This window comes from Shimazuella soli (assembly GCF_022511585.1).
GTDB classification, from domain to species: domain Bacteria; phylum Bacillota; class Bacilli; order Thermoactinomycetales; family Thermoactinomycetaceae; genus Shimazuella; species Shimazuella soli.
The window spans coordinates 115,344-171,555 of the sequence record NZ_JAKWBN010000001.1; the positions used below are offsets into that span (position 1 = coordinate 115,344).

Sequence of the window (56,212 nt, forward strand, 5' to 3'; positions counted from 1 at the left end):
ACCACATAGCTCCATCTGATCCAAGTGTCAAAAAGGAAGGATAGGAGTTAGGCGTTGGGATTTCAAACTCACTGATTTGCCCATCTGAAGTAATTTTTCCGATTTTATTTGCCAGCAACTCTGTAAACCAGATATCTCCATCTAATCCCTCGGCGATTCCATATGGTCCTGCATTTGCTGTGGGGAGAGAGTATTCCTGGATTTCTCCGTTGGTCTTGATTCTTCCTAGCTGATTCGCTTGATTTTCGCTAAACCAAATCTCTCCACTCGACGTAGCTGTGATGATCATTAAACCCGCATTTTGATTGGGGATAGCTATCTCCTCTATTTTCCCATTTTCATCCATTTTTCCAATTTGGTTTCCTTTGTTTGCCGTAAACCAAACATCACTATTTTTACCGATTGTCAGTCCATATGGTGCAGCGAAAGAAGAAGGTAAAGGTATTTCTTGAAAACGTATTTGCATATGCTGTCCACTCCTCTATTGTTGTTTTAATTCGTTTCTTTGCTTGATAAGGGCAGTAAATTGTTGTTCTAATTCTGTTGTAGGTGCAACACTTAGAAGACTTAACACTTCGGTTATTTTGGTTTCGATCAGCAGGCGTTCTTCTTCCCTTTTTACTGGTATTTGCTGTTTTCTTTGAAGCTCTTGATAGGAGCCAGCATATGCATGGATAGTTTGCTCCTTGATTTCTAATATATCTGTGGCTACGTTTTGGATAAATTGTCGATCGTGTGAGACAAAAATAACCGTTCCTTCATAATGGGTTAGGAGGTGTTCCAAAGATTGGATGCTCTCCATATCGAGAAAGTTAGTAGGTTCATCCATTACTAACACATTGATATCGCTCAAAAATATTTTCGCAAATGCTACTTTTACTTTTTCTCCACCGCTGAGTACTCCAACGTCTTTGAACACATCATGACCCCGAAAGAGAAGACGTGCGAGTACGGTTCGGATCATTTCAGGGGAGTGAACTGCTGTAGCTTGTACATTTTCTAAGATTGCCTTTGATTCATCTAAAATATCGATATGTTGACTGAAGTATCCAAACTTTACTCCAGTGCTGACATAGATATCATCGGATTTGGATTGCAGTCGCTTGATTAAAGTTGTCTTTCCACTGCCATTTGCACCGATGATGGCTGTTTTCGACCCAGTTTGAATGGAAAAGGAAGCTTTTTCCCAAAGAACCTTTCCATCGACTGAGGCGGTAATATCTTTGGCTTGGATTACGGTTTTGTTCGGTAAAGTAGATTCGCTTGCTACGTTCATTTTGACAACAGGTAAGTTTTTTGGCTTTTCTATCTTTTCCAATTTACTAATCCGGGTTTCGAGGGCTTCGATCGACTGATGAACGCCTTTTTGTTTGGTTCCTTTTTGCATCTTCCATAACCTAGATTCAGAGGTACCCATTCTCTTAGAAGGTGGTTTGATCATTTTTTCTGCTTTTTGCTTTTTTAGTAGAATGGCATGTTCCAGTTGTTTTTTCTTTTTTTGATATTGCTCGTATTCGAGGGCTTCTCTTTTTCGTTGTTGTTCTTTCCAAGTAGTGTACATATGGTAGTTGCCAGCAAAAACGGTGACGGTTTGGTTTTCGACTTCCCATATTTTGTTGCAAATGGTATCTAGAAAAGCTCGATCGTGAGAAATAATGATCATTGCACCTTTAAAGCGCAGCAATTTCTGTTCAAGTTGCCGGACGCTTTCTATATCTAAATTGCTAGTTGGCTCATCGGCAAACAAAATGTCAGGTGACTTCGCAAAGGCAGCTTGAATGGCGGCATTTGTCCTTTCTCCACCACTTTGATTGGACATGTTTCTCTGTATTTGGGGAATGAGACTGATCTTTGCACGGTTATGGATTTCCCCCTCATCGAACGACTCTGTTCCCATCAATATATTTAGTAAAGTCGTTTTCCCTGATCCATTTCGTCCGATCAATCCGATCCGATCCCCTTTGGCAATTCGGAGTTGATCGATCGAAAAGAGGAGTCGTTCTCCGATTGTTTTCTTTAAATGATTTGCTTCTATCATTATCATAAAAAAACCCCCATCCATATTTTCTGGATAGAGGTTTAGGCGTAACAAAAGAACATATACTCCCAACGTACGAGAGCATACTGATTTTGTTATATAGAAAAAGCCTATACCAATCCTATCCAGACAAAAATTTCATATTGAAATGTCTTTTAGAGATAGGATTAGTAGATCATTGGCTTTTGGTTCACCCTTTCAAATTACAATCGAACATAGGCTATCATAATATTTTTACTTATGCAAGTGTTTTTGAAAAATAGGTTCTTTTCATCTGTTTTGAGATAAATTAAGATGAGATTAAGTGGTCAAATCGAAAATGGCGACTTCCCCAAACATCACAGCTGAGAGGAAAATCACATGATTCGTCTGGTTGTTACCGATTTGGACGATACACTTCTGAACAAATACAAACTGATCGACCTGGATAATTTGAATGCCCTCCTAAAGCTTCGGCAGGCAGGTATTCAAGTTGCCTATGCCTCTGGCCGCAATGAGTACGAAGTGGATTTGGTGGTGAACACCGTCCCAGGTGTTTTCCATCGTATTTGTCAAAATGGTGCCTATGTCTCTGTAAATGGCAAAGACCGCATTTTCGAAGAACACTTTGCTCCAGATTTGGCAAAGCAGATTTTCCGGATCGGTCAGGCATCTAAAATGCACTGTTTTATTGGTACAGCACAGGAAATGTTCACGACAGAAGCAGAGGACAGCTTCCGTTATCCAGAGCATATGATTCCCAAGGGTCTAGTGCGCGATATCGCTGTTGAGCAGCGAATGGGGGTGGATGTACATCCGAGCAAGTTTTGCTTCTTGGGTGAGAAGAAACACTTGCTTGAATTGCAGAAAGAGATGCTCCGCGAGTTCCGTGGCAAGGTTGATACCTTTATCTCGGGGTCAACCTATTTGGATGTGATGCCCACGGGTATTCATAAGGGAAATGGCATCCGTCACCTGGCAAAGCATCTTGGGATCGATCCCCGTTCTGAGGTAGCTTGTATGGGGGATTCTGAAAATGATGTCCCCATGTTCGAAGAGGTTTTTCTTAGCTTTGTGATGGGGGGTGCCAAACCACACGTTCGAGAAGCGGCAAAGCATGAAGTCTCTTCCTTCAGCGAAGCGGTTGACAGGGTACTGGCGCATAATGCGAGTCTGGCTTCGTAAAAGAGAAGAAAAAATGAGCTGGACAGTTGGCATAATTCGCTGAAGGGAAGGGTCTGGTCTTTTACAAGATCAGACCCTAAACATATTTTCTAGCATGATATGATATTTAAAAATAAAACGGAAGACAAAATAAAAAGCAGGGATAATCCAATATCCTTGCTTTCTCTTGCATCTATAGAAAAGTTAGAATTTGCTGGGGCACTGCTCTCCCGCTACAGATGTAGGGGAGAGCAGTGCCACCGCCCGTGTTACCGCTGGGAGTACGGGTGTGTGCCGCCGTACGAGTTGTTGTTGCCGCCGGCGGTGCTGCCGTCGTACGTGCCACCGGTGTGGCCCATCGACTCGTTGGCCTCACGCTCCGCCTTCTCGTCGGCGATGCGCCGTGCTTCTGCTGCCTCCGCTTCCTTGTGCTTCTTCTCGTCCTGAAGCTGACGGTAGCAGACCCAGAGCGAGTAGGCGATGGCGGACAGAAGAGCTGCGGACACGACGCCCTCGACCACCATCACGACACCGGCCAGGGCGAACTTGAATGCTGCCCAAGCGGCGACAGAGAGGCAGATCGTGGCGATGGGGAAGGCGATGGGGTTGGGGAAGTGCTTCTGGACCAGTCCCTTGTAGGACTCGGACCATGTCCAGCTCTTCTTCGCGAGCTTCAGCAGCTTCCGGACCCAGCCCTGCGGGTTTTCCTGCATGAATCCTCCATTTGAACGGACGGTACTTACACTTGCAGCTTTTATCATATCAGAATCTTTTTCTTTTGACATTATTTCTATATTAAAAAAAATATTTAAGGGGAAATTCTTTCTTCTGTATCTTAGTTTTTCTACATCTACATAGAAGGATTCACTGATACACACAGTATCCTAGAGTTGAAGGTCATTCTGAGGATGCTTCTGAATCTGCGATCGCAAAAGGAGGAAGTATCTTTAAAATCTTTATAGAAAAACGAAAAACAAGACTCCAATAGGAAAAGTCTTGTTTGTTGCATCTATAGAAAGATTAGAATTTAGCGGTGGCCGGTCTCTCTCTGTGAAAACAGACGGAGACCGGCCACGTCCAACTGTTGGTGCTCTGTCGATCAGACCTTTTCGACCTTGGGGATCCTGCGGCAGCGAGCCCACCTCACGATGACGACGGCGATGATCACATCGAGGCCGAAGAACAGCGCCAGGACGATCAGAGCCGCGAAGAACATCGTGCCGGTCTTCCATGCGAGGAGGAGGAGCACGGGGAGCAGGGCGATGAGTGCTCCGGTGTACTTCAGTACACTGTTGAGCTTGCCCAGCTTCTCACCGATCCACTCACCATTGAACAGGTACAGGAGTCCGGACACCAAAGATGTCGCAACCTGTACCCATCCAGGATAGAAGGGGACCGATCCCAGCATCCAAGCGATGCTGAGCTGCCTCAGATAGGAGAGCCGGTTCACCCCCTTGTGCCATGCCATGATGAACATGGCAAGCAGGATGGCGACGAGATAGACGACAGCGCTCTGGAGGGAGCGGACATCCAGCATCCCGGTCGAGGCGATGAGTGCCGGGTAGAGCCCGTAGACGATCCACCGCTTGTTGCCGGAGAGGACCAGGGACTCATCGTCGACCCTCTTCTCCAGTCGAAAGTCGAACTGTTCCCTCGAAATCAGTCCAGACATCGTGCTGGTTTCCTTTCGACTTGCCCTGCCTTTCAGCAGGTGTTGGACGGTTGTTACCTCCATTATACAAGGAATTACGACAAAAGGAAAAGTATGTTTTTTCTTTCATTTTCGCAGACTATGGTACGCTAGAAGTAAAAGTTGATTTTTTTATAATTTATATAGGAAAAGGAAAAACAAGACTCCAATGGGGAATCTTGTTTGTTGTATTTATAGAAAGGTTAGAATTTAGCGGCGGCCGGTCTCCGTCTGTTTTCACAGATAGAGATCGACCCCGTCCAACTAGAGAGAGTTGCTGATCAGCCCTCGTCGCCCTTGGACTTCCGCTGACGGAACCTAGTGACGATGGCGATGAGCTTGTCGAGGCTGTTGAGCAGTTCCGCGATGATCACATCGAGGCTGATGAACAGTATCGACAAGTACACGTCGATACAGTAGATCAGCGCTGCGATGAGAATTGCGAAGTACCCGATGGTACTGGTCTCCCATGCGACGGCGAGAAGCATGGGGAGCAGCAGGACGAGTGCACCCATGTACTTCAGTACATAGTTGATTTCGCCCAGCAGCTCACTGAGCACCTCGCCACCGAGCAGGTACACGGTTACGACCGACAGGTAGACGGCAACCTGCGCCCACCCATGAAGGCACAAGATGACCAGCCACCCAGCACCCAAGGCGATGCTGAGCTGCCTCAAGTACGAGAGCCGGTTCACGCCCTTGAACAGGGCTATGACGGGCATGATGATCCATCCGATCGCGATCCAAAGGGAGGAGTTGGGGATCAGCACTCCCACCGCAGTCATGACTATCGGGATGATCCTGTAGAAGATCCTCCTTCTGAAATCAGAGAGGAGCTCCACTTCGACCCTATTCTCTATTTGAGAGTCGAACGTACGCCTGAATGCTTCAAGCATCGTGCTGGTTTCCCTTTCGACTTGACCTGCCTTTCAGCAGGTGTTGGACGGTTGTTACCTTCATTATAGCATTACGAGCGTAGGGGTAGTGGGATGAAAGCGAGCATCAGATGAAGATACTTTTTTCCTCTCATAAGTCTGACTATTTTTTAAATACACTTGATAAGAAGCGAACATATGATCTATAATATTCGCAAAATTATCCCATGCATAAAGCATTTTCTTACCGTCTTCGACCGACCAAAACACAAGCGACACTGATTCACAAATCCATCGAATGGACATGCCCAGAATGTGGCGTTCACCATGATCGAGATATCAATGCAGCCAAAAACATATTGAAAGAAGGTAGAAGATTACTTGCCGTGGGGCTCACGGTCTAAGCTTGGTAAACTTCCTTGGATAACCGAGGATTACCCAAGAATCCCACGGCTTTAGCCGTGCGGAGTTGTCAAACAAATATTGCAAAGAATGAAACAGTATGTTTTCCTTTTCATTTTCACAGACTATTATAAGGAGGTGTATCGAAATGTCTCGCCGAAGAAAGCGAAGGCCCTTAGTTGCCAGTTCTAGAAATCAGTTGGATCAGTTACAGACAAAATTACTCAGTGAAGACTTAGGTCGATCTTTTACAAGTAAAGACGAAGCAAAACTAGAACTCGCCAAAGAATTAGGAGTGCCGTTAAAGCCTGGAAGTAACCGAGATTTGCGGTCCGAAGATGCAGGGAAAGTAGGAGGAGCAATGGGTGGACGGCTGGTAAAAGAGTTGGTTGCAATGTCGCTCAAATCCCTCCAAAAAAAATAATCCGTATGAAAGCAATTTTAATTTTTTCTTAAAATCGGTTCTTCTTTGCAAAAATCAGTATAATGGGGGTAGTATGGTTTTAAGGGAGGAATCAAAAATATGGAGCGTGTCTTGCTACTTTCCCTTGGCTTTGGTACAGGACATAATGCCGCAGCTAAGGCATTGGAAAAACAATTTCATCACCAGCCGGGGATTACGACGGATACGATAGACCTTTTGCAATTGATTCCAAAGACCTTTCACCCCCTGCTGCAATCAGGTTATCAAGGTATGCTTGTCAAATTCCCCTCTCTTTACCATCTCTTATACGATTGGACATACCAATTTAAATTGGTTCGGTATGTATCCAAAGAGCTAGTAGAGAAGGTTGGTCTAACAATACGTTCGAAAATATTAGCACGTTTGGAGCAGTTCCAACCGACAAAAATTATTACTACTCATCCTTTTTCCCTATTGCTGCTGCCAACAGAATGGGAAAAGGTTCCTACGATTGGCGTAGTGACTGATTATGAACTTCATCCTATGTGGTTGGTTGAATTGCCTGACTTACTGTGTGTGCCGAAAAAAATGTTAAAACGTAATATAATTGATCGTCTGCGTTGGCGTTCTGGTGTCACCGTATTAGAGACCGGACTGCCGATTGAATCGAAGTATTATGAAGAGATAGGTAAGGGACAAGCACGATCCTGCTTATCCTTACCAGCAGATGACCCCATTATTTTGGTAATGGGTGGAGGTCTGGGATTAGGGCCTTTGGAGCAAGTAGTAGATGTATTGGATAAATTGACTCATATGCAATTTGTTATTTTAACTGGTGCCAATCAATCGCTCTATGAACGCTTAGAGAAAAAAGGTTATCAATCTCATATACGACTGGAAAAGTTTCGTCCTGATATGGAGTTATTTATGACAGCGGCTGATCTGCTCGTCACAAAACCAGGTGGAGTAACGATTACCGAAGCGTTAGCGAAAAAGCTTCCGATGTTGTTATTTGAAGCTTTTCCTGGACAAGAAGAAGCAAATCAACAGTATTTGGTTCATCATCGTGTAGCATTTAAAACACGGCCTGATACCGTTTGCCTGCAAATCGAAAAATTTTTCCGATCACGGGTATATCAGGAAAACATGGAGGAAAGATTTTATCCTCTCATCTCTCCTGACGCCGCTAAACGTATTGTACAAGCTACTTTGGAGGTCGGAAGATCAAAAGTATTCGTCTAATTGTTTCATAATGAAAAGACCCGATTTCAAAGAAATTCGGGTTTTTTACGTTGGATTGCAAAAGGAAAGAGTGGACCAATTACTTCCTTTTGATAAAATAATATTGAAATTCACATGATTTTCGTTCGAAGTAAAAGGAATACTTGTTATTAATTGTTTTTTCTTTTTTGTAAAAATTTAATTTTCCTTTGATCATGATATCTACATAAGGCTTTGTAAAGATAAGGTTGATCATATAGGGATTTAGGAGGTCTTACGATTGGTTATCGAAAAAATCAGTTCTTTTGCAGGGAAAACTTTTACATTATGGGTCATTCTTTTCGCTATTATTGCTTATGTTTTACCGGATCAGTTCAAGTGGATTGGGGGATATGTTGTTCCTTTACTAGGGATTGTTATGTTTGGAATGGGACTCACTTTATCTGCAGATGATTTTAAAGAAGTATTTCGCCGGCCAAAAGATGTAGCGATTGGTGTGATCTGTCACTATATCATCATGCCGGGATTGGCTTTTTTATTGGCATGGGGTTTAAATTTACCACCTGAGATTGCCGTAGGTGTTATTTTGGTAGGTTGTTGCCCGAGTGGAACAGCATCCAATGTCATGGTATTTCTGGCCAGAGGGGATGTTGCTCTTGCGGTGTCCATTGCATCTGTCTCGACGATTTTAGCACCTCTGGTAACTCCGTTGCTTATTTTGGTTTTAGCAAGTAAGTGGGTAGCTATCAATATGGTTTCTTTAATACTTTCGATTGTCCAAGTCGTGATTATTCCTTTAGCTCTTGGATTTATCATCAAGAAATTTTTTGGTAAACAAGCAAAAGCAAGTGTAAAAGCACTGCCTCTTGTTTCCACCATCGCTATTGTTATGATTGTAGCTGGAGTAGTGGCAGGCAGTCAGGAAAAAATAGCTGCTACAGGTCTGCTGATTTTTGCAGTTGTTATTTTGCATAATATACTGGGTTTTGTCCTTGGCTTTTTTCTCTCTCGCCTGCTTGGAATGGATTTAGCAAAACAAAAGGCAGTAGCGTTGGAAGTAGGTATGCAAAACTCAGGACTTGGAGTAGCCATTGCAACAGCTAATTTCTCTCCTTTAGCAGCTGTACCAAGTGCGATTTTCAGTGTTTGGCATAATATTTCCGGTTCTCTGTTGGCATCTCTTTTCAGCAGAATGCGTGATAAAAAAGAAATATCTTAGTGACGAAGAAAATCCCCAGTTCTACATACAGAACTGGGGATTTGCGTTTATTGGAGAGAATTAAACTCTATCATAACGTATAGGCAATTCTTTTATCGAATAGGTAACCGTGCTTTGGTTCAATTCGATGTCTTCTGAAACTAGGCGAATATTTTTAATTCGTTCTAACAATTTTTTGATGGTAACTCCAGCTTCTACGCGTGCAAGCGGTGCTCCCAGGCAAAAATGAATCCCATGACCAAATGCAACATGGTCCATATTTTTTCGGTCTAGATCAACCTGATCTGCATTTGGGAAAACACTTTCATCACGGTTGGCGGATGCTTGCCAAGCTGCGACCAAGTCACCTTTTTTAATGGTTTTCCCGCCTAGTACCACATCTTGTTTAGCCTTACGGGTTTGATACTGTGCAGGAGATCGCAGACGCAATACTTCTTCTAGTAGCAGGGAAGCGTCTTCTGGGTTTTTAGCAATACGTTCTTGAATATCGGGATTTTCTGCAAGTGTCAAAATGGTACTGCTGAGCCAGTTGGTTGTAGTTTCATTACCAGCCAACAGTAATACTACACAAAATCCTAACAGCTCGTCCATCGTTAGCTTTTGACCATCGAGTTCCACTTGAAGCAATTGGGAAATGATGTCGCCTTCTGGCTTTTCTGAACGCTCTTTGATGATTTCTCTAAAATACTCTCCCATGCCTTGCTGTGCCTCGATAAACTCTTTGGCCTCAGCTTCGCTGGTAGGTTGTTTGACTATTTTAAAACTCCAGTCTTTAAACATAGCATGATCTTTGTTTGGAACTCCTAGCATGCGTGCAATTACTTGCATGGGAACTGGAACTGCGATATCACGAACAAATTCCATTTCCCCTTTATCTGTGATGACTTGGTCCAGCAGTTCATCTACATAACTCTCGATCCAAGGTTTTAAATCCAACATTGCTTTAGGAGTGAAAGCTTGTGAAACAAGTAAGCGCAGTTTTCTATGGAAGGGTGGATCATTGGAAGACATTGCTTTATCTAAGTAATTGTCTTGTACTTTCGGCATATATTCCGAAGAGAAAATCTGATGATTGTTAAAGACGTATCTTACATCTTCATTTCGAAATACATGCCATGTACCTTTCACACCAAACCACAAAGGATAATCTTTGTCATAATAAACAGGATTGTTTTGACGGCTTTCCTTGAACCAAGTAAAAATTTCTTCGCCTAGTTGTTTCAATAGAGAAATCCTCCTCTAAGATGTTATAAAGGTAATATTACTATCGTACTAAATCTTCTGATTAAAATAAACAGTTAATTTCATTTTAAACAATTAATGTTTTTCAAATAATAGAATATATTTTCTATTGTATGTATTTCGATAAACAAAGGAGAAACCCAGTGGACATGCATATGGAAAGAAAAATTATAGGGCTGCAAATAGAAATACTTTGCTTTCATCGTGAGATGGGAGATATATTTTCGGAAACTGGCAATTTTTCTTCGTCCAGTGACGTTGAAAAAACGAAAAGAGAGTAGTACTAGGCATATGCCTTTCTTTTCAGTATGAATAGCCAATCGTTAGGAGGAGATGGTCATGATCTGTCAGAGGATTTATTTCTGTTTCCTCCTTAAGGCCAAGTGACATCTACTAGCAGATGAAAAGGGATCTTTTCTATCTGACTTCCATTGCTAAGTTGGATATATTTTTTTCCCGTATCTATTTTATCGACAAAGCCACAGAAATCAGTGATCTCATAAGTTGTTACATAAGTAGCTAGTATCGGTTGTTCGTATTCTAACGCTTCTTGGATAATATAAGAGATCATTTCCCATTGTTGTTCATCTAAAACAGGCGGCGTTATTTTTGTTGCCGCTTTTCGCTGTTCCAAGAGTGCCTTTCGATGTTCAGGAAGAAACATACGGCTTCCTTTTATCTATACGTTAGTTAAATTAAACTTCTATTTTATATCGTTTTACGATGTGGACATATACACATCGTAATCTTTGAATATCATATTTTTCCTACGGCCATTCGACATTTATGAGTTTATCAAGTAGAATTTGTTTCTTGTGACTACCGTTAGATAATTGAATCACTTGAGAATAGGCATTGATTTCATCAATAAAACCACAAAACTGTTCTGGGGAATACTTTGTTGCAAAGGTGACTACCACTGGTTTTTCTGCTTCTACAGCCTCTTGTAAAATATAGTTAATATGGTTCTTTTGATCTTCATCTAGTTCAGGTGGAGTATATTCCATCTGTTTACGTCTCATTTCCTCTAAACCTTTTCGATGCTCTGGAAGGACAAAACGGCTACCCTCAAATAAAAGATTTTGTCTATTTAGTGTAGAGCCCATATTGATTACCCCCTGTAACTACATAATACACGAATATATATTCGTGTATTCCTGGTTAATGTTGGGTTTTAGAAACAGTCCTGCTATGAGGTTTCGAAAGTGGGGTTCCGACAGAAAAACGCGGATTTACCACGTTTAGCATTTAGATTAATAAAAAAGATTTGATACAAGAATTAAAAAAGCTTAATTTCCTTTGATAAATTGGATTGTAACATGCTTTCCTAATTTGCTATCATTGATATAAGTATTGTTGGTGTGGGCAAAGCCCACTTGAACCTCAAGGAGTCACCGTGAGCGAGTTCGGGTTCACCTCCCTTCCGAGCGGATTCATTCCCACCGTCCACGACATGGGACCTCTGCTGCCCGAATGGCTGCAGAAGGCCATTGACACTCTCTGGGAACGAAAGCTCCGTGAGGCTTACAATGGTCGTACCTATGCAGCCGTTGTAAGTGACGATGCGAAGGATGTCTTCCTCTGGGAAACCTCCTTCGCCGTGCGCGCATTGCGCGTAATCTTCAAGGAGTTGGAGATCAACGTCGACATGATCGACATGACCTCCGCAGAGCTGGACGAGGCCATCGAGAAGATCAGCATGACTGAACAGCCCGACGAATCGATCGTCGTATCGGTCAAGCTGATTGGAGATGTCCTGAAGGTCAAGATGGATTTCAAGACTGTGGGCATGGCCAGCATCGGCTTGACTCCGGAGGGTGTCGCCGTCATCGGCAACCGCCACTGGATGGGTGCATCTCTCTTCTCAGGAGTCCTCGATGAACTCGACCTCTTCTCTGACGCACGGCGTCAAATCCAGATGACGTCGGGGCTTCCGCCCCACAACCTGCGGATCATCGGCATCGTGCGGAATGAAGTTGACAAGCGACACATCCACTACGTGAGTGTCTTCGATGCCCCGGAGATGGATGAGTGCCTCCGTCTCTTCGACCTTCAGAAGAACATGGACTGGATGGACAGGTTCGTCTTCATTCCCAAGGGTGGAGTGGACGAGGAGCTCTCCAAGCATGAGGATAAGTGGGAATACATGAAGACGGCGCTGGAAGCAGCGCTGAAGCTGGTGTGACCCACACCAACCGCACCCCGCTTTCTCTTCGGAGTAGCGGGGTGCGCGACTTTACAAACAAAAAAATCCCCATGTGTTACTGAGATTTGACTTCAGGCCCTGAAGTTGCTGCTATGCTGATGTACATTATTTTCAAATAGTAGTGAAACGGTAAATATTCCCTAAAATCAGCATAAAACGAGCTATTCTGTATATGTACTCTGCTTGACATCCATTACATACTAGTGATTTGCTAGCTTGGTATATAAAACCCTTTGCGCTGTTAAAGAGAATCATAGACCTTTCCTCTCAAGAGTTTTAATTCATTTTTTAACCTCTGATTTTCCTCTTCTAACAGCTTAATACGTTTGTTCTTGGCTGCCAATAAAACGTCTTTACTGTGATCGGTCATATTTTGTTTTACTACTGGTAAAGAGCGACGATCTTGCTGATTTCTTAGCTGTTCAATACGACTCCTTATCTCTTTTTGATTATAGAGATACGATTTGCTTACCTTTGCTATCTTAGCAACATTGTTAAAGTTAATGGATTCCTTGTTTCTAATAAGCTGTTGGATAGCATTATCTACTTTTAGAGAGGCATCGATGCTTTTTTGTCTTGCAAATTGCTTCATTCCTTCTATATTACGTTTTAGAGTCATCATGACGTTCCTCTCCAGTGTATTCTCGTCCTTTTTTTCCAGCCATATGATGTACTTTTCCGTCTTGTAATGCTTCTAAAATGGGTTCTAACCGATTCAATAATGTCTGATTCTTTTCAACCCACATATTCCGTCCTAGATTTTTTCCACGTGTGATGATCTCTTTTGCACGGCGTATTTCTATTTCATACTGTGGGAGGAAGTCAGGTGTAGTACAAAAATTCCGACAGGAGAGGCAAGGGTTAGCTTGAGTAGGGCAAGGTTGTTTAATAGGCTTCATGCAATACCCTAGTTCCAATTGTACGGCATCTAAATTATGACGAATGTATTCCCATTCAATACTGTCTTCCTGCTCAATATCTTGACCAGAAATTTGCATCGGTTTACCACCATTTTCATTTATTCGAAAGAGGCCATTTTTCGTAGCCTCTTCCCAAGATCTACGCATCGTGTCATCAAGAATTTGGGCATAATGCAAAGTCATTTCAGGAGACATATGTGCCATCCATTTTTGTACATGTATAAGGTCCATACCATTGTTAATCAATTCAACAGCCTTCGTATGACGAAAAGCGTGATTTCCAAATCTATATATGTTTCCATCTTTGTCTAGGATGTTTTTTTGCTTCGCAAGTCGATTCATTGCATGTTGTACACATTGTGCAAGAATGGGTTTTCCCACTCGTGGTCCACTTAAGCGAGCAAATAAAAATCGATTAGGATTTGTTTCCTCTGTACTTAATTCAGCGATCTGTTGACTCAAAATTTTCAACATGGCTGCTACTTCATCTGTAATAGGAACTTTGTGTCTTTTTACGTTGGTTTTAACAATATCGCCTTGTAAATACCATCCTAAATCAGTACGATGTAAACAGGTATCGTACCGAAGATTTAATATATCTGAAATTCTCCAACCGGAAGCTCTAAGTAAGATAACGATGGGAATATATTCGGATGGACTTAGATATTCCAAATTATCTTCAAGTTGTTGAATCACTTCCTCAGGAATATATTTGGCTGCTGAGCGATAGGTAAGCGGTTTTTTGGTGATTTCTTCTCTGAATAATAATCTATTCACTGAGATTTTAGGTGCTTCAGGGTACTCTGCTCGTTCAATGTATTCAAGAAACACATATAAAGAAGACCAGTAGTTTTTCGTAAGTTGAGGATAATTTTCTTTGTGCCAGACCATATATTTTTCCATATGTCCTCTATTTAGTCGACTTAAGTCGATCCATTCGGGATAATGTTCTTCAAGAAAACGGAAGAACATCGCTAGTGCGATACGATTTTCTCTCAGTTGATTTATTCCAATCAAATAGACCTTCATTTTAAAATATCGTTTTACGAATGGTCTATACTTTTCTGGAATCGAGTCAAAGGTGAGGAGATACTCCGTTTTTGTCAAACTCAGTTTAGCTCCTGGAATTTTTCTTATGTCCCAAATATCCTTGTCGAATTCGTCTCTAGTGTCATAAAAATCATGATAAAATTTACACAGTTGTTTAAATACCGTTTCATGAGGAGTTGTTTTTTTGTTATGTAAGCGAATGTTTCTTGAAATAAGAAAGGATCTATGCTGTATTTTAGCTTTATCATACAAGATCTCGACAAATGAATTTGCAGTTGGGTAGTACTGATTCAAAAAAATGGCTAGTGAATGGATGCCTTTCCTGTATGTAGACATGGACCCTAACTTTAAGGTTTTTTCGGTCAGTCTTTTTGCGAAATAGTACTTAGATTCGATTCTTAGACTGGGATTTAAGATTCTGGAGAAATCAATATCTTCTGTATGTATAACGTTTAAAGGTTGGTTTTCCCGACCAAAAAAGCTATCACATAAATTCCATCTGTCTCTCTCCCAATAACCATTTATCATTTGATTCATTTCGTTAACTCTTTCTTGAGAAGGTTTAAGTTGATGTTTCGTACTCATCTAGTCTCTCCTTGGTTTTTAGCTATTCGAATCTTCTCCTCCACTTTCTCCCAGTCCCGTTTCAAATCTTCATCACTAGGATGTACATACATTTGAATGGTTGTTTGAACATGTGCATGTCCTGCTCGTTTCATTAGGTGTTCATCTTTCCAACCAGCTCTTCTTAGAGTTGTTAAAGAACTGTGGCGTAGCATATGAGGAGTACAATGTATACCTGTTTTTGCTTTCAGACGATTGAATAAAGAAACAATATCTTGATATTCTAAGGGTTGGTGCTTATTAGGACCTGAAACTTTGATAAACACGAAGTTCGTATCTACTTCTTCTGTGTGAAACATGGAAATATACTCTAAATAGGTGTTGATTAATTCTTCAGATACATCGATACTTCTGCAACTATGTACTGTTTTGATCTCCGCAAAATTAATTAGTTCCCCTCGATCTTGGATTTGTATTTTTCTGGCATCGATTTTGAAATCCTCTAACCATAAAGATAAGGCTTCTCCTATTCTCATTGAACTTTCCCATAGTAATTGAATGAGAAATTGATCCCTTAAGTTGGTACATGCATTCATAATCTTTTTTACTTGTTCTTTTGTTAATGTTTTAGGGTGTTCCTTTGGTGTTTTCATTTTAAGCAGGTTTTTCGTATAGCTCTTGTTTTTTGATAGATGATACAAGAAACCTTTAAAATTCCCTTGGGAGCCTAACATGGAACGTTTTAATTGTTCTGAGATGGTGTTTTCATCATTCCCACTACGTACTAGATAGTCATAAAAATGGGTGACAGTGTTAATCACCGCGTTCACTGTTCTTGGTCTTCTAGCTGACTCAATAGTCTGAATAGGGGATACATTCAGTTTTTGGTATGGATTTTTCAACCACTGGAAGAACTCTGCCATATCTTCTAGTTTTACTTGAGTGTAATCTAATTTTTTTTGTTCCAAGTAATCAAAATACAATTTCAGATGATAACTATAAGTTCGTAATGAATTTCTTGCTCCCCCAATGTTATCTTTGAATTTTAAATACTTTATGATTATCGGAATAGGTTCCCCAGATGAATCCACAACTATATACCGTTCTTTTCCGTCATACGTAGTTACGGTTTCTACACGAATATCCTTATCCTCCCTCAAAATAAATTATTTACCAGTATACTTCCCATACTCTAAATAATCAATATAGTTATTATTTACACAAAGTAAAAAAAGAGGGAACTTTCCCCTCCTTAACTACTATGAATCCTATTTTATTTCTCAGTATAGATAATTCCTTCCCACAGGAGATTTTTTCGATCTAGTTCGCTCATCGATAATGACCTCCGATTTTCTTCGCTCGTTCTATTGCAAGACCTGCAGAAGTGAGAGAAGCAGCATGAAGAATAGCTGTACTGCCATAACGTTGTTTGATTTCATCGACTACCTGTCCAAGTGCTCGCTGTTTACTGCGGTCTGTAAATAGATCGAGCTGCATGGGGGAATCGGCAGACAATCCACCGAGACTAATACCTAAAGATCGAATAGGAGCTCCATCCCAATATTGATGGAAAAGCTGTTTGGCTGCCTGAAAAATTGGCATTGTTTCATTTTGAGCATATCCTAAGTTTTGTTGCCTGGAAAATCCAGTAGGGCAGTCAAAATCAGCACCTCTACAACCCACATGAAGTGTCACTCCAGCTAAATGATGCCGCCGAACCCGCCGACACACTTCTTCACACAGTTCCAAGAGGATTACTTCGATTTCTTCTGCTGTACGATAATCACGTGGCAAAGTCATATGATGTCCAATCGCTTTTTGTTTTTGAAAAGAAAGTCGAGTCACAGGAGATAAATCGATTCCATTGGCGGTCATCCACAACACATGCCCATTTATTCCCCAATGCTTTTGCAATTTTGCTAGTGGATATTGTGCCAGTTCACCAATGGTAGTGATGCCAATTCGTTGAAGATTTTTAGTCATTCTTCTGCCTACACCAAAACAATCGCCTATTGGCAGCGGCCATAGTTTTTCTTTTATATTGGTTTCATCAAGACGAAAAATGCCTCGTTTTTGTTTTTTAGCAAAATTATCACAAGCCATTTTGCTCAAAACTTTGTTAGGTCCAATGCCTACTCTAGCGTAAACTCCTGCTTCTTCTAAAATTGCCTGTTGGATTTTTCTGCTGATGGTGTCACAGTCGCCGAATAATCGCTCACTGCCGGTGACATCAAGAAATTGTTCATCAATGGAGTAGGGCTCTACCAAATCTGTAAAGCGTTCTAAGATCTCCGTGATCTGTAACGATATTTTAAGATATAGGTCCATCCGCGGGCGTACTACTACTACTTCTGGACATGCTTGCATCGCTTCCCATAGTGTTTCTGCGTTTTTGATTCCATAGGATTTAGCTATGGGACAAGCCGCAAGGATAACACCACTTCTCCGATTTGGATCACCAGAAACGACAACAGGACGGTGTTTTAGTTCTGGGTTGCGAGCTTTTTCTACACTCGCATAGAAGGATTGGATATCAACAAGTAATATCATTTTACGAACACTTCTTCCGGGAACGTATGATTGATATCTATTATATGCAAATAGGAGTTCGCTTAGTAGGCTACAAATGTTTCCAGTCAAAGGGATTTTTGTGTATTCTGTCTTTGACTATGGAAATGATGCAAAGATAACTATTAATAAATGGAAATAGGGATAAAAAAATGTCACCCTGCATAAGTTTTGCTAAGAGGTGATGACATCGTGGCCGTGATAAGGTATAAGCCAGGAGAGGTACAGCTACTGGCTCGATTGATGCGGGCAGAAGCAGAAGAAGATGGAAATACAGGTATGCTGCTTGTCGGTAATGTGGGAGTAAATCGGGTCAAAGTCAGATGTTTGGACTTTAAAAACATCGATACCATTACCAAAATGGTGTACCAGAGACCTGGCGGGTTTGAATCGACATTAAAAGGATATTTTTATCAGCGAGCCAGAGACCGCGATGTTCGTTTAGCACAACGGGTCATTGATGGAACACGAATTGATCCAGCGTCAAATGCCCTTTGGTTTTTTAAACCACCTGGAAATTGTCCAGCTAAGTGGTTTGGTCAAGCAAATAGTGGAAGATACAAAGCTCATTGTTTTTTCATTCCTACACCAGCAGAATGTCCAGATGTTTATTAAAAGTGGAAAGCGGGAGGTTATGTGATGTATTGGTATGATCCATATGGTGCATATTTGGCTAATCAGCCGCAAGAACCAAGTGTAGCGCAACGAACAGAAAGGAAATACTCAGAAGATTTGCTGGCTAAAAATGTAGGGAAGGATATTACGGTCTATTTGACGTATGAAAAAAATACAGAACGGAACAATCGGGTGGTGTATGGCGTTTTGCGTCAAGTTGGACGTGATTTTATTTTGGTAACAGATCAGGCGACAGGAAAAGATAATTTGTTGCTCAATATCAATATCGATTATGTCGAATTTAATAATCGAGCAAATTTAGCTGGTAAATAAAATAAAATTCACAAATGATCTTGTAAAAAAAGCATATTAAAGGTAAGATGGACTGATGGGAAAAGGGCCGTTATGGCTCCTTTTTTTGAGCAGAGAAGAGGGAGTATCCTATCGTATCTGGATACTTCAAACTTTACTTTACAAAAATTTTATAAGGTTTCAAAGGGTGTGATAATAATGGAAGAAAATACGAAATCCAGTGCTTCTGTAGGAGTCATAGAGGCACCTGCTCCAAACGCGGAGCCAATAGAAGTAGAAAACTCTACAGAAACCAAACAAAATATTCACCCTGACTTATTAGATCCTAAAAAATCAATGTGGAAGCCCATCATCGTTTTTCTTATACCGTTAATGCTTAGCAATATACTTCAATCGCTAGGTGGGGTTGTAAGTTCGATGATCATAGGTCAGGGTTTGGGAGAGACGTCCTTGGCTGCGGTCAGTACGATCTTTCCTGTAAGCTTCTTCCTTATTTCCTTAGTGATTGGTCTAGGTTCAGGCAGTCTAGTGTTAATTGGACAGGCGTATGGAGGTGGAAAATCAAAAGAACTGACAAAAACAGTAGATACCACGATTAAGTTCTCATTTTTACTAGGGATTGTGATGGCATTTATTGGAGTCGTTTTTATTGATGGTATTCTGCAAATTATCGGGGCTGCTCCAAGCATTCAGCCAGAAGCCTCTGAGTTTGGCAAGATTATATTTGCGAGTCTCCCTCTCATATTTGTCTACGTAAGTTATACCACCATTTTACGAGGAACAGGAGATGCCAAAACACCTTTTGTCTTTTTGCTGATAAGTACGATATTAAATATTGTTTTGACTCCTATCCTTACTTTTGGCTGGATTGGACTGCCTCGGATGGGTCTTACAGGAGCAGCAATTGCCAATGTTTTAGCAACTTTTCTCTCTTTTGTAGCACTTCTTTTCTATTTAAAATGGAAAAAACATGTGTTAGCACTAGATCGGGATTTTTTCCGAAATTGGAAACTAGATATCACCATTTTAAAGCTGTTAATCAAAATTGGTATCCCATCCAGTGTACAGATGATCGCTATCTCTTTATCGGAAGTAGCTGTAGTATTTTTAGTTAATCAGCATGGAGAACAGGCAACAGCAGCTTATGGAGCAGTGATCCAAGTACTGAACTTCGTTCAGATGCCGATGCTAAGTTTAGGAATGGCAGCAGGGGTGTTTTCAGCTCAGTTTGTAGGTGCAGGGGCAAGCCATCGTTTGCAGTCTTTGCTGCGTCATTCGCTTGGACTCAATTATCTGATCGGAATTGTTTTAATCGGGCTTATTTATTTGTTTAGTAACCCCATTCTGAGTTGGTTTCTAAATGATCCATCTACAATTGAAATGGCAAATGATGTGCTGTTCGCAGTGTTATGGGCGATGATGATCATAGGAAATGCGATGATTTTGTCGAGTATCATGCGGGGAACAGGAAACGTGGTCGTACCGACGATTATTGTCATTGGTTGTATCTGGCTGATCATGGTACCCATAGCGGCAGCCTTATCAGGTCCATTGGGGCTTTTAGGTATCTGGCTCTCGTATCCGATCTCAGATACAATCATGCTTATTGTGCTATATGTGTATTACCGGTATGTTTGGAAACAAAAACAGCATGGAAGTTTATTTGCATAAAAAAGGGCCTTTCTATGAGGCCCTTTTTGTGTGTTATGTGTTTCAAGTATGTTGCCCCAATGTGATGATATACAAAACAGAAGTGCCGTAATCAGGGCCTTTGACAGGATCAGAATAACCATTGATGAGCAGTTTATTTCCACTCGGACTCCATTTTATTGGATCATAATCTGCAAATAGTCCAAGAATGTTGACAGCTACTAATTTAGGTTGAGGTTTGATTACATCAGAGATATACAGTTCAGTGGATGCATTTTGTCCGTCAGCGTAAGCCAATTTTTTTGAATCAGGGGACCAACCCACTCCTTCTATATCTGACCCCTCATCTACTACAGATTGTATTTTCCCAGATAAATCCATCACAACGAGGTTTTCCTTTGTCTTTGTATTATCCTTTCCTTCGTATGTTTCGTTTGGATCAACTGGAATGATTTTTTCTACTGCGATTTTGGTTTTATCAGGAGAAATGGTGAAATTATCTACAGGATTCATAAGCATTTTGGTTTTATTCGTTTTTTGATTCCAAACAAATAATTTTTCTTGATCTAGGTAGAAAAATTGATCTTTCACCTGCTGTATCTCGAACTTTTGTTCAAAGTCTTCGAGATATGTTATCGAATGCTTTATTTTTTCTATTTTTCCGCTTATATTTACTTTGTATATTTTTCCGTATTTATCTGTGAAAACTAAGTTTTCGTTGTCAGACCAACTACAGTCTGAAACAAAATTACCGTTTGTAGCAAATGGTACGGGAATTAATCTTTTTGTATCTACATTCATCATATAATGGAAGATATTTATGGCGTCATCACTGTTATTTACTTCTACAAATGCATGTTTCTTATCCGGAGAAAGTGTTATTTTCGAATATTTATAGTTGAATTTGTAAATCGGTTCTGTTTGTTTGGTCTTTAAATCATAACGATTTAAATCGTTATTCCCATTGGTAAAAACCTTATCATTATTCAGCCATTTAATCGCACTTACATCTTTGTACTTGTCTATTTTTTGCATCATCACTTGGTTGTAGGAGACGTCGTTATTGTCCTTTACCGTAATTTTTTCCGATGAGGCATCCGTACTGCATCCCACAGCTGTCAAAGTGAGGGAAACTGCCAACACAAATCCAATCCATTTGCCGCTTTTTCTTTTCATTCTTTTTCTTCTCCTTCATATCTTGTTAGGGCAATTTTATCGAGTGTATTTTTCCGAAAAATATAGGATTTGTTTCGGATATGTAAAATCATTTTCCATCATACAAAGGAAAGGTGAGACAAACTTCCGTCCCATGTCCATGTTCACTGTGAAAAACAATGGTACCTTGCTGCCTTTCTACTAATTGTTTGACCAATGCTAGTCCTAGCCCTGTCCCTCCGGATGATTTGGCTCGATCTTTGTTTACGGTATAAAAAGGTTCAAATATTTTGTCGATCGCCTCAAGAGGAATGCCAATCCCTGTATCTTGCAGTTTGATGTTCAAGGTATTTTCTTTTACTTCACTAGTAAGGAGAATACTTCCGCCTTGGACATTGTATTTGATGGCGTTATCCAATAAATTGATAAAAATCAGATAAAAACTTTCCTTGTCCATCCAGACAGATGCTTGCCTAAGGTCGCACTTTAGGTCAACATCAAACTTTTGCGCTTTTCCGCGCATTCGCTCACATAATTCTGCTAAAATCTCACTTGATTCTATTTTTTCTTGTTGAATTTCAAAGTCATATTTTTCTACAGAAGCTAAATGCAAAACTTTTTCAACTAGATGGTACAAACGCTCTGCTTCTTTTTTGATGTTTTCTCGTGCATCATCTACTAGTGTTGGATCATCTCGATACATCTCCAGTAAATCCATATAAGCTAAAATGACGGATAGAGGAGTTTTAAATTCATGGGTAATATTCCCAATGAATACTTTTTGTTGTTTCTCTAATTGCTTTAGTTTTTTTACTGCCATATTTAATTTTGCTTGTTCTTGCTTCATGGTAATAATATTTTGTTCGATTTGTTGACTCATCGAATAAACTCCTTGGCTCAGCTTACCGAGTTCATCTGATCGTTTTAGAGGAGGATGGGTGATGTATTTGCCTTGCTCGATCTGTTCGGTGGCTTCTTTTAGACGTAAAATTCCATTGGTAATGGGATAAAAGTAAAAGTAAGAAATCAAAAAACTCAGGATGATAACAACAATGCCAAACTGAAGAAACAGGTTTAAAATGGTATGGTAAAAGTAATTACTTTCTTGCAGCGAATAAACAAATCCAACAGCACCTAGTAAGCCGTTCTTTAAGGGAGCAACATAATAAAACATATCTCCTGCTGTTTTGTATGCTATTTTATTTTGTAATCCAAACTGGACTAATTTTGGATCAAAACTGCCAAAACCGGAACTGCCGATTTTTTCACCTTTGTCATTGTACAAAAAGATATGCATTCCCGTTATGGTGCCTAAGCGCATGGCAATCTGTGGACCCAATCTTTGATAAATTGGCTCTTCTTCATACCAGTCAACTTGACCGTTCGATTCCGCTAGAATGGTTTGCTCTACATACACACTGGCGATATTGCTTTGTTCCCGCAAATATGTTTCTTGCCTTTTTTCTTGGTCATTTTTGATTCCTCTTAATATAAGAAAGCCTAGAAATGAGACTGTAGCGATTAATAGAACAGCTAAAAAAATCCCTGATTTTATTTTCAAGCTGTTTCTCATGATCGATTATCACCCGATATATTCGTACACTTATACCCTACACCATGCACCGTTTTTAATAAGTGATCATAAGGGCTTCCCAATTTTTGACGAAGGCGGCGAATATGAATATCTACGGTACGTGTCCCGCCTAAATACTCCATTCCCCATACCAAATTTAGTAACTCTTCTCTTGTAAAAACTCGTTCGAGATGAGAGATTAATAAAAATAATAGATCAAATTCCTTTAAAGTAAGCGGGATAGATGCTCCATTGACAACAACTTTTCGACCTCTTTGGTTAATCAACAGGTCATGGAGGGTATATTCTTCGCTCTCATTGGCAGGTTTTTGATGCTTTGCTAAGCGACGGAACAGCGATTTGACTCTGACTAGTACCTCTCTGATATCAAAAGGTTTGGTGATGTAGTCATCTGCTCCTAATTCCATACCGAGGACCTTATCGACAATATCGTTTTTCGCCGTGAGTAAAATCACACCAATATGCTGTTCGGACTCTATTTTACGGCATATATCATAACCGCTCATTTTTGGCATCATGACATCCAAGATGGCAACTTGAGGTTGAAACTGCTTCATTTTTTGCAATGCCTCTTCACCATCTTGTGCCAATTCAACCACATATCCTTCTCTGCGAAGTGCATAAGAAAGTATATCTCTCATACTTTTTTCATCATCAGCAACTAAAACTTTATTTTCCAAGGAAGAATTTCCCCTTTTCTCGAATGATATGTACTATTGTCGCAAAAAAATAATTCAATGGAAATGGAAAAAATCAATATTTTCCAAAGTTAAGTTGGATTAAAATAAGAAAAAAGATAGAAATCACAACTGGGAGTGTAAAAATTTGCCAACGACATTCATTCAGTGGATTCGTTTTCGGGATGATATAGGGAGTATAGGTCTGTTTTTTTATCAGTGGTTAAAGACGGGGAAATTGCCAGATATTCATTATATCCGTACAAGAAAAAGTCCGATTGAAAGAAAATTATATGTTGCCCTTACAAGAGCAGGTTATCGTGTGAAAGCTCAGTATGTTATGGGGCCATATCGTTGTGATTTAGCCATAACCAAATATAAGCTAGTCATCGAGTGCGATGGTGCGGCATATCACAGTTCGAAAAAGCAAAAAGCCCGCGATCGAAAAAAAACTTACTATATTCGCAAAAAACACAAATGGAAACTGCTAAGGTTTAAAGGTTCACAGATCAACAGCGATATAGCAAAGTGTGTAGAGAAAATTCATCTCACTACAGGGATGAAATGAGCTCCAAGTCCCATAAGGGCGCAAAAATTTAAAGATTTGAGGGATTATAAATGGATAAGAAACAATTGAGTTTTGGAAAGTCTTTACCTATTTCTGAAGGGAAAGATCAGCTAGATCCAATAATCGAGGAGCAACAAGCATTACAGAAGGATATCCAGTCTACTGAAGATTTGGGGAAACTAGAAAGAGATGTGCTCGAAATTAAGCAAAGATTGCAGAAGATGGAACAGAACAGACGGCTTATGCTAAAGAATCAAGAAGAATCGAAACAGCGTCAACAAGCAATACTGGAAAGTCAGAAGAAACCGAAGTCGTTTTTAGCAAAAATGAAAAGCATATTTGCTTTTAAAAAGTAAAATGGAAGATAGAAATCGAGAACTTATATTCTTCGATGAAATATATTGCTTGTTATGCGATTGGTAAAAAACCTTATAACAATGAAAATGGTAGAAAAATACCCCTCTTTTAAAAAGACGGGGTATTTTTTCTATACATATAGAACAAGCGCAAAAATAATGGCGACTACAAAACGATAATAAGCAAATGGTGTTAATTTGAATTTAGAGATGAGATTTAAGAAGAAGCGAATCGCTAGTAGAGCAAAGCCAAAAGCACTTAAAAATCCAACGATAAACAGGGGAAGATCGCTGGCATGAAGAGCACCCATGTTGTCCAGCAAATCTTTGCCTGTTGCTGCTACCATCATCGGAATAGCGAGGATGAAAGTATATTCGGAAGCAGCTTTGTGATTCATCCCAGCCAGTAATCCACCAGATATCGTGGAACCAGATCGTGAAAACCCAGGCCAGAGTGCTAAGCATTGAAACAGTCCAACAGTAAAGGCTTGTTTATACGTGATGTAATCTACATGTGTTGTGGTAGGACGGGCTTTACGAAAAGCTTCTGCTACGATCATCAATATTCCGCCCGCTACAAGTCCAACAATAACGGTAGCGGTTGAAAAGAGGTTCTCCTTGATAAAATGAGAAAAAAGTGCACCTAATATACTAGCAGGAATCATTCCTACTAAAATGTGTAACAGATTGAGATGGGGTTCCCGGTCTCTTTTTACCCCATGCCATTGATCTCGAATTAATTCCCATTGCTTTGGCAAATTTAAAATTTGTAAAATTCGTTTTCTGAACACGACAACAACTGCTAAAATAGAACCGAGTTGGATGACAACTTCAAATGTAGAAGCGATTTGACCTTTAAAACCGAGTAAATCACCAACTAAAATCATATGTCCAGTTGATGATACAGGGGCAAACTCCGTCAGGCCTTCCACCATCCCGAGTATAAACCCACAAAAAATTTCCCACATCTTTTGTGTATCTCCCTTCTGACTTATCCAATCTTACAATAGAAAACTAGACAAGGAAAGGAACTAAACCTATCCAAAAATGTGAATTTTTTTTATCCATCTTAGTAGGTTTCAAGAAAATAGTACCGCTTCCTTTTAAAAAGGCAACAGCTCATATAATTTTTCTGTGTCTACCGTAGGTGAATTGTTTTCAAATTGGATCATTTCCATATTCTCCCATAAACATCGCTTCTGCTCAATGCTTTGTACATACATATTCCAGTTGGCAAATTTCCATCTGTCTCTCTCTCCAGTTCACGTTCGTTATCCTCAATTGTTACAGGTGCAGTTGTCCAATCCACAGGGTCTTTTGAATACGTATTTCTTATCGGTGCAGTCTTGTTAATCGTTTCCGCTATTAGCTATGGTATTTTCTTGAAAAAACCAATCTCATCGTAATTTGCTATTTTTATTATCCAATAGAACCTACGTCATCGATAGGTTCTAATTTTTTGTGTCTTGATACATTCATTTCGCAAAACGGGAGGGCTGCTAAATTAATAAACCGCTCTATAAAAATTGTAAACATATAAAATGAAATAAGTTGACAATAAAAGTTTTAAAAATTATCCTAATAAAGAACGCTAATAAGAAAGGAATTATGTTACATGTCATCTTCTTCTATTTTAATTCGAAATATGGTGCTAGCTGCTTTATTTGCAGCACTGATAGCCATAAGCGGCCAGATTGCCATCCCGATTGGACCTGTTCCGATCACTTTACAAACGATGATGGTCTTACTTGCTGGCAGTATTTTAGGTTCCCGCTGGGGGGCAATTAGTGTACTTGTTTGGATTTTACTAGCGGCAGTAGGTGCACCTGTCCTCAGTGGGGGAACAGGAGGGATAGGAGTCCTGCTTGGTGCAACAGGAGGTTATATTTTTGGATTTCTTCTCGCAGCGTTTCTCGTGGGCTGGGTAATTGAAAGATTAGGCAGGAATAAACAAGTCGCATGGTGGCAGCTTCTCTTAGTATTTTTGTTCGTGGGAGATTTAGTGACCCATGTGATAGGTTTCTCTTGGTTCCTCTATGTATCTCATTTTTCTTTTAGTATGGATATTTTTAATAAAGTGTTTGTCGTATTTTTGCCAGGGGATATTGCAAAAGCGATATTGGCGACAATTTTGACCGTTGCTCTTTATCGGGCAATTCCTTCTTTTTCCCCACAAGAGAGAATGGGAAGATCTAAATGATGTGTTGATCTAATAGAAAAAGAATATTAAGATAAAAGTAACATCCATCTACAGGAGGTTCCTGTGACTGCTGCTATCGCTTCCGACTACACCGAACTCGCCGATGGTGTGTGGTTCATCTACGGGACCGCGCTGTCCTTCTCTATCCAAGATGGTGAGGGGACGCCTGTTCGCACGATGGTCGAGGTCACCGAAGAGGTGGACTCCCATGGGCAGGTCTACTACAAGGGCGAGGACGGGTTGGAGTACGTCGTCGACTACCAGAACGGCACCGTGATCGGCTACCTCCTCGACGAGAAGGGGCAGCGGAAGACCGGCGTCGTCTCGAACGGAGAGGTCTTCGCAGTCTCCGCGAAGTGATCACAGAGCCCACAGGACTACTCCTGTAGAGGTGCTCCGTGTGGAGCACTCCCTGGACAACTGTTTCCAAGAAGCGGCTGTTCGGGCTCGATTATAATCTATTGTTCACATAAAGAAAACGTATGGAGAAGGAGTCCATACGTTTTTTGCTACTTTCCTTTCTATTTCGCGCTAGAAAAACCATCGTTTGACATTATATTTCCTAAAAATTATCATAATATTGACTATAAACAGAAAGGAATTATGCTTGTGTCATTACCTTTTATTCGAAATTTTTTATTCTCCCTTGTATTTACTGTGCTTTTGATCGTCTTTGGATTTATTGTGATTCCCATCAGCGGGACTGCTTATTTCATCTTTCAAAGCATGATTGTGATGCTGGCTGGCGGGCTCTTAGGTGCCAGATGGGGAGCGTTCAGTGTGCTGATATGGATTTTATTAGCTGTCAGTGGACTGCCTGTACTAAGTGGTGGAATAGGTGGTTTAGTCATTCTTCAAAGCCCTGCTGGGGGATACATTTTAGGTTATTTGGTGTCGGCTTTTCTTATTGGCGGTATGGTTCGAATAGCAGGTAATCGTGTGTCATGGCTATCACTATTTTTTATCTACGCAATCGGTGGGATTGGGGTTATCAATATTGTAAGTATTTGTTGGTTTTGGTTCGTCATGCATGTGTCGATTGATCTGAAAACTTTTTTGCAGTCTTTTGTTTCCTTTTTACCATATGAGCTGGTAAAGGTAGTTTTGGCTGTTGTTCTTACACTGGTGATATACAAAGCGTTGCCAGCATTGTCCCCTAAAGGCCGAAGTTAAGACGATTTCCATGAAAAAAACGTATGGGGAGAAACCCATACGTTTTTTGTATTAATAGCTCACTAATTTTGTTTTTTCATATGCTGCGATTTTATCTTCATGCTGTAAGGTTAATCCAATAAAATCCAACCCATTCACGAGGCAGTGCTGGCGATAGGGATCAAGTTCAAAGGAATATTCCAAACCAAAATCATCACGGATCACCAGGTTTTCTACATCGACGGTCAATTGATAACCTTCGTGCTGGGCTGTCCGCTCAAATAGTTCTTGTACTTGTTCTTCGGAAAGAACCAAAGGCAAGAGACCATTTTGGAAACAGTTGTTATAAAAGATATCTGCAAAGGATGGAGCGATGATAACCCGGAAGCCGAAGTCAGTCAAAGACCATGGTGCATGTTCACGAGAAGAACCACAGCCAAAGTTTTCTCTGGCTAGGAGTATAGAGGTTCCTTTATATGCAGGCTGATTGAGCACGAAGGCAGGATTGGGCTGACCTGCTTCATCAAAACGCCATTCATAAAAGAGAAACTGACCAAAACCAGAGCGTTCAATGCGTTTTAAAAATTGTTTTGGGATAATCGCATCTGTGTCCACATGTGCACGATCAAGTGGGGCGACGATACCTTTATGTTTACGAAGGGATTCCATGTTTTTTCTCCTTTCTGTTGAATTTCCAATCACGAATATCTACAAAATGACCTTTAATAGCGGCTGCTGCGGCCATGACTGGGCTGACCAAGTGTGTTCTGCCGCCTCTGCCTTGCCGGCCTTCGAAGTTACGATTGGAAGTAGAAGCACATCGTTCGCCGGGTTGAATGATATCTGGATTCATGCCAAGACACATGCTGCAACCTGCTTCACGCCATTCAAATCCTGCATCTAAGAAGATTTGATGCAAGCCTTCTTCTTCTGCTTGTTCTTTCACTTGCTGTGAACCAGGTACAACCATCGCTTGGACGGTAGCAGCTACTTGGTAACCAGCGACTACTTCTGCTGCTGCACGCAAGTCTTCGATGCGGGAGTTGGTACAGGAACCGATGAAGACTCGATCGATTGCAATTTCTGACATCGGTGTACCAGCAGTTAGTCCCATGTATTGCAACGCTAATTCAGCTGCTTTTTGCTCTGTGCTCGAGGCAAAAGAAGCAGGATCAGGTACGGATTGAGTGATGTCGGCTCCCATTCCTGGGCTTGTTCCCCATGTTACTTGAGGAGCGATTTCAGTGACATCTATTTCGACACGAGCATCATAAGTAGCTCCTTCATCGGTCACTAACTCTTTCCAAGCAGCAACTGCTTTTTCCCATGCTTCGCCTTTTGGTGCATGTTTCCGTCCTCTTAAGTAAGAAAAAGTAGTCTCATCCGGTGCGATCATGCCTGCACGAGCTCCAGCTTCGATGGACATATTGCAAATTGTCATCCGTTCTTCCATCGACATGTTGCGGATTGCTTCTCCGGTATACTCCACTACATATCCTGTTGCACCAGCGGTTCCAATCTGATTGATCAGATGCAGGACAACATCTTTTGCTGTGACTCCATAAGGCAGTTTCCCTTTGAAGTGGATTTCCATCGTCTTTGGCTTAGCTTGAGGCAAACACTGTGTAGCCATCACATGCTCTACTTCACTTGTTCCGATTCCAAAAGCTAATGCACCGAAGGCTCCATGGGTAGAAGTGTGACTATCTCCACAAACGATTGTTTTACCTGGAAGGGTAAGTCCAAGCTCTGGTCCGATCACGTGGACGATCCCTTGATTTCTGCTGTCCAAGTCGTATAGAGTTATTTTATGATTTTGACAATTTTCTCTCAGCGTTTCAATCTGTTGACGTGAGATCGGATCAGCGATCGGCAAGGAACGATCTGTCGTAGGAATATTGTGGTCGACTGTGGCTACAGTCAAGTCTGGTCTGCGAATGGAACGCCCAGCTAAACGCAATCCTTCAAATGCTTGTGGGGATGTGACTTCGTGAATCAGATGCAAATCTATGTAGAGGAGAGATGGTTTCCCGCTTTCTTGATAGACAACATGTGAATCCCAAATCTTATCAAACATTGTACGTTTGGATGTCATTCTTTTTCTCTCCCATCTCTATAAATAATTGATAAAGATTATATAATTTCTAAAGAAGGACTTCAAGGAGAAAATGAAAAAAATAACCATCCTTCTATATTTTTGCGATATAATACAGCATGAAAAATGCTGGTAAGGAGTTGCAATACATGAATTTAGAAAAGTATTACCCGCTCATGCGTTTCTGTATCGTCGGGGTTATCAATACAGGCACTTACTATGGCTTATATCTCTTATTTTTGCATATCTTTGGCTGGGTTTACCTCGTATCGCATATCAGTGCTTTTGTGCTCAGTATGATTGGCTCTTTCTTTATGAATACGTATTTCACTTATAAAACAAAACCCAGTCTCAAGAAATTTTTCCAATTTCCTCTTACCTATGCAGTAAATGTCACCGTGACGACAAGCAGCGTTTATTTATTAGTGGATCAGTTAGGAATGGATAAAAATATCGCACCACTTGTAGCATCGTTGATTGCCATTCCTTTTACATTTATCGTCTCGAAGAAAATCTTGGTCAACAAACCAAAGCCTAGCAGTTCTTCGTAGGACGTTTGCAGGATTCGGATTTGTCTAGCAATTAGTAGAAATCTTATGATAAAATAAATGCAACGTCCGTAAGTAACGACGACGAAGGGAAAGTCATGAAGAAAGGTAAGAGTGCAGGTAAGGTGGGCGGTGGTGCGCTCGCAGCACTGGTTCTCGCCGCGCTTTCGATCTGGGGCGCCGTGGTGAGCGCCAATCCGGAGCAGCTGCGGTCGGTGCGTAACCGCGCCGCTGGGCTGCGTACCAAGGGCAGCAAGCTGCTGAACCGCCGCTGACCTACCCGCTGCCCGAACTTTCTCTCACCCCTCTGAGGCGATGTCTCAGGGGGGTGCTGCTTTTTCTCAAAGAAATGAACCATAAAGGGAAAATTATGATAACATAGACTTACGTCCAAGCGACGAAGGAGGAAGTTGTGAAGAAGGGTTTCATAGTCGGTTTTCTCTCGGGTGCGGTTCTGACCGCCCTCGTCATTCGTGTGGCGGAGGCCGCTGTCAGGCTGCATGAGGAGGAGCATGAGAACACCATGCGTGCTCAAACTCCGGTCCCGCCGGGGAAGATCGTGCTCAGAAACATATGACACATCCAACTTTCCCACCCCCCATGGCTAAGGTCTGGGGGGTGCTGCTTTGTTTTGCTCATATTTTGCCAAATTTCCTTCCTTTGCTACAGGCGTATATACACAACAGTGGACATTTTCTTCTCCGTTGATCTGAAAGAAAGATACAATCCGATATTCCACGATATTTTCCCCATCGCGACTGCGGATTTTCAAATGTACCTCTGATTTTTGTTTGATCGGATGGTCTTCCCACCAAGCCGCAAACTCCGGCGATTTTTCCAATAATTCTTTTGCAAACGATTGAAACCATGGATCATCTTCGTTTTGATCATAATAACTGCGAAAGACTCCAACTGTATACTGGGCAAATTCTTCCCAGTTGACAATCTGTTTTCGCACTTGTTCATTCATAAAAATGAGCCATGTCATGTTGCGGTGTTTTTCATTTTGACTTGTAAAATCTACTGGAAAGATCAAAGCGTATAAGTCATTCCATGCGATGATATCCGTCCGGAATCCAACGATAAAAGTAGGATAGGGGATACTGTCGACTACTAGTTGCAACTCCTGATTGATCACGTGTTCCAATGGCTGGGAAGGTGCAAAGACCGGATATCCTCCAAGCCGAAATATATGGCGTTGTTCTTCCTCATTTAGTTGAAGTGTTTTCGCAATGCTCGCTAATACTTCTCGTGAGACATTCACATCTCTTCCTTGTTCCAGCCATGTGTACCAAGTGTTGCTCACTCCCGATAAATAAGCGACTTCTTCACGACGTAACCCCGGTGTTCGCCGTTTCCTGCTCCCGATGGATACTTGGAGACCTTCAGGAGATACATTGGCACGTCTTGATTTCAAAAATTCTCCTAGTACTTTGATGTTTTTGTTTTCTTGCATTCCGATCTCTCCTAAAACTATTACTGATACTACTAGTATAACGAAAAACTCGTTATGAATTTATGAGTAAGTAGAATGTAATTATAGGAAAGCAAAACAAACTGAAAAAATACAAAGGAGATAAAGAAGATGAAAGCAATTATCATTCCACAATTTGGTGAGGCGTCTGTCTTAACCCAAAAAGAAGTAATAACACCACAACCGGGACTAGGAGAAGTAACCATTGATGTTGCTTATGCAGGAATCAACTATGCAGAAGTATTATTTCGCAAAGGTGTAGTAGCAGACTTGTCATTACCGTTTGTACCCGGAATTGAAGTATCTGGCACCATTCGGGAGATAGGGGAAGGGGTGACCGGATTTCAAATTGGCCAAGCTGTTGCCGCATTGACTATTGTCGGTGGCGGCGGATATGCAGAAGTAGTGAAAGTAGATGCAGATCTCGTAATTGCCCTAGATCAGGAAACAAAAACGATAGACATGGAAGTGGCAGCAGCTTTCCCGTCCAATGTAACAACAGCAATGATGATCTTATCTGATGTTGCGCATATGGAAAAAGGCGAAACGGTATTGGTTCATGCGGCTGCTGGCGGTGTAGGCAGTGCGATTGGACAAATGGCACGTGCGTTAGGAGCAGCAAGAGTGATCGGAGTGGTAGGCAGCAAACAGAAGATAGCATACGCAAAAAGTTTGGGATACAATGAAGTGTACCTACGTGATGAGTATGTTGAAGCTATCCGAGGCAGCGGGATAGATATTGTCATTGATCAAGTGGGAGGAGATGCGAGAGAAACAGGACTATCCCTTCTCTCTCCACTCGGTAGACTAGTAGTCATGGGTAATGCGAGTGAAGCAGAAGATGTAGCTGTATCTGCAAACGAATTATGGTTTAGCAGCAAGGCTGTACTCGGTTTTAATCTCCAATTGATGAGTGTGTATCATCCAAAAGCAGTAGCAAAAGCAGCAAAGAAAGCATTACCGTATGTGGTAAGTGGACAAGTAAGCGTAGATGTAACGGATGTAGTAAACTTGGAAGACATAGCAAAAGCACATAAAAGCATTGAGGATCGTACATCAAAAGGGAAAATGGTACTACAGGTGAAAACAACCTAAAAGGGATTCAAAGATAGAAGGGGAGTCTGAAATGTCTAACAAAAATATCAAAACAAGTGTAGAGAACCGAGATCTTATTATGGAGCGTGTTTTTGATGCACCTCAAGAACTTGTCTTTAAGACATTTTCAGAGTCGGAGAAATTGGCTCGCTGGTGGAGAAAAAAGGGATGGGAAATCGAAAATCAAGAATTTAATTTTAAGCCTAACGGGATATGGCATTATTGCATGATATGCACAGATAAACAAGAAGAACAGTACAAGCAAAAAATGTGGGGAAAAGTTGTCTATCAAGAAATTATTGCACCGAAGAAAATCGTTTACACGGATGTATTAGCAGATGAAAAAGGAAATGCAGTTATCGATTCGCCAGAGACATTAGTGGCAATGACGTTTATAGAACAAGAAGGCAAGACAAAGTTTATCATGCGATCGCGATTTGAATCAGTTGAGCGTTTACAGCAAGTAATGGAGAAGGGAGTAGTTCAAGGATTTGCGCCTCGATTTTCTTACCTTGATGATCTTCTTAAAGAACTTCAACAGACCTAACTTCGTCTGTTTCGGACATATAAGGATGTTTATTGGAAAAAATTACTAAATTCTCTCGGTGGGAGCATTTTTTTAAATCAAACCCAATTCGATTTGTTCAATGGTTCTTGGGTATTTACTTATTTATACATGAGCTCTTCCTTTGCTGGCTTTTCCCGGATTCGCTTCGTTTGAATTCGTTTTTCTTCAAAAATATAACGGGGTCTTTTCTTTGATTCATAGTAGATCCAACCGATATATTCTCCGATGACATCGATGGAGATGAGTTGAATACCCCCTAACAGCCCAACAGAAGAAATAATCGAAAGTATCCAGGGATGACAATACATGCATCCAGATCTGGATAAAGGTGTATAAAATATAGAAATATCCGTGATGGTAACAAATAATCCTAAATAGATAGCCAAACGAAGAGGTTTGTTGTTAAAAGAGATCAATCCATCCATTGTATATAGGAATTCTGTCCCGTAGATACCCAAGTTAACCCAAATAGAGACCCCAAGCCTCTGACTACAAAAGGCTTGGAGTCTTATTGATACTGGAGGAGTTACCATGCTTCTTCTTCATCATTATACTTTTCACCATTAACTAAACCTTTGATAAATGTTTCAAAGTTGTCCGCAAGAATAGTAATGATGGGATCATCAGATATTTCCACATCGACGTGGATTACCCTTGGCTCGCCTTCTTTTCCGCATAGGCTGTAATCAAGCATAATGGCATCATGTCCTGCTGATGGACAATCACATATAATGAAACCAATTTCAACAGGGTAACCCAATTCGGCATCACCCCGGGTTTGTTCGGAGTCGATTCCATAATCCCCTCCAATTCCGCGAATATTTTCAATTTCGATGTGGTCTTCAGCCCAGGAAGTGGGCGTATTAGTTGGAAAACAAGTGTTAATGGGAATTCCGCCGTTTTTTGTCTTTATTAACGCTATATAGGACTGCGGGAGTTTATAACCTAATTTTTGCTGTGCATGATCAATCATCTCATCCGAAACAGGTATTGGATTTGTATAGTAATCACTTTCATCCCAAAATTCCCGAAAGAAATTCTTCATGTTATTCCCTCACTTTCCGTTCATATCCTCATTCGATTCCGTAACATCTGCAAGTTGATACAAAAGATCAAGTAAATGGCTTCGATTTTCCGGAGGAAAGGAAGATAGTACCTTTTCAGCTGCTGAGATCATAGCATCTCCGGTTTTTTTTATGAGAGGGGCAGCAGTATCTGTAATTTGTACAAGTGTAGCACGCCGGTCATTGGGGTCCGGTATACGTACTAGAACATTCTCTTTTTCTAAGGCGTCGACGAATTGGGTAACAGTACGCTTTTTAATTCCTAGTTTTATTGCCAAGTCACTCATCCTGATCTTGCCTGCTTCTTCAATGCATTTCAAAAATCGCATCCTTGGCCCAGTCAAATAGGCAGGTACATCATGTGCAGACAGATAAGCTTCAAATTGAGAGTGAAGATAGTGAGTAGTCTTAAACAATATCATTAAAAGATAATCTGGTGTTGGTGTTTCAGTTGAAATAGGAACTTTTGATTTATTCATAAATCCTCCTTGACGGCCTGTATTTTAGTGTGTATACTCACATTATATTAGTGAGTATACACACTGTTTCCATCCTCACTAAATTCAGTTTATCTTATCATGTTATCGATGAAAAGAACAAAATTTGGAAGGTGATTTAATAAAATGGAAAAGACAAAAACCCCAGTATTCATTGTAGGTGGTGGATTGGTAGGTTTAACCGCAGCTCTTTGTTTGGAAAAGCATAAAATTCCTTATTTACTAATAGAACGACATGCTGGTACTTCTATTCATCCCCGTGCAAACGGTATGAACATACGTACAATGGAAATTTTCCGTGAATTAGGAATTGAAGAAGAGATCCGAGCAGCTGGAAAGGTACTGGAAAAAAGCAATGGTGCCATTGAAGCAGAGGTGCTAGCTGGGACCGATTTAAGCAGTCTCAAACGAATAGCTCCAAATGGACATGAATTAGAAGAAGTGATTGGGAAAATTACGGAGGAAATTAGTCCTGTAATAGGTTGTGCGTGTTCTCAAGATCAGTCAGAACCTGTTTTACTGTGGAAAGCACAGGAGTTAGGAGGAGGAGATTTTCGCTTTTTTACGGAGCTTATTTCCTTTGAACAAACAAATACTGGTGTTCAAGCTTTGATAAAGGATCGGAAAACAGGACGAGAAGAAACCATATTTGCTGAATATATGATTGCTGCTGACGGAGCAAAAAGCCAAGTACGGGAAGCGCTAGGAATGGAGTTTACTGATGGAGGCTCTTTTGGACATCACATCAATATTTATTTTCAAGCTGATCTAAGTAAATTGGTAGAAGGAAATGAATTTATTGTATGCAATATTACCAATCCTGAATCTCCTGGACATATAATTGCTGTTAATAACAAAGACCGCTGGTGTTTTCATGTTCTCTATCATCCTGAAAGAGGGGAATCACCAAAAGATTTTCCAGAGGAACGCTGCGTAGACCTTATTCGTAAAGCAATCGGTCTGCCAAATTTAAATGTTTCCATACTAAGCGTCCTTCCTTGGGAGGCTGCCTCACGAATTGCCAGTCATTATCAAGTTGGACGTGTTTTCTTAGCAGGCGACGCAGCTCATGTCATGCCGCCGAAAGGAGCATATGGTGCAAATACCGGAATACAAGATGCTCATAATTTAGCTTGGAAATTAGCGGCTGTATTACGGGGTGAAGCAAATCCTGTTATTTTAGCAACTTATGAACAGGAACGAAAACCTGTAGCTCAATTTGCTGCTGACCAGTCCGTTTTGTATGTTACGAGAGAAGAAGGACATGTGCATTCCCTTATCCCGGCTATTGGGTACCAATACCAATCAGATGCTATTTGGACAGAAGAAAATTCTATAATTCAAGATAAACTGATCTTAAATGGTGTACCTGGAAAACGTGCCCCGCATATCTGGTGTTTGTATCAAGGAGAACGAATATCGACAATTGATTTATTTGGGAAAAACTTTGTGTTGTTTACAGGAGATAAAGGAGAAAAGTGGTTAGATGCTGCTGCTCGTGTTTCTTCAAAGTTGGGAATCACATTACATGCGTACCAAGTAGGTGATGATGGAGACCTAGTTGTTACAGATAATAAGTGGCAAGAAGCTTATGGAGTATCGTCTGAGGGTGCTGTTCTTATACGACCTGATGGTTTTGTCGCTTGGCGATCAAAAGAAGAGGTAGAAAACAAAGAGGAAACTTTAAAAAGCGTGTTTCACCAAATTTTGTTCGATGGAAGTTGAAACAGCTAAGTTTTCTCATCATATATAAACCTCATTAAAATTCCAAATATTATGATTTGGTTAGAGGGAAACAGGATAATACCAATCGAAGAAAGGACTCTCATCATGAAAAATACAATTTCATCAGAGAATAAGCCCCTAATACGGTGGATTAGAAATCATGCTCATGAACTTACTACCATTGATCCGCTAGCGCCACTAACTGACCTTTCGAAATTTGCTAGTATGTTACAAGACAAAAAAGTAGTCAGCTTCGGTGAATCGACTCGTGGTGCTCGGAGCTCCCATCAAATGCATCTTATCAAACATCGTTTTCTGAGATTCTTAGTTGAGTTTTTAGGATTTCGTTCCCTAGCTCTAGAAGTTGATTGGACAATAGGAATTCAGGTTGATGAGTACCTTCGTACAGGCAGAGGTAATCTACGAGCATTACTATCAAATATATGGGAACCATTACAGACAGAAGAATTTTTTGATGCCATTCAATGGATGCGTTCTTACAACCAACAGCATCCAAACGATACCATTCGAGTTTTTGGTGGATATTCACAAGGTGTACCTGCGAATGCCTACGACATAGTGCTTGATTACGTTCGGTCAATATCATTCGAGCATTTAGACGAGCTGGAAGCTCATTATGCTGTACTTCGTTCCTCCCATCAGGAAAAACAAGTACTCATCAATCACGCTAAACTAGCTTATGAGTTTGTGGCTGATCTTCCCGGTGGTGAAAATCACTCGATTGCGCTCCAATACGCCCGATTTATCTGGGGATTTTATGAACAAATCGACTTGGATAAATTAGACCTTGATCAAAGATTCGCTAGAAACATGATTTTATGGCATAAGCACACAGGTCATAAAATGGTGTATTGGGGTGGAATTGCTCATGTGGCAAACAATCATATTATTCCGAACAGGGGATATAGTGTGGGAAGCCACTTAAGGAAGTTTTTTGGATCGGATTATTCATCTATCTGTCTAACTTTTCATCATGGTTCAGGGTCAGATACTATTTCTCCACCGTCTTCAGAATTTGCTGAAGCTGTTTTGAGCAAGGCTGCCATGGATATATTTCTATTAGATTTACAAATGGAAAAACCTGAATCGGTTCAATTATGGTTCAAAACTCCAACGAAGGTGCGTGCGATTGGCCCCTACTATGATCCCAAGAAAGATCCTACCCATTTAAACGGGTTTCTTTCTGATTGGTTTGATATCATCATTCATATACAAGAGATTACACCTGCCGTTCGGCTTGTGTCAGGTTGAAATACTATCGTGATCAAATTCCAATTGCAGGGGAAATCAAAAAATTTAGAGATAAGGCCTTATCCATTCAATTGATTTAGGGAAGGTGATTTTAATGCCGTTTATTACAGTTCCAGATGGGACACGTGTCTATTATGAAGAGTCAGGCGAGGGCGAACCGCTTATACTGATCAGCGGACAAGGATTGGATCATACCTTTTGGGACCCTATTCGAGATGATTTTGCAGATAATTACCGCGTGATCGTTTATGACCAGCGGGGGACAGGTCAAAGTGATAAACCATCCACTCCACCTTATACAACTCGTATGTTTGCGCAAGATGTAATTGCGCTGCTCGATCATCTAAACATTGAGCGAGCGCATGCATATGGCATATCAATGGGAGGACGAATATGCCAATGGTTAGGCATCGATCATGGAGATCGTATCGGTTCATTGGTATTAAGTGCGACAACGCCAGGGAATGCTCATGGCGTTCGTAGGCCAAAATATATTAATGATCTGCTTTCGCAAAGTAATTCGCAGAAAACATGGCTCGATATGTTATCTTTGCTTTACTCTCCTGAGTGGTTAGAAACCCATATGGATATAGTTAAGAAAATATTTATAAGTTCTCCTATTCCAGAATATGCACGAAAATTACATTATCAGGCTAGTGAAAATCATGATGCATGGGATTTTTTACCTGATATTCATGTTCCTGTACTTGTTATTCATGGCAGTGAAGATGAAATGAACCCTACTGCCAATGCGTATTTGCTTGCTGATCGTATACCAAATGCGGAGCTGTCCATTATTAATGGTGGTCGCCATGGTTATTTTATTGAATTTCGTGAAGAAGTGACTAAGAGGGTTATAGATTTTCTAAAGCGTCATCCTTTGTAGTGAGAAACTAAAAAATCCAACAAAAAGATCCTATTCGTATTACTCGAATAGGATCTTTTGCATTTATTTATTATACACGAAGTCTTCCTTTGCTGACTTTTCCCGGACTTGCTGTGTTTGTATTCGTTTTTCTTCGATAATATAATGAGGTCTTTTCTTTGATTCATAGTAGATTCTACCGATATATTCTCCGATGACACCGATGGAGATGAGTTGAATGCCCCCTAATAGACCAACGGAAGAAATAATCGTAAAGTATCCAGGAATGACGATGCCATGCATCAAGATCTGGATAAAGGTGTATAAAATATAGAAAATATCCGTGATGGTAACAAACGATCCTAAATAGATAGCCAAGCGAAGAGGTTTGTTGTTAAAAGAGATCAATCCGTCCAATGCATAGTTTAAAAGCTGCCCAAAGGACCATTTGCTTGTCCCTTGATCACGCAGGACATTGTCATATTCAATGACATATTCCTGAAACCCAATCCAAGAAAATAATCCTTTTGAAAATCGATTGTATTCTTGTAAAGACAGAAGAGCATCCACTGCTCGGCGGCTAAGTAAGCGGAAATCCCCCACACCATCTGTCAGCATTACATCGATCATACCATTCATCAAGCGATAGTACAGCTTGGAGAACATGGTTCGTATACCGCCCTCTCCTCTGCGGTTTCGTTTTGTGATAACTTGGTCATATCCATTCCGGTATGCTTGAACCATATCGGGAATAAGATGGGGTGGATGTTGGAGATCGGCATCCATGATGATTACAGCTTCACCCGTAGAGAAGTTTAACCCTGCCAACATAGCAGATTCTTTCCCAAAGTTACGACTAAAAGATATATAGTGAGCATGTTGATCTTTTTCTGTAATTTCTTTTAATATCTCAAGTGTTTTATCTTTACTGCCATCATTGATAAAGATAAGTTCATAAGGAATCTGATTTTCTTGCAGTATGGTTGTGAGTTCCTTGTGAAATCGATGCATAATCGGCTCTTCATTATAACAAGGGATAACGAACGAAAACATAGTAAAAGCCCTTCCTGTTGGGTTATTTTATGAAAATTAAGTAAAATGAGTTCGATTGGTTAATTTGTAGGTATTGGTATAGTTATGATTCTAAAATATCGTTTTATACGACGTCAACCAAGGAAACTGTTTTTTTCTGATAATTTATAGGTATTAGTGGAGATAAATAGAAACTCGTCAAGTGACTTGGTAAGAAAGTAACAAAATGGTACACTAAAATCCAAATGACTTGATATGATTATAGAAAAAAGATTTGGAGGACTTCATCTTGAACTTATTAAATCAAATTTTAACTCATAACAAAGAATTCATCAAAAACAAGGAATATGAGCAATTCAAAACGGATAAGTTTCCAAATAAACGACTTGTTATATTGTCTTGTATGGATACACGTTTAGTTGAATTATTGCCTAGAGCAATGGATGTGGGGAATGGTGATGTTAAGATCATTAAAACTGCTGGAGCTATTGTATCCCATCCATTTGGAAGTACGATGAGAAGCATTCTAGTGGCTATTTATGAACTGGGTGCAGAAGAAGTTTGCGTTGTCGGGCATCATGACTGTGGAATGGCCAAAATTAAAGCAGAGAGTACACTGGAAAAGATGAAAGCCCGTGGAGTCAGCCAAGAAAAATTAGATTTACTCTATTACTCTGGAATAGACTTCAAAAAGTTTTTACACGGCTTTGACTGCGTAGAAGACAGCGTGAAACATAGTGTAGAAATGATTCACCACCATCCACTTATGCCTAAAGATGTCGCTGTACATGGATTGGTCATCGATCCAAAATCAGGAAAACTCGATTTGGTTGTCAATGGCTACGAAGCTCAGCTTGCTTAAGCAAAACTTTCAGATGACGAAATAAAATGGATAGAGAAGCCAGCCGGCAAATTTAGCAGGCTGGTTTTTTTATGGGAAAAGGTGGTATACACTTCCTTCCCTTTGTCAAACAATAGCCCTCATTTAACTCTTTTGCAGTTGTTTAAAAAACAGCTTCTATTTTGAACTGCACCCCATGGGGGCAGTGTTACTATGATTGGATTACTTGATGAGAGTATTTATCGTTTTATTTTTTTTGTAAAATTTTTCTTCTCTTATAAATAAAGAGCTTTACTGTTTTTATATTCTTCGGTTTCAACTATCCATCACTGGATCATTATAAAAATAAATTTATAATTATATTGACAGTAGGCTTTTTTATCTTTTAAATAAGAGTATGATCTATTTTAGGAAAACGTTTTCATAATGTGGAAACTTATAATTTTAATCTGTTTGAAGGAGGCTTTTTGATGTTTACTAGAGCAATCGTGAAGAAAATAAGTAAAAGCTATGTAGATGGACTGACTACTTCTAATCTAGGAAAACCTGATTTCGAGAAAGCACAAGCACAACATGCGCAGTATGTAGCTGCCTTAAAACAATGCGGACTTGAGGTTACAGTGCTAAATGCAGATGAAGAATATCCAGATTCAACATTCGTAGAGGATACTGCTGTTCTCACAAATGAATGCGCTGTCATTACAAATCCAGGTGCACCTAGTCGTAATGGTGAGATCATCGAGATGAAAGAAGTTTTGAAACAATTTTATGAGAAAGCAGAAAAGATTCATGCACCTGGTTATTTAGATGGCGGGGATGTATTGCAAGTGGACAAGCATTTTTATGTAGGGCTTTCCACTAGAACCAATCGGGAAGGTGCAGAACAATTTGCCGCAATCCAGCAAAAATATGGATATGAAACGACCATTGTTCCGCTCGAGAAATTTTTCCATCTAAAAACAGGGATCGCTTATTTAGGGAACAATGATTTAGTAGTTGCAGGAGAATTCATTGATCATCCTGATTTTGAAGAATATAACAAAATCGTTATTGATGAACAAGAGGAATATTGTGCGAACTGTATCCGCATCAATGACTATGTCATTATCCCAAAAGGTTATGAGCGTTCCAAGAAAAAAATCGAAGATGCTGGCTATAAGACAATCGAGCTGGACATGTCTGAAATACAAAAACAAGATGGCGGTTTGAGCTGTTTGTCGTTGAGATTTTAGACCAAAAATGGGGATGATCTTGTGAGGTATGGATGTCAGAGTATGGTAGGAAGTATCGAACGAATCATGGTCAAACACCCAAAGGATGCTTTTATCAGTCAAGAACATTTAGAGGAAAACTGGAGAAAATTTAACTATATACGATGCCCGGATTATGAAGAAGCAGTACAGGAATATGATAAATTTTTGGCTGTTTTGAAAAAGCACGTGCCCGAAATTCATTTTCTCCCCAAAAACGATACAGTTGGTTTGGACTCCATCTACACCCATGATCCAGTAAAAATCACCAAGAAAGGTGCCATTTTGCTTAAATCTGGCAAGTATCTTCGCAGACCAGAAGCTGGGGCTATCAAAGATTACTTCAACGAGCTTTCCATTCCGATCCTTGGAGAGATTACAGGAGAGGGAAGAGTCGATGGAGGGGACGTAGTGTGGTTCGATGAACGTACGCTGGTGGTTGGAAGAGGATATCGGACAAATGAGGAAGGAATCCGCCAACTGAGAGAATTAACCCAAGAAGTTGTGGATGAATTTATCGTGGTTCATCTTCCACATGGTAATGGTCCTGAAGAATGTTTACATTTGATGTCCTTTATCAGCTTTATCGATCATGATTTAGCAGTAGTTTACTCCAAATTGATGCCAGTAGTTTTTCGGGAGTTGTTGATTACTCGAGGCGTGAAGCTGCTGGAAGTATCGGATCAGGAGTATGACAACTTAGGATGTAATATTTTAGCTATTTCCCCCCGAAAGTGTATGATGGTTGCTGGTAATCCTCAGATCAAGCAGCTGCTGGAAGAAGAAGGGGTGGAGGTCTTGGAATACAAAGGGGAAGAAATCTCCTATTTGGGTACAGGCGGTCCGACCTGTCTCACTTCCCCTGTTTTGAGACGATAAAAGGCAAGAATAACCCAAATGGGGAAGGAGCAGTTCCATGAGACAGGAGAAACAAATGCAACTAGAACGATCCATGAAGAGCCGGCACCTCTATATGTTGTCTATTGGTGGGGTAATTGGGACAGGCCTATTTTTAAACACGGGATATATCATTAACCAGTCCGGTTATGGCGGTGCTCTCTTAGCTTTCTTGTTCGGTGGTCTGCTTTTGTATTTGGTAATGACCTGTTTAGGAGAACTAGCAGTGAGAATGCCGGAAACAGGAGCCTTTCAAGTCTATGCTTCCAAATATATCGGGCCTGCTTCCGGGTTTACCGTCGGCTGGGTTTATTGGCTGGGATCAGCTACCACTGCCGGGGTCGAATTTACAGCTGCTGGTATGTTGATGAAACGGTGGTTCCCTCATACAGGCGTATGGATTTGGTGTGCGATCTTTATCGCTCTATTGTTTTTACTAAATGCATTGACAACCAAAGGGTTTGCTGAAGCTGAATATTGGTTTGCAGGGATCAAGGTAGTTGCTGTCATTCTCTTTATTATCATCGGCTGCGGAGCGATTTTTGGATGGATTCATATGGATGGCAGAGCAGCGCCATTTTTGTCCCACTTTACAGCGGGAAATCTCTTTCCAGCAGGTATCTCTATTGTGTTTGTTACGATGATGAATGTCGTTTTCTCTTACCAAGGATCGGAGCTGATCGGGATTGCAGCTGGAGAAAGTGAAAATCCAGAAAAGCATATTCCTAAAGCAATCAGAAATGTATTAGTTCGTATTTTTGTCTTCTATATTGCATCGGTTGTCATTCTTTCTGCTATCTTCCCAGCGAAAGAATTAGGAGTCCTTCAAAGTCCATTTGTCTCTTTGTTTGATATGGTAGGTATTCCTTTTGCTGCTGATATTATGAACTTTGTCATTCTTACCGCACTTTTATCTGTTGGAAACTCTTGTCTCTATGCCTCTACTCGACTTTTATGGTCTTTGTCTCACTCTGGTATGGCTCCAAAAGTATTTGGAAAGCTGTCCAAACGCGGCGTTCCGATGGCTTCACTGATCTTGACCATGATATTCTCTCTCTTGTCCCTATTGACGAGTGTGTATGCAGCAGACACAGTATATATCGCTTTGTCATCGATCTCTGGGATAGCAGTTACCATTGCTTGGATGAGCATTGCTCTGTCGCAGTATAATTTCCGGAAGCAATTTTTGCGCGAAGGCGGTAAAGTGAGCGATCTGAAGTTTGCGACTCCGCTCTATCCGTTTCTTCCCATCCTATGTCTGATACTCTGTACCGTCTTTCTGATCTTCCCGGCTTTTGACGCAGCACAGCGGGCGAGTTTATTTTATGGTCTAGGGTTTGTGGTTGTATGTTATATCTATTATTACTTTCAATATGGAAGAAAAAAGAAACGAGTGTCTAACGATAATTAAAGGAATGTCCTAGCTTTTTTTCAAAGCTAGGATTTTTTATTTTAAAAGTAGAAAAGGAAAATAGGATATAATGAAAATATTGAATAGGGGATAGGTTGTGAATAAATAATGAGTAATCATCCGATGTGGGACATCTTAGTGAAGGCAACAGAATCGAATGAAATGATCTCCATTTATACGGACATTTCTGACCAAGAACATTTTAATGCGGGATTTTTGGAGCAAATAACAGAAGAATATTTTTTGATGAAACATGTGACAGCAGAAGGTATAGTAGACGGCCATATTGTCAGGAGACTAGCAGATGTTTATCGAGTTGACCAGCACAGCCAATATGAACAGAAACTAGAAACGTTATACAAAATACAAAATCAGCAGCATTACGATTTGTTGTTATCTCCGGTAACGGAAGATGAAAATTTGTTAGTAGAAGTATTAAAAACCGCCATAATAGCAGAAAGATTGGTATCGATTAAAATAAGTGATGAACAAAGGGAAAGTACAGACTTTATCTATGGATTTGTAACATCTGTCACAGATGACATCGTCACGATTGCTAAAGTTTCTAATTATGGTGAAAAAGACGGTACCGTCACAATTTTTTTACGGGACATAGAAGCTGTCGATTGTGACAGGTTAGATGAGATTACCATCAAATTGATGTATCAACATGTACATAGGAGATAGGTTTGATAAATAAAACACGTGGGGCATTGCGTAAGTATTACCGTGTTATTCTAGTAGCTGGATTGTTGATGCGACAAGGGGACGGTTCTTATGTCGTAGTTACAATGGGGTTTTCTGTATAGGAATGATTCAAAAAATAAGAAATTACTTATATAACTTGTTTTGATGGTATATTTAAAATAAGAACTCATTTAGTATGCACAAAGAGCATTGCTACACGTAACGCACGTGGACATGAGTCTGATAACAGGAGGCATCCATGTCGGAGATCATGCAGTACGAGGTTGTGCCCGGTGACGGGGTCAACAATGACGGCTATGTGTCCATCACCTTCAAGACCGGCTGTGCCGATTTCATCCGTGCCAACGCCGATGAGATCACCGAATCCCAGAACGGCGACTTCGTTCGGATCGAGGGGGGCGGCATCTCCTTGGACGTCGACCCGAAGAAGAACAGCTTCCAGGTCAACCAGATGACGCGGTACGGCTGCGTGAGCTCGATCACGACTCGGCCTTACGACGCCATTCCCTGCGGGCCGGAGAAGCTCAACGGTGCTGACTGGTGGACGTTCACCGACAGCGGCAACTTGGTTCCCGCCGTCTGATGATCGTCTCTCCACATGGAGGCCGTGTCCTGCGCGACTTTGCAATGAATTCGCGCAGGACAGCGGATTGGCAATTTACTGATTGTTCATAATGTAAATACAGTGAGAAATCAATAGAAGTTATCTTATTTTGCATATTAGTTCTTCTGGAAATATAAAAACCGGTCGAAAACTCGTCCGGTTTTATTGGATGATGATAGTATTTAATAGTTTAATCTTTGGGACATGTACAAAAATCTAAATAAGAGAGTCTAGGATTGACGTTATAAAATAATCCTAGTTTTCAGGGTCTCCTGTAAATTTGTAAATCATCAGCTTAACATTCCTCTCGTTGTTTTAGTTTTATGCGAATTCTATACGCTTTTTCAATACACGATATGAATCTATCTTTGTATCCTTGTTTTTCATAGATATTACACATAGTATCCAATAAGTCTAGTTCTTTATGGAAAAAACTATGCTGATTTGCCAATTGGCTTCCTAATTCGAATTGGGTAATAGCTTCATCGTATTGTTGTTGAGCTAGATAACAATCACCAAGAACATGAAGCGCCTCAACTTGTTGGATGATATTATTATGTTTATTACTTATAGAAAGTGCTTTTTTTATGTGTTTTTCAGCTATTTCTGGTTGATTTTGCTGTAGGTAGAGTCGACCTAGATTGATATGAGCTGGAGTCAATAAGTGTTTTCTTGATACTTTAAGTTCTGTATGTAATGCTTGAAGAAAATACTCTTCTGCTATAGAAATATTTCCTTTATTGAAAAATATCGTACCCATTGTAGTCCATAGTGTCAATAGTTTGTCATATTCTCGATTCAACCAAGCAATGTCAATCCCTTTTTGTGCGTGTTTTTGAGCTTTTTCAGTCATACCCATATCATTTAAAACATTGGCATGGATATCATGATACTGAATGATTACTGCTAAACGTACATTTTGAAATATATCACCTGTTTTTTCAGCTTCCGTTACATATTTTTGTAGTTGCTCTAATGCTCCAAAAGCTTTCTCCTTATCATTCATTTTTTGTAAATAAAGACATTTGTTTAATAGGAGAAAAAAGCGTTGGAAAACTCTTGCGCCATTTATCTTAAAAACTTGCAAACCTTTTTCAACATATTGAAGTGCTTGTTTTAAATTGTTTTGAAAGTAGTAGATAGTAGCTAAATCATTATAGCAAGTAGCTAAAATGTTGGAATCCCTCAATTCCTCATTTTGCTCGGAGTATTCCTTAATCAGATTAACAGCTTCTAGGAGAAACTTCTCTGCTTGTGGCCATTTTCTTTTTTCAAAGTAACTTTTTCCCCAAAGGTAATTGGCTAGTGGAAGCAGTGTTTTACTTGCTTCAACATTGTATATTTCGTTTAGTAAAGTCAGTTGATTTAATGCTTCATCAGGATTAGCATGTGTAATTTTTTCAATCTTTTCCAACTCTCTTTTCGCCCATTGCTCCTTCTGCTCCGCTTCTGAAAGCAGTCCATAAATATCCTCAGCGACGCCCAAAACCTCCGCACAGGCAGCAATACTCTCTTCTTTTACCGTATGATTTCCTAACTCCAAATTGCTTACGGTCGAGATGGAAACCCCTGCTTTTATCGCAACATCTTCTTGACGAAGGCCTAATTCTTTTCTACGTGAACGAAAGATTTCCCCCATTTTTTCTTTGCTCACTCTTATATTCACCAATCATTTTTCCTCCCCTGTTTATTTTTTAACGATGTAATTTTGTATTCTTAAAATTAGATAGATTGGTAGAATAATCCTGTTTTTTCGTAAAAAAATGTAAAAAAGAGCAATAAAACAATTAAAATTGACATTATTTTCTAAATATTTTAAAATTATAACAAAAGTTGAGGTTTGAAGGAGATGGATGAATGAATTTGGTCGTTCAGATATCAGGGGATAGGAAGTCTGTTGGGGAATTCCTTTCGTTTCTCAAGACCGATGAGAAGTACTTTTTTTATACGAGTGCTAATTATTTATTTTCTCCATCGAGAAATGCGGTGGAGTTGACCTATCAACGTTCTGTCTGCAAGGAGGAAAAGGATGGAGAAAGGGAAACGCTTAGCCGTCTGTAAAAAGATTGCGAGTTTTATCGTATACGCTTGCGAAGGAGAGCAATATCTTTCCTTGATCGAAGCTTTTCGCAATGCACGGTCGAGAAGAGAATGGATGGATGCGATTTGTAAACTGATTCACTGTGGTCTATCCCAAACCGAAAATGCCCATTCCTTAGCGATTACACAGCAAGAATGGCATAGTGTCTGCCAGTTCATCCAGTATGCAGATATAGAAGAGGTTCGTCAGTTACATGAGGAGACAATGCGGTATATTGCAACATTGGAGTTAAAGAAAATCCATGAGTTGGAACAGTACATAACGAGCGTATTATTACAATTGGAAAGGGAGGAAGAGGGATGAAGGAAGTATCCTATATTCATTTGGAAACGACAGATGGGCAGAAGATCATATTGGATTTGATTGAGGTACGGCAGGAGAAGTTGGAGGGGAATCTTGTACAGATCGTAGGGAAGAGCTATGACATATTTGCTGTTCCTGTGAGAGAAGAGAGAGAAGTGTAAAATATCAGGTTAAAACAATGCGACAAGAGAACCGTCCCCTTGTCGCACGCAAATTGGAGTTGGTTGATGTACAACAGGAGAGGTTGGAGGGGAATCTTGTACAAATCATAGGGAAAAGTTATGACATATTTGCAGTGCCTGTGAGAGTAGAGGAAGAAGGATAGAAAACAGTAAATAAAAACGATGGGACAAGAGAACCGTCCCTATGTCCCATCGTTCCGCTTGTCGCGGGTTATTTGTCCTCAAGGCTAGTGAGTACCCGACTTAACTTAGTTTTAGCTTCTATCAGTGGTTTCTCTTCCATTTGCCCCTGCATACTCGCTTCAAGGCGGACAAAGTGATCGGTGACTTGCTCGATCCATCGCTTGGATATTTGCTCGATGTTTTGTTGCCATATAGCAGTGTAAGTAGCAACGAATTCTTCTGTCGTCTTGGCAATATGAGAGTTCAGTATTTCCTCTACCTGTAATTTCAACAGTTCTTTCATCTTATCGCGGCCATTTTGTTCAAAGAACGACTGGCCGTTTTTATAGAGCTGGACTGCTTTCTGAAAGTTTGGATGTGCTTCTTCCCAAACAGGCTGTGTCCAAGTTAGTTCAGGCAATGTGATGTCTTCTGGTTCGGATAAGGCTAAACCGGAGAGCAGGGTGTGATGATAGTTATTCTGTTCTTTTGTAAAGGCCTCAAGGGCTGTCTGTATCCATTTTTCTAATCGCAATGAAGTTGCCCGATATTCTTGAATCAAGTCATTTCCGATAAAGGCAAGCAGTTCTTTTGCGGCAGTAGTCAGTTGTTTTCTGCCTGCCTTACCCGACTCTCGGATGGTAGATGGATTGATATAGAATGCAAATTCATCATAGTAGCGCAAACGAAGGCGTTCCCCAACGTAGTACAGCAACGTTTTGATTTCTTGGGCGAGATTGCGCTCTTCGGTTGTGCTGATGAGACTGGAAAATTGTTGTACCAATGAGTTTTTGGCCTGTTCCCATTGTTGCTGCTGTGCTGCTTTCTCTGATTCGCTGGCAGAAATGGCCGTGAGCATTTCTTCGATCCAAATGTTTGCTTGCTCGACATCGGAGATCATACGGCCAATCGTCGCAGCACGAGAGTCCTCTTGGATAAAGCTGAGAAATGCCTGCTCAAACCGCGCAAAGTCAGGATTGAGCTCGCGATTTTCTTGTTTGTCCGATAGGGAGGCCAAACTGGAAACAGGAAACATCCTCGGGTGACGAATGCCGTATTGATGGAGCTGGGATGCGACATAGTCGACTACTTTCTCCAGTTCCGTCTGGGAAGCTGCCAAATCTGCTGCATTGACAATAAAGTACATCTTATCGAGGGCAAAGGAATCTTGTACCCTGCCAAGTTGAATCAGCAGCTCCCGATCCGCTCTGGAAAATGCATGGTTGTAATAGGTTACAAATAACAGAGCATCTGCTTGTTTCATATAGCGAAAAGCAACGTCCGTATGCCGTGCATGCAGGGAATCCGCTCCAGGTGTGTCAACTAGCGTGATGCCTAGTTTCGCTAAAATAGAATCATAGTATAATGCTACTTCTTCTACAAAAGCAGATTTTGCTTCATCTGCCATATAGGAGATGGCATCTGTTTGAGACATCGCAATCGTTTGACCTAACTCCTGTTCTACATCAGCAAATCCATTTTGAATCGCACGCAAAAAAGGAATGGCCATTTTTTGGCGTGTTGTTTCTAGCTTACGGCTGAGAAGCTCCGGTATTTCTTCTACTAGACCTGTGACATCAGACGCAGAAGATTTTTGGTGAAACAGTTCAAAGAGATGTTGTAACTCTTGGAACAATGTTTCACCCGATTTAAAGGTTACGGTTCCTGTACCATGTCCATGCTCCAAAGTTGGAGGACAAATCCGACAGACAGTAGCTGTTGTTGGATTTGGGGATACAGGTAACAGGGCGTCCCCTAATAAAGCATTAGCAAAAGAAGATTTCCCTGCACTAAAAGCACCAAACAAGGCAACCGTAAATTGTTGTTGTTCCATCTGGATGCGTTTTGCTCGCAATCGCTCAAAGAAAGGCTGCAATTCGGGTAATGACTCCAATGTTTTTTCCGCTTGCAGCAATAAGTTTTGTTTTTGCTCAGTGTTATTTTCAGAAGTTGAGGTCATTTGCATCATTTCTTCTGATGGTGAAGTTGTTTTTTCTTCTGTGACCAAAGTGATAGACTGTACGATTTGGTCCTGTTTCAGCCATTTTTCGATTCGTTCTGTCGGCACTTGTTTTTGTCCATCTTTTATTATCGCAAGCAAAGCCTGTTGTTCAGTATCAATATTTGCATGTGCCTGTATATCTTGTTGGATTTGCTCAAGATCTTTTTGAGTTACTTGTAAGTCCATCTGCCCTTGCTGGATTTGCTGCTGAAGCCCAGTTTCCAGTTCAGGCAGATGGTTGGTCAAATATTGGCGGACATATGCCCGATATAAAGATTTGATCTGTTCGGCTAAATCGGTTGTATACGTTAAAACATAATTTCCACTGAATCCTGCACCTTGTTTGATCGTACTACGTAATAAGTCGATAGTAATACGAGGAACAGTTTGGTGCAGTTCATCGGCCAAAGATGGCTGGAAAATCATATATTTTCTGGCATGTTGGCTTATCAAATCGGTGATATGTCCGGTTAATTCGGTAGACACGGTTTCTGTGAGTGATTGGAGAAATTGTTGTTCCCGATGATTTCGTTCTTGCTCTGTCTTGCTTTTTGCAAATAAAAGACCCATTTTAAAATTGGGCTGCATCGCTTCTAGATAGGAATTGGCCAGTTCTCGCAAATTAGCTGGCATCAAATAAGCATTTTTCAGCAGATGATCGAGGTCTTTCATCAGCTGATTGAAAATCTGTTGTTTTTCATGTTCCCATTGTGCCAATTGTTGCAAAGTGCTTTGTTCTTTTTCGCTATATTCTTCACGCTTTCGTTGGAGTGTTTCCAAAGCTGGAAGTTGGGCCGCTTTTTTATGGACATATTGTGCAATGAGATAGCTGATTTCGCGTTCCACATTTTTCTCCATCAACTCATTTTTTTGCTCGTAGAGCTGATGAAGGAGTGATTTTACCTGTGTTAGTTGGTTATGAGGATGATCAGGCTGTTTCAAACTTGTAAAATAGATGCCAGCAACATGGATGTTCCAAGCTGCAAAGGAGGCTGCAACTCCTTTTTGAAAATCAGCAAAAGAAAGTTCTTTGTCGCGGTGTTTATCGATTTGATTGATGATCAAATAAACTTGCTTTCCTCGATCTGTGAGGTCTTTTACAAATTGCAAGTTCCCTTCTGCTTGGACATGGTTGTAATCCATCATATAAAAAATAACATCCGATACATGGAGATTTGCCTCCGTTGCAAGGCGGTGAGCTTCATCCGTTGAGTCAACTCCTGGAGTATCAACGATTGCTACATGAGGCGGCAGGGGTACGTCCATTCGCTCGATTACTACTTCTGTAGCTCTTTGGCCGTCTTGACAAAGAGCCTGAAATGCTTCATCTGTATAGGTACCTATCACTTCTTGTGTTGTTCCGTTAAAGTAGCGCATTTGAATTTTATTTGGACCGTGTTTCACTTTTACGACATTTGCACTCGTTGGAATAGGGCTTGTCGGCAAGAGAGACATCCCAAATAAATGATTCATCAAGGATGATTTTCCTGCTGAAAAGTGACCACAAAAAGCGACAGCAAGTTCCCCGTGATTGAGTTTCTGCATAAAGTCTATACATTTATGTTGGAACTCTTGATTGTTTTCGGTTGGTATGGTCTGCATGAGCAAAGCTAATCTGTTTATCCAGAGACTAGTAGGTGTCTGTAACATGTTATACCCCTTCTATTGTGCAAAAGTAATCTTTGCTATCGTACCACAAAATATTTATTCGTTGATATCATAACACGTACTGGGGAAATGATAAGATAGAAGAGCATAAAGAAGGAAAGGTGAGAAAGCATGAACCCAACAGATCAAGAGCGGGCAAAATTACTCAAAGAAGCAAAAAATATTGCAGTTGTAGGACTTTCCAGTAATCCTGAGAGAACGAGTTACATGATAGCAGAAGCATTACAACATGCTGGATATCGGATTTATCCAGTAAATCCAATGTTGACGGAGCCAGTCCTTGGAGAGAAACCTTATGCAAGTTTATTGGAAATTGAAGATCCGATCGATATTGTCAATGTATTTCGCCGCAGTGAAACCGTTTATCCCATTGCAGAAGAAGCTGTTAAATTGAAAGCAAAAGCATTATGGATGCAGCTTGGTGTAGAAAATGAAGAGGCTGCTAAACTCGCTCGAGAAAATGGATTAATCGTTGTGATGAATCGTTGTATCAAAGTAGACCATGCTTTGTTGGTTCGTTCATGAAGTAAGTTTTTACCAAAATAATGTATATTTTTTCCAAAAATTTCATGAATAACGGTCACAATATCGACAAAAATATGTCATTGTGATACAATGTGCTCTGTAGGTAGGGCTGACCTCCTTACTTACAAATTTAAGCTGCTTTTTTAGCAGTTGTTAAGCTACCACGCTTCTATTTTCTTTTTTTGACCCTCTTTCATGTGACCAGAAAATCTGGTCTTTTTCTTTTGGAGGAAATATATGAACAGCTACCATCCCTTATATATTCAATTTTTTCAGCACTATCACCAAGGTGAGTACTGGGAAGCACATGAAGTTTTGGAAGAACTCTGGCAGCAAGATCGAACCAATGATTTCTATCATGGCTTGATTCAGATAGCTGCTATTATGCATCAGCTGAAACGCGGGAAAGTTCGTGGAGCAAGAAAATTATCTGAGACAGCTACCCGCTATCTTACCCCTTATCAACCAGAACATGAAGGAGTATCGGTAGCGAGTATTTTGCTGTGGCTGCAACTTTGTTTGCAGAGATTACCAGAGGGAATAACGATATTAGAACAAACAAAACTAGAAAAATTGGGCATTCCCATCTGTGAATTGCCAGAAATAAAATAAAAGTGTAAAAACCCATGTTGCTTTAGCCCAACATGGGCATTTTTTATAAAAAAAAACATAATCAATTTAATAGGAATAGAAAAGTTGCTTATAGGAGGAGGATGAATGACGTGAAAGGCAGACGTTGGACAGCCGAAGAAGATCAATTATTAAGTGAGATGGTACTCCATACGATTAGTCAAGGTGGAACACAGTTAACAGCATTTTCCGATGTAGGAAAAAAGATAGGACGTACAGCAGGTGCTTGTGGATTTCGCTGGAATGCAGTACTGCGAAGCCAGAACCCAACCTCATACAGTGAAGCGAAGAAAAAGAGAGTATACATCCAGTTAGAGAAAAAACGCAAATCGAAAATAGAAACATTTTCAGAAGCGATAGAACTTTTGAAGCAAACGGAACAAACATGGGTAAAACAGCAAAAAGAGATATCTCGCTTAACTCAGTCTATTTCTCAAATTAAGGATAAAGTAAATACATTAAAACAGGAAAATCAAAAGTTTAAACAGGAAAATAATTCGGTTGAATGGGTGCAGCAAGAGGTAAAAAGCCGATATGAAGAACTCGTTTCATTGATTGAACAGCTGAAAAAAGAGACAGGTGTAGCTAGAAGTGAATCATTTATACCTAAGAGTACTGTTGGGAAAACCAATTCAGCTCCTCCAACATAATATAGAGAAGCAGGTGTAGAAAAGAGGTGGGAGCTATTTCGAAGAAAGAAGAGCAACTACAAAAACGCCTATTGGAGATTGAAGAGAAGTTAGCTTACTATGAACAAGAGTTCGGTAACTATAAAGATGAACAAAATAAATTAAAAAAAGAGATGCGCTTTTTTGAATCGATGCTGCTTGAGGAATATCATCTGTTGTTGCAGCTTTTAGAAAAAGATAAAACTGGAATACGTTTGCATCGTTTACCATGATAGAAGGCGAACCCTTTGAGCAATCAAGGGGTTTATTTTAGTATAAGATACAGAAAACAGCCTAGAGAAAATTCCCTAGGCTGTGTTTCCCTATTTTATTTAGAAGCAACCAGCAAATACAAAAATGGTAGCAATTACAAGTAAGAAGATTAACAAACGGTGCCAACCAAAGAAAGCTCCACCAAATCCGCCCATTTTATTCACCTCCTTACTGGATATCAGGAATTAACAGCATCCTCCTCTGAATCCAAAGCCACCAGCAAAGACAAAAATGGTAGCGATGACAAGCAAGAAGATTAACAGACGGTGCCAACCGAAGAAACCTCCGCCAAATCCAAATCCGCTCATTTTGACACCTCCTTATATTCTAGACTGAAAATGATTAGCAGCAAGCGCCGCCAAATCCAAAGCCACCAGCAAAGACAAAGATGGTAGCGATAACAAGTAAGAAGATTAACAACCGGTGCCAACCGAAGAAACCTCCGCCAAATCCGCCCATTCTGATACCTCCTTATTTACTAAGCTGAAAATGATTAGCAGCAAGCGCCGCCAAATCCAAAGCCACCAGCGAAAACAAAGATGGTAGCGATGACAAGTAAAAAGATTAGCAAACGGTGCCAACCGAAGAAGCCTCCTGCAAAACCGCCCATTTTGACACCTCCTTTCAAAAAATTGGTTCAATTAGGTAAGAATTAACGAAATCTATCTGGTGTTACCTAGCAGCATCTTCCGCCGAAACCAAAACCACCAGCAAAGACAAAGATGGTAGCTATGACTAGAATAAAGATAAGAAGGCGATGCCAGCCAAACAATCCAAATCCTCCACCGCTAAAACCGCTCATAGTGGAAACCTCCTTGGTCATGCTTACAATTTCTGCACCGAATTGATTCGGTAGCTGATTTACCTTATGCGGGTATTTCTTGCTTTGTACAGGTGTTTGCCCTGTATTAGAAATTTAGGTTTCTGACTAAGGCGTTTATTTGTTAGAAGAGTAGATTATAGAAACACCAGAAAAGAGTGCTGGTATTGTTTATTTTTCTCAGTTTATTCTGCTTTTTAGATAAAGGATTAAACAAAAACCTAGATAGAAACGATTTAGGCTAAAAAATCGTACCCACTTTTTACGAATAGGCATAGGATAGCCAAGGAGAATAGATGGAGGTGTAGGAATGAGTAATGAGCCAAGTTTAGGACAATTGACAAATATGATTAATGCCGTTATGGGACAAAAAGTATTGAGTGAGGAACAATTGAGCCAGATCATGGCTGGAGCAAAAAGAGCATTTGATCGTGGTGGTATGCCGCTTGTTATTGAATATTTAATGAAAGTCACACAAGCAGATGTAGATAAAGAAGAAGTGACGCAATTTGCAGAAACGATAAAAGCAAATCCACAGCTTGGAAAAGATATATTAGAAGGCAAAAAAAGCATAAAATACGGAAAGAAGAAGTAAAAAAGAATAGAAAAAAACAGCTTTTTGTCAGGAGAAGCTGTTTTTTTCTATTTGTTCATATATAATCTGTATTAACACAAAATTAAGAGTTTACAAGATGAATTGCCATTGTTTTTCCTTTTTTGACAAATGGATCAATATTTTATATATTATGTTTAATATAGCAATAATAGAAGAAAGCGACGGAAGATGACCCCCGTCGCTTTTGTTTAAAATCCTTGCAAAGTGTTCCACACTTCCAACTTGGTTTGGATCTTAGCAATGATCTCATTTGTAAACTCAGTAGTAGTCGCACTTCCAGACAAATCAGCAGTTCGAATGCCTTCATGTACGGTTTCAATAGTGGCTTCATAAATTGCGCGAGATGCAGCAGTTGCTTTTGGATCGTTCATGTAAGTGAGCAGGGATGCTCCTGCCAGTATCATTGCCATGGGATTTGCGATGTTTTTCCCAAATAAGGAAGGTGCTGTTCCATGGGGAGCCTCGGCCATGATAGTTTGTGGTTCAAATTGATCAT

66 protein-coding genes (2 of these 66 only partly in view) are annotated in these 56,212 nt (G+C 40.4%); 37 read left to right on the forward strand and 29 right to left on the reverse strand.

Going from position 1 to position 56,212, the window contains the following annotated elements; genetic code table 11:
• Both MK805_RS00650 and abc-f read right to left on the reverse strand, forming a co-directional pair.
• Nucleotides 1–466, reverse strand: the 5' portion of a protein-coding gene (locus tag MK805_RS00650; protein ID WP_240873258.1) for a Vgb family protein. The gene continues 422 nt to the left of window position 1, outside the view; 466 of the gene's 888 nt are visible here — the first part of the coding sequence; it begins with the start codon at nt 464–466; the stop codon falls past the left edge of the window.
• Nucleotides 467–481: 15 nt separating this feature from the next.
• Nucleotides 482–2,044 (reverse strand): ribosomal protection-like ABC-F family protein, encoded by a 1,563-nt coding sequence (gene abc-f, locus MK805_RS00655; RefSeq protein WP_240873259.1) that lies wholly within the window; start codon nt 2,042–2,044, stop codon nt 482–484.
• Nucleotides 2,045–2,398: 354 nt separating this feature from the next.
• On the opposite strand from abc-f, the gene MK805_RS00660 reads away from it, so the two are divergent.
• Nucleotides 2,399–3,202 (forward strand): Cof-type HAD-IIB family hydrolase, encoded by an 804-nt coding sequence (locus tag MK805_RS00660; RefSeq protein WP_240873260.1) that lies wholly within the window; start codon nt 2,399–2,401, stop codon nt 3,200–3,202.
• 248 nt (nt 3,203–3,450) lie between these two features.
• On the opposite strand, the gene MK805_RS00665 is transcribed toward MK805_RS00660, so the two are convergent.
• The 3 genes from MK805_RS00665 to MK805_RS00675 form a co-directional block, all read right to left on the reverse strand.
• Nucleotides 3,451–3,894, reverse strand: coding sequence for a hypothetical protein (locus MK805_RS00665; protein ID WP_240873261.1), 444 nt, complete (start codon nt 3,892–3,894; stop codon nt 3,451–3,453).
• Nucleotides 3,895–4,280: 386 nt separating this feature from the next.
• Complete coding sequence (locus tag MK805_RS00670; protein WP_240873262.1) at nt 4,281–4,853, reverse strand: hypothetical protein; 573 nt, start codon at nt 4,851–4,853, stop codon at nt 4,281–4,283.
• A gap of 299 nt (nt 4,854–5,152) precedes the next feature.
• Nucleotides 5,153–5,767, reverse strand: a complete 615-nt coding sequence (locus MK805_RS00675; RefSeq protein WP_240873263.1) for a hypothetical protein — start codon at nt 5,765–5,767, stop codon at nt 5,153–5,155.
• 206 nt (nt 5,768–5,973) lie between these two features.
• Here MK805_RS00675 and MK805_RS18090 point away from each other — a divergent pair, with 206 nt between their 5' ends.
• From MK805_RS18090 to MK805_RS00700, 4 genes are all read left to right on the forward strand, one after another.
• A complete protein-coding gene (locus MK805_RS18090) occupies nt 5,974–6,150 on the forward strand; it encodes a zinc ribbon domain-containing protein (protein WP_420833035.1) in 177 nt (58 codons plus the stop codon).
• 146 nt (nt 6,151–6,296) lie between these two features.
• Nucleotides 6,297–6,572: a small, acid-soluble spore protein, alpha/beta type gene (locus tag MK805_RS00690; protein ID WP_240873264.1), complete on the forward strand. Its 276-nt coding sequence runs from the start codon at nt 6,297–6,299 to the stop codon at nt 6,570–6,572.
• A gap of 99 nt (nt 6,573–6,671) precedes the next feature.
• Complete coding sequence (locus tag MK805_RS00695) at nt 6,672–7,793, forward strand: MGDG synthase family glycosyltransferase (protein ID WP_240873265.1); 1,122 nt, start codon at nt 6,672–6,674, stop codon at nt 7,791–7,793.
• A 259-nt stretch (nt 7,794–8,052) separates the two neighbouring features.
• Nucleotides 8,053–8,991 carry a bile acid:sodium symporter family protein gene (locus tag MK805_RS00700; RefSeq protein WP_240873266.1) on the forward strand — a complete coding sequence of 313 codons (939 nt, stop codon included), beginning with the start codon at nt 8,053–8,055 and terminating at the stop codon, nt 8,989–8,991.
• 60 nt (nt 8,992–9,051) lie between these two features.
• On the opposite strand, the gene MK805_RS00705 is transcribed toward MK805_RS00700, so the two are convergent.
• The 3 genes from MK805_RS00705 to MK805_RS00715 all read right to left on the reverse strand — a co-directional run bounded on the left by MK805_RS00705 (nt 9,052) and on the right by MK805_RS00715 (nt 11,339).
• Entirely contained in the window at nt 9,052–10,215 is a 1,164-nt protein-coding gene (locus MK805_RS00705) for a cytochrome P450 (protein WP_240873267.1), read from the reverse strand.
• A 391-nt stretch (nt 10,216–10,606) separates the two neighbouring features.
• Entirely contained in the window at nt 10,607–10,897 is a 291-nt protein-coding gene (locus MK805_RS00710) for a YolD-like family protein (RefSeq protein WP_240873268.1), read from the reverse strand.
• Between the two features lie 103 nt (nt 10,898–11,000).
• Complete coding sequence (locus MK805_RS00715; protein ID WP_240873269.1) at nt 11,001–11,339, reverse strand: YolD-like family protein; 339 nt, start codon at nt 11,337–11,339, stop codon at nt 11,001–11,003.
• 290 nt (nt 11,340–11,629) lie between these two features.
• Here MK805_RS00715 and MK805_RS00720 point away from each other — a divergent pair, with 290 nt between their 5' ends.
• Nucleotides 11,630–12,418, forward strand: a complete 789-nt coding sequence (locus MK805_RS00720; protein ID WP_240873270.1) for a hypothetical protein — start codon at nt 11,630–11,632, stop codon at nt 12,416–12,418.
• A gap of 262 nt (nt 12,419–12,680) precedes the next feature.
• Here the strand turns inward: MK805_RS00720 and MK805_RS00725 are convergent, their stop codons facing one another.
• From MK805_RS00725 to MK805_RS00740, 4 genes are all read right to left on the reverse strand, one after another.
• Complete coding sequence (locus tag MK805_RS00725; RefSeq protein ID WP_240873271.1) at nt 12,681–13,058, reverse strand: DUF6262 family protein; 378 nt, start codon at nt 13,056–13,058, stop codon at nt 12,681–12,683.
• The gene (locus MK805_RS00730; protein WP_240873272.1) at nt 13,042–14,994 is read right to left on the reverse strand and encodes a tyrosine-type recombinase/integrase; all 1,953 of its coding nucleotides are present in this window, start codon (nt 14,992–14,994) and stop codon (nt 13,042–13,044) included. The genes MK805_RS00725 and MK805_RS00730 overlap by 17 nt, the downstream gene beginning before the upstream one ends.
• The gene (locus MK805_RS00735; protein ID WP_240874241.1) at nt 14,991–16,115 is read right to left on the reverse strand and encodes a tyrosine-type recombinase/integrase; all 1,125 of its coding nucleotides are present in this window, start codon (nt 16,113–16,115) and stop codon (nt 14,991–14,993) included. Before MK805_RS00735 ends, MK805_RS00730 begins: the two co-directional genes overlap by 4 nt.
• A gap of 187 nt (nt 16,116–16,302) precedes the next feature.
• Complete coding sequence (locus MK805_RS00740; RefSeq protein ID WP_240873273.1) at nt 16,303–17,523, reverse strand: DNA polymerase IV; 1,221 nt, start codon at nt 17,521–17,523, stop codon at nt 16,303–16,305.
• Nucleotides 17,524–17,733: 210 nt separating this feature from the next.
• On the opposite strand from MK805_RS00740, the gene MK805_RS00745 reads away from it, so the two are divergent.
• The 3 genes from MK805_RS00745 (at nt 17,734) to MK805_RS00755 (ending at nt 20,139) form a co-directional block, all read left to right on the forward strand.
• Complete coding sequence (locus MK805_RS00745) at nt 17,734–18,156, forward strand: cell wall hydrolase (protein WP_240873274.1); 423 nt, start codon at nt 17,734–17,736, stop codon at nt 18,154–18,156.
• Nucleotides 18,157–18,180: 24 nt separating this feature from the next.
• Entirely contained in the window at nt 18,181–18,489 is a 309-nt protein-coding gene (locus tag MK805_RS00750; RefSeq protein ID WP_240873275.1) for a spore coat protein GerQ, read from the forward strand.
• Between the two features lie 177 nt (nt 18,490–18,666).
• The gene (locus MK805_RS00755) at nt 18,667–20,139 is read left to right on the forward strand and encodes an MATE family efflux transporter (RefSeq protein ID WP_240873276.1); all 1,473 of its coding nucleotides are present in this window, start codon (nt 18,667–18,669) and stop codon (nt 20,137–20,139) included.
• A gap of 42 nt (nt 20,140–20,181) precedes the next feature.
• On the opposite strand, the gene MK805_RS00760 is transcribed toward MK805_RS00755, so the two are convergent.
• From MK805_RS00760 to MK805_RS00770, 3 genes are all read right to left on the reverse strand, one after another.
• On the reverse strand, nt 20,182–21,294 hold the full coding sequence (locus MK805_RS00760; protein ID WP_240873277.1) for a TolB-like translocation protein: 1,113 nt from the start codon (nt 21,292–21,294) through the stop codon (nt 20,182–20,184).
• 88 nt (nt 21,295–21,382) lie between these two features.
• Entirely contained in the window at nt 21,383–22,846 is a 1,464-nt protein-coding gene (locus MK805_RS00765) for a sensor histidine kinase (RefSeq protein ID WP_240873278.1), read from the reverse strand.
• Nucleotides 22,843–23,547, reverse strand: a complete 705-nt coding sequence (locus tag MK805_RS00770) for a response regulator transcription factor (RefSeq protein ID WP_240873279.1) — start codon at nt 23,545–23,547, stop codon at nt 22,843–22,845. Before MK805_RS00770 ends, MK805_RS00765 begins: the two co-directional genes overlap by 4 nt.
• Nucleotides 23,548–23,692: 145 nt before the next feature.
• Between MK805_RS00770 and MK805_RS00775 the strand changes: the two genes are divergently transcribed.
• Together MK805_RS00775 and MK805_RS00780 are read left to right on the forward strand one after the other, a co-directional pair.
• Nucleotides 23,693–24,112 carry an endonuclease domain-containing protein gene (locus MK805_RS00775; protein ID WP_240873280.1) on the forward strand — a complete coding sequence of 140 codons (420 nt, stop codon included), beginning with the start codon at nt 23,693–23,695 and terminating at the stop codon, nt 24,110–24,112.
• Between the two features lie 50 nt (nt 24,113–24,162).
• On the forward strand, nt 24,163–24,468 hold the full coding sequence (locus tag MK805_RS00780) for a hypothetical protein (RefSeq protein WP_240873281.1): 306 nt from the start codon (nt 24,163–24,165) through the stop codon (nt 24,466–24,468).
• A gap of 131 nt (nt 24,469–24,599) precedes the next feature.
• Here MK805_RS00780 and bacA read toward each other — a convergent pair whose 3' ends face one another.
• Together bacA and MK805_RS00790 are read right to left on the reverse strand one after the other, a co-directional pair.
• A complete protein-coding gene (bacA, locus tag MK805_RS00785; protein WP_240873282.1) occupies nt 24,600–25,436 on the reverse strand; it encodes an undecaprenyl-diphosphate phosphatase in 837 nt (278 codons plus the stop codon).
• Nucleotides 25,437–25,636: 200 nt separating this feature from the next.
• A complete protein-coding gene (locus tag MK805_RS00790) occupies nt 25,637–25,777 on the reverse strand; it encodes a hypothetical protein (RefSeq protein ID WP_240873283.1) in 141 nt (46 codons plus the stop codon).
• A gap of 306 nt (nt 25,778–26,083) precedes the next feature.
• Here MK805_RS00790 and MK805_RS00795 point away from each other — a divergent pair, with 306 nt between their 5' ends.
• The 3 genes from MK805_RS00795 (at nt 26,084) to MK805_RS00805 (ending at nt 27,841) form a co-directional block, all read left to right on the forward strand.
• Nucleotides 26,084–26,668, forward strand: a complete 585-nt coding sequence (locus MK805_RS00795; RefSeq protein WP_240873284.1) for a biotin transporter BioY — start codon at nt 26,084–26,086, stop codon at nt 26,666–26,668.
• Between the two features lie 63 nt (nt 26,669–26,731).
• Nucleotides 26,732–27,028 carry a hypothetical protein gene (locus tag MK805_RS00800; RefSeq protein WP_240873285.1) on the forward strand — a complete coding sequence of 99 codons (297 nt, stop codon included), beginning with the start codon at nt 26,732–26,734 and terminating at the stop codon, nt 27,026–27,028.
• 249 nt (nt 27,029–27,277) lie between these two features.
• Nucleotides 27,278–27,841: a biotin transporter BioY gene (locus MK805_RS00805; protein WP_240873286.1), complete on the forward strand. Its 564-nt coding sequence runs from the start codon at nt 27,278–27,280 to the stop codon at nt 27,839–27,841.
• Between the two features lie 51 nt (nt 27,842–27,892).
• On the opposite strand, the gene leuD is transcribed toward MK805_RS00805, so the two are convergent.
• Complete coding sequence (gene leuD, locus MK805_RS00810) at nt 27,893–28,489, reverse strand: 3-isopropylmalate dehydratase small subunit (protein ID WP_240873287.1); 597 nt, start codon at nt 28,487–28,489, stop codon at nt 27,893–27,895.
• A complete protein-coding gene (gene leuC / locus MK805_RS00815) occupies nt 28,473–29,915 on the reverse strand; it encodes a 3-isopropylmalate dehydratase large subunit (protein ID WP_240873288.1) in 1,443 nt (480 codons plus the stop codon). Before leuC ends, leuD begins: the two co-directional genes overlap by 17 nt.
• A 149-nt stretch (nt 29,916–30,064) precedes the next feature.
• On the opposite strand from leuC, the gene MK805_RS00820 reads away from it, so the two are divergent.
• The 3 genes from MK805_RS00820 to MK805_RS00830 all read left to right on the forward strand — a co-directional run bounded on the left by MK805_RS00820 (nt 30,065) and on the right by MK805_RS00830 (nt 31,040).
• Entirely contained in the window at nt 30,065–30,466 is a 402-nt protein-coding gene (locus tag MK805_RS00820; protein ID WP_240873289.1) for a GtrA family protein, read from the forward strand.
• A gap of 95 nt (nt 30,467–30,561) precedes the next feature.
• On the forward strand, nt 30,562–30,738 hold the full coding sequence (locus MK805_RS00825; protein ID WP_240873290.1) for a hypothetical protein: 177 nt from the start codon (nt 30,562–30,564) through the stop codon (nt 30,736–30,738).
• Between the two features lie 137 nt (nt 30,739–30,875).
• Complete coding sequence (locus tag MK805_RS00830) at nt 30,876–31,040, forward strand: hypothetical protein (protein WP_240873291.1); 165 nt, start codon at nt 30,876–30,878, stop codon at nt 31,038–31,040.
• A 27-nt stretch (nt 31,041–31,067) separates the two neighbouring features.
• Here MK805_RS00830 and MK805_RS00835 read toward each other — a convergent pair whose 3' ends face one another.
• Complete coding sequence (locus tag MK805_RS00835) at nt 31,068–31,919, reverse strand: helix-turn-helix transcriptional regulator (protein ID WP_240873292.1); 852 nt, start codon at nt 31,917–31,919, stop codon at nt 31,068–31,070.
• Between the two features lie 129 nt (nt 31,920–32,048).
• On the opposite strand from MK805_RS00835, the gene MK805_RS00840 reads away from it, so the two are divergent.
• On the forward strand, nt 32,049–33,032 hold the full coding sequence (locus MK805_RS00840) for a quinone oxidoreductase family protein (RefSeq protein ID WP_240873293.1): 984 nt from the start codon (nt 32,049–32,051) through the stop codon (nt 33,030–33,032).
• Nucleotides 33,033–33,063: 31 nt separating this feature from the next.
• Nucleotides 33,064–33,579 carry an SRPBCC family protein gene (locus MK805_RS00845; RefSeq protein ID WP_240873294.1) on the forward strand — a complete coding sequence of 172 codons (516 nt, stop codon included), beginning with the start codon at nt 33,064–33,066 and terminating at the stop codon, nt 33,577–33,579.
• Nucleotides 33,580–33,698: 119 nt separating this feature from the next.
• Here MK805_RS00845 and MK805_RS00850 read toward each other — a convergent pair whose 3' ends face one another.
• The 3 genes from MK805_RS00850 to MK805_RS00860 form a co-directional block, all read right to left on the reverse strand.
• Nucleotides 33,699–34,025: a hypothetical protein gene (locus MK805_RS00850; RefSeq protein ID WP_240873295.1), complete on the reverse strand. Its 327-nt coding sequence runs from the start codon at nt 34,023–34,025 to the stop codon at nt 33,699–33,701.
• 101 nt (nt 34,026–34,126) lie between these two features.
• Nucleotides 34,127–34,645, reverse strand: a complete 519-nt coding sequence (locus tag MK805_RS00855) for an SMI1/KNR4 family protein (RefSeq protein WP_240873296.1) — start codon at nt 34,643–34,645, stop codon at nt 34,127–34,129.
• A 9-nt stretch (nt 34,646–34,654) separates the two neighbouring features.
• A complete protein-coding gene (locus MK805_RS00860) occupies nt 34,655–35,143 on the reverse strand; it encodes a MarR family winged helix-turn-helix transcriptional regulator (protein WP_240873297.1) in 489 nt (162 codons plus the stop codon).
• Nucleotides 35,144–35,287: 144 nt separating this feature from the next.
• On the opposite strand from MK805_RS00860, the gene MK805_RS00865 reads away from it, so the two are divergent.
• From MK805_RS00865 to MK805_RS00875, 3 genes are all read left to right on the forward strand, one after another.
• Nucleotides 35,288–36,886 (forward strand): FAD-dependent monooxygenase, encoded by a 1,599-nt coding sequence (locus tag MK805_RS00865; RefSeq protein ID WP_240873298.1) that lies wholly within the window; start codon nt 35,288–35,290, stop codon nt 36,884–36,886.
• A gap of 105 nt (nt 36,887–36,991) precedes the next feature.
• Complete coding sequence (locus tag MK805_RS00870; RefSeq protein WP_240873299.1) at nt 36,992–38,158, forward strand: erythromycin esterase family protein; 1,167 nt, start codon at nt 36,992–36,994, stop codon at nt 38,156–38,158.
• Between the two features lie 94 nt (nt 38,159–38,252).
• On the forward strand, nt 38,253–39,044 hold the full coding sequence (locus tag MK805_RS00875) for an alpha/beta fold hydrolase (RefSeq protein WP_240873300.1): 792 nt from the start codon (nt 38,253–38,255) through the stop codon (nt 39,042–39,044).
• A 63-nt stretch (nt 39,045–39,107) separates the two neighbouring features.
• Here the strand turns inward: MK805_RS00875 and MK805_RS00880 are convergent, their stop codons facing one another.
• Complete coding sequence (locus MK805_RS00880; protein WP_240873301.1) at nt 39,108–40,076, reverse strand: glycosyltransferase family 2 protein; 969 nt, start codon at nt 40,074–40,076, stop codon at nt 39,108–39,110.
• A 268-nt stretch (nt 40,077–40,344) separates the two neighbouring features.
• On the opposite strand from MK805_RS00880, the gene MK805_RS00885 reads away from it, so the two are divergent.
• The 6 genes from MK805_RS00885 (at nt 40,345) to MK805_RS00910 (ending at nt 45,745) form a co-directional block, all read left to right on the forward strand.
• The gene (locus MK805_RS00885) at nt 40,345–40,917 is read left to right on the forward strand and encodes a beta-class carbonic anhydrase (protein ID WP_240873302.1); all 573 of its coding nucleotides are present in this window, start codon (nt 40,345–40,347) and stop codon (nt 40,915–40,917) included.
• Between the two features lie 449 nt (nt 40,918–41,366).
• On the forward strand, nt 41,367–42,128 hold the full coding sequence (locus MK805_RS00890) for a dimethylarginine dimethylaminohydrolase family protein (RefSeq protein ID WP_240873303.1): 762 nt from the start codon (nt 41,367–41,369) through the stop codon (nt 42,126–42,128).
• 42 nt (nt 42,129–42,170) lie between these two features.
• The gene (locus MK805_RS00895; protein ID WP_240873304.1) at nt 42,171–43,025 is read left to right on the forward strand and encodes a dimethylarginine dimethylaminohydrolase family protein; all 855 of its coding nucleotides are present in this window, start codon (nt 42,171–42,173) and stop codon (nt 43,023–43,025) included.
• 37 nt (nt 43,026–43,062) lie between these two features.
• Nucleotides 43,063–44,454, forward strand: coding sequence for an amino acid permease (locus MK805_RS00900; protein ID WP_240873305.1), 1,392 nt, complete (start codon nt 43,063–43,065; stop codon nt 44,452–44,454).
• 123 nt (nt 44,455–44,577) lie between these two features.
• On the forward strand, nt 44,578–45,141 hold the full coding sequence (locus tag MK805_RS00905; protein WP_240873306.1) for a hypothetical protein: 564 nt from the start codon (nt 44,578–44,580) through the stop codon (nt 45,139–45,141).
• A gap of 259 nt (nt 45,142–45,400) precedes the next feature.
• Complete coding sequence (locus MK805_RS00910; protein ID WP_240873307.1) at nt 45,401–45,745, forward strand: hypothetical protein; 345 nt, start codon at nt 45,401–45,403, stop codon at nt 45,743–45,745.
• A 316-nt stretch (nt 45,746–46,061) separates the two neighbouring features.
• On the opposite strand, the gene MK805_RS00915 is transcribed toward MK805_RS00910, so the two are convergent.
• On the reverse strand, nt 46,062–47,432 hold the full coding sequence (locus MK805_RS00915; RefSeq protein WP_240874243.1) for a tetratricopeptide repeat protein: 1,371 nt from the start codon (nt 47,430–47,432) through the stop codon (nt 46,062–46,064).
• 191 nt (nt 47,433–47,623) lie between these two features.
• Here MK805_RS00915 and MK805_RS00920 point away from each other — a divergent pair, with 191 nt between their 5' ends.
• Genes MK805_RS00920 through MK805_RS00935 form a run of 4 tightly spaced genes read left to right on the forward strand, consistent with a single transcriptional unit; the run spans nt 47,624 to nt 48,495 of the window.
• Nucleotides 47,624–47,827, forward strand: coding sequence for a hypothetical protein (locus tag MK805_RS00920; protein ID WP_240873308.1), 204 nt, complete (start codon nt 47,624–47,626; stop codon nt 47,825–47,827).
• A complete protein-coding gene (locus MK805_RS00925; protein ID WP_240873309.1) occupies nt 47,796–48,170 on the forward strand; it encodes a hypothetical protein in 375 nt (124 codons plus the stop codon). Before MK805_RS00920 ends, MK805_RS00925 begins: the two co-directional genes overlap by 32 nt.
• Nucleotides 48,167–48,331: a hypothetical protein gene (locus MK805_RS00930; protein ID WP_240873310.1), complete on the forward strand. Its 165-nt coding sequence runs from the start codon at nt 48,167–48,169 to the stop codon at nt 48,329–48,331. Before MK805_RS00925 ends, MK805_RS00930 begins: the two co-directional genes overlap by 4 nt.
• A 17-nt stretch (nt 48,332–48,348) precedes the next feature.
• A complete protein-coding gene (locus tag MK805_RS00935; RefSeq protein ID WP_240873311.1) occupies nt 48,349–48,495 on the forward strand; it encodes a hypothetical protein in 147 nt (48 codons plus the stop codon).
• 68 nt (nt 48,496–48,563) lie between these two features.
• Here MK805_RS00935 and MK805_RS00940 read toward each other — a convergent pair whose 3' ends face one another.
• Entirely contained in the window at nt 48,564–52,166 is a 3,603-nt protein-coding gene (locus tag MK805_RS00940) for a dynamin family protein (protein ID WP_240873312.1), read from the reverse strand.
• 129 nt (nt 52,167–52,295) lie between these two features.
• Between MK805_RS00940 and MK805_RS00945 the strand changes: the two genes are divergently transcribed.
• The 4 genes from MK805_RS00945 (at nt 52,296) to MK805_RS00960 (ending at nt 54,240) form a co-directional block, all read left to right on the forward strand.
• A complete protein-coding gene (locus MK805_RS00945; protein ID WP_240873313.1) occupies nt 52,296–52,709 on the forward strand; it encodes a CoA-binding protein in 414 nt (137 codons plus the stop codon).
• Between the two features lie 237 nt (nt 52,710–52,946).
• Nucleotides 52,947–53,321: a DUF309 domain-containing protein gene (locus tag MK805_RS00950; protein WP_240873314.1), complete on the forward strand. Its 375-nt coding sequence runs from the start codon at nt 52,947–52,949 to the stop codon at nt 53,319–53,321.
• A gap of 110 nt (nt 53,322–53,431) precedes the next feature.
• The gene (locus tag MK805_RS00955; protein WP_240873315.1) at nt 53,432–53,989 is read left to right on the forward strand and encodes a hypothetical protein; all 558 of its coding nucleotides are present in this window, start codon (nt 53,432–53,434) and stop codon (nt 53,987–53,989) included.
• Between the two features lie 26 nt (nt 53,990–54,015).
• Nucleotides 54,016–54,240 carry a hypothetical protein gene (locus tag MK805_RS00960; protein ID WP_240873316.1) on the forward strand — a complete coding sequence of 75 codons (225 nt, stop codon included), beginning with the start codon at nt 54,016–54,018 and terminating at the stop codon, nt 54,238–54,240.
• A gap of 225 nt (nt 54,241–54,465) precedes the next feature.
• Here the strand turns inward: MK805_RS00960 and MK805_RS17750 are convergent, their stop codons facing one another.
• Entirely contained in the window at nt 54,466–54,588 is a 123-nt protein-coding gene (locus MK805_RS17750) for a hypothetical protein (RefSeq protein WP_255724442.1), read from the reverse strand.
• Between the two features lie 368 nt (nt 54,589–54,956).
• The gene (locus tag MK805_RS17755; RefSeq protein WP_255724443.1) at nt 54,957–55,082 is read right to left on the reverse strand and encodes a hypothetical protein; all 126 of its coding nucleotides are present in this window, start codon (nt 55,080–55,082) and stop codon (nt 54,957–54,959) included.
• A gap of 328 nt (nt 55,083–55,410) precedes the next feature.
• On the opposite strand from MK805_RS17755, the gene MK805_RS00965 reads away from it, so the two are divergent.
• The gene (locus tag MK805_RS00965; RefSeq protein ID WP_240873317.1) at nt 55,411–55,695 is read left to right on the forward strand and encodes a hypothetical protein; all 285 of its coding nucleotides are present in this window, start codon (nt 55,411–55,413) and stop codon (nt 55,693–55,695) included.
• Nucleotides 55,696–55,904: 209 nt separating this feature from the next.
• On the opposite strand, the gene MK805_RS00970 is transcribed toward MK805_RS00965, so the two are convergent.
• Nucleotides 55,905–56,212: the 3' end of an isocitrate/isopropylmalate family dehydrogenase gene (locus tag MK805_RS00970; protein ID WP_240873318.1), read on the reverse strand. 772 nt of this gene lie beyond the right edge of the window; 308 of the gene's 1,080 nt are visible here — the last part of the coding sequence; the start codon falls outside the window, past its right edge; its stop codon occupies nt 55,905–55,907.

Excerpts from the sequence above, each read along its gene's own strand:
- abc-f (WP_240873259.1), bottom strand. The coding sequence starts at position 2,044 with ATGATAATGATAGAAGCAAATCATTTAAAGAAAACAATCGGAGAACGA.
- MK805_RS00660 (WP_240873260.1), top strand. The coding sequence starts at position 2,399 with ATGATTCGTCTGGTTGTTACCGATTTGGACGATACACTTCTGAACAAA.
- MK805_RS00665 (WP_240873261.1), bottom strand. The coding sequence starts at position 3,894 with ATGCAGGAAAACCCGCAGGGCTGGGTCCGGAAGCTGCTGAAGCTCGCG.
- MK805_RS00670 (WP_240873262.1), bottom strand. The coding sequence starts at position 4,853 with ATGTCTGGACTGATTTCGAGGGAACAGTTCGACTTTCGACTGGAGAAG.
- MK805_RS00675 (WP_240873263.1), bottom strand. The coding sequence starts at position 5,767 with ATGCTTGAAGCATTCAGGCGTACGTTCGACTCTCAAATAGAGAATAGG.
- MK805_RS18090 (WP_420833035.1), top strand. The coding sequence starts at position 5,974 with ATGCATAAAGCATTTTCTTACCGTCTTCGACCGACCAAAACACAAGCG.
- MK805_RS00690 (WP_240873264.1), top strand. The coding sequence starts at position 6,297 with ATGTCTCGCCGAAGAAAGCGAAGGCCCTTAGTTGCCAGTTCTAGAAAT.
- MK805_RS00695 (WP_240873265.1), top strand. The coding sequence starts at position 6,672 with ATGGAGCGTGTCTTGCTACTTTCCCTTGGCTTTGGTACAGGACATAAT.
- MK805_RS00710 (WP_240873268.1), bottom strand. The coding sequence starts at position 10,897 with ATGTTTCTTCCTGAACATCGAAAGGCACTCTTGGAACAGCGAAAAGCG.
- MK805_RS00715 (WP_240873269.1), bottom strand. The coding sequence starts at position 11,339 with ATGGGCTCTACACTAAATAGACAAAATCTTTTATTTGAGGGTAGCCGT.
- MK805_RS00725 (WP_240873271.1), bottom strand. The coding sequence starts at position 13,058 with ATGACTCTAAAACGTAATATAGAAGGAATGAAGCAATTTGCAAGACAA.
- MK805_RS00730 (WP_240873272.1), bottom strand. The coding sequence starts at position 14,994 with ATGAGTACGAAACATCAACTTAAACCTTCTCAAGAAAGAGTTAACGAA.
- MK805_RS00740 (WP_240873273.1), bottom strand. The coding sequence starts at position 17,523 with ATGATATTACTTGTTGATATCCAATCCTTCTATGCGAGTGTAGAAAAA.
- MK805_RS00750 (WP_240873275.1), top strand. The coding sequence starts at position 18,181 with ATGTATTGGTATGATCCATATGGTGCATATTTGGCTAATCAGCCGCAA.
- MK805_RS00755 (WP_240873276.1), top strand. The coding sequence starts at position 18,667 with ATGGAAGAAAATACGAAATCCAGTGCTTCTGTAGGAGTCATAGAGGCA.
- MK805_RS00760 (WP_240873277.1), bottom strand. The coding sequence starts at position 21,294 with ATGAAAAGAAAAAGCGGCAAATGGATTGGATTTGTGTTGGCAGTTTCC.
- MK805_RS00765 (WP_240873278.1), bottom strand. The coding sequence starts at position 22,846 with ATGAGAAACAGCTTGAAAATAAAATCAGGGATTTTTTTAGCTGTTCTA.
- MK805_RS00780 (WP_240873281.1), top strand. The coding sequence starts at position 24,163 with ATGGATAAGAAACAATTGAGTTTTGGAAAGTCTTTACCTATTTCTGAA.
- bacA (WP_240873282.1), bottom strand. The coding sequence starts at position 25,436 with ATGTGGGAAATTTTTTGTGGGTTTATACTCGGGATGGTGGAAGGCCTG.
- MK805_RS00795 (WP_240873284.1), top strand. The coding sequence starts at position 26,084 with ATGTCATCTTCTTCTATTTTAATTCGAAATATGGTGCTAGCTGCTTTA.
- leuD (WP_240873287.1), bottom strand. The coding sequence starts at position 28,489 with ATGGAATCCCTTCGTAAACATAAAGGTATCGTCGCCCCACTTGATCGT.
- leuC (WP_240873288.1), bottom strand. The coding sequence starts at position 29,915 with ATGACATCCAAACGTACAATGTTTGATAAGATTTGGGATTCACATGTT.
- MK805_RS00820 (WP_240873289.1), top strand. The coding sequence starts at position 30,065 with ATGAATTTAGAAAAGTATTACCCGCTCATGCGTTTCTGTATCGTCGGG.
- MK805_RS00825 (WP_240873290.1), top strand. The coding sequence starts at position 30,562 with ATGAAGAAAGGTAAGAGTGCAGGTAAGGTGGGCGGTGGTGCGCTCGCA.
- MK805_RS00835 (WP_240873292.1), bottom strand. The coding sequence starts at position 31,919 with ATGCAAGAAAACAAAAACATCAAAGTACTAGGAGAATTTTTGAAATCA.
- MK805_RS00840 (WP_240873293.1), top strand. The coding sequence starts at position 32,049 with ATGAAAGCAATTATCATTCCACAATTTGGTGAGGCGTCTGTCTTAACC.
- MK805_RS00845 (WP_240873294.1), top strand. The coding sequence starts at position 33,064 with ATGTCTAACAAAAATATCAAAACAAGTGTAGAGAACCGAGATCTTATT.
- MK805_RS00850 (WP_240873295.1), bottom strand. The coding sequence starts at position 34,025 with ATGGATGGATTGATCTCTTTTAACAACAAACCTCTTCGTTTGGCTATC.
- MK805_RS00855 (WP_240873296.1), bottom strand. The coding sequence starts at position 34,645 with ATGAAGAATTTCTTTCGGGAATTTTGGGATGAAAGTGATTACTATACA.
- MK805_RS00860 (WP_240873297.1), bottom strand. The coding sequence starts at position 35,143 with ATGAATAAATCAAAAGTTCCTATTTCAACTGAAACACCAACACCAGAT.
- MK805_RS00865 (WP_240873298.1), top strand. The coding sequence starts at position 35,288 with ATGGAAAAGACAAAAACCCCAGTATTCATTGTAGGTGGTGGATTGGTA.
- MK805_RS00870 (WP_240873299.1), top strand. The coding sequence starts at position 36,992 with ATGAAAAATACAATTTCATCAGAGAATAAGCCCCTAATACGGTGGATT.
- MK805_RS00875 (WP_240873300.1), top strand. The coding sequence starts at position 38,253 with ATGCCGTTTATTACAGTTCCAGATGGGACACGTGTCTATTATGAAGAG.
- MK805_RS00880 (WP_240873301.1), bottom strand. The coding sequence starts at position 40,076 with ATGTTTTCGTTCGTTATCCCTTGTTATAATGAAGAGCCGATTATGCAT.
- MK805_RS00890 (WP_240873303.1), top strand. The coding sequence starts at position 41,367 with ATGTTTACTAGAGCAATCGTGAAGAAAATAAGTAAAAGCTATGTAGAT.
- MK805_RS00895 (WP_240873304.1), top strand. The coding sequence starts at position 42,171 with ATGGTAGGAAGTATCGAACGAATCATGGTCAAACACCCAAAGGATGCT.
- MK805_RS00900 (WP_240873305.1), top strand. The coding sequence starts at position 43,063 with ATGAGACAGGAGAAACAAATGCAACTAGAACGATCCATGAAGAGCCGG.
- MK805_RS00905 (WP_240873306.1), top strand. The coding sequence starts at position 44,578 with ATGTGGGACATCTTAGTGAAGGCAACAGAATCGAATGAAATGATCTCC.
- MK805_RS00910 (WP_240873307.1), top strand. The coding sequence starts at position 45,401 with ATGTCGGAGATCATGCAGTACGAGGTTGTGCCCGGTGACGGGGTCAAC.
- MK805_RS00920 (WP_240873308.1), top strand. The coding sequence starts at position 47,624 with ATGAATTTGGTCGTTCAGATATCAGGGGATAGGAAGTCTGTTGGGGAA.
- MK805_RS00925 (WP_240873309.1), top strand. The coding sequence starts at position 47,796 with ATGGAGAAAGGGAAACGCTTAGCCGTCTGTAAAAAGATTGCGAGTTTT.
- MK805_RS00930 (WP_240873310.1), top strand. The coding sequence starts at position 48,167 with ATGAAGGAAGTATCCTATATTCATTTGGAAACGACAGATGGGCAGAAG.
- MK805_RS00935 (WP_240873311.1), top strand. The coding sequence starts at position 48,349 with ATGCGACAAGAGAACCGTCCCCTTGTCGCACGCAAATTGGAGTTGGTT.
- MK805_RS00940 (WP_240873312.1), bottom strand. The coding sequence starts at position 52,166 with ATGTTACAGACACCTACTAGTCTCTGGATAAACAGATTAGCTTTGCTC.
- MK805_RS00945 (WP_240873313.1), top strand. The coding sequence starts at position 52,296 with ATGAACCCAACAGATCAAGAGCGGGCAAAATTACTCAAAGAAGCAAAA.
- MK805_RS00950 (WP_240873314.1), top strand. The coding sequence starts at position 52,947 with ATGAACAGCTACCATCCCTTATATATTCAATTTTTTCAGCACTATCAC.
- MK805_RS17750 (WP_255724442.1), bottom strand. The coding sequence starts at position 54,588 with ATGAGCGGATTTGGATTTGGCGGAGGTTTCTTCGGTTGGCACCGTCTG.
- MK805_RS17755 (WP_255724443.1), bottom strand. The coding sequence starts at position 55,082 with ATGAGCGGTTTTAGCGGTGGAGGATTTGGATTGTTTGGCTGGCATCGC.
- MK805_RS00965 (WP_240873317.1), top strand. The coding sequence starts at position 55,411 with ATGAGTAATGAGCCAAGTTTAGGACAATTGACAAATATGATTAATGCC.